Origin of the sequence: Microcoleus sp. N3A4 (assembly GCF_036701805.1) — a bacterium.
Taxonomy (GTDB): domain Bacteria; phylum Cyanobacteriota; class Cyanobacteriia; order Cyanobacteriales; family Microcoleaceae; genus Microcoleus.
This window is the reverse complement of the sequence record NZ_JAUBRJ010000007.1, coordinates 113,140-170,810: the sequence shown is the minus strand read 5'-3', so window position 1 is coordinate 170,810 and position 57,671 is coordinate 113,140. Positions and strand designations below refer to the sequence as shown.

The window sequence follows — 57,671 nt, the reverse complement described above, 5'->3', positions numbered from 1 at the left end:
ACACTTGCTTTTTTTCTACTTGCAGCTTTAACAGAAATCTGTGGGTGTTACGCTTTCTGGGCATGGGTGAGACTTGAAAAGAGTATTTTGTGGATTGTTCCAGGCATTTTAGCTTTAATCTGTTTTGCGCTTTCTCTAACTCAAGTCAATGCTGCAAACGCTGGAAGAGTATATGCTGCCTATGGCGGTATTTACATTCTTGCATCTCTGTTTTGGTTGTGGCTCATTGAAGGAGTCAAGCCAGATAAGTGGGACTTACTTGGTGTTACAATTTCTCTGATTGGAACCGTTGTAATTTTGTTCGGCCGACATCGCTGATTGGTGCTTATATCGAACTCGAATAGTTTACGCATCTCCCTTGAGTAGGATTTCAGCAGAGCGATCGCTCCACTAAAGTGCAAATAGATCGCGGGCCAAGCGTTTAAAACAAATGGGTGTACTATGTGGCAGGTTACTAAACGTTGGCTAAAAGCATCAGGCGCAGAGTTTTGGTTGCCGCTACCGTTTGTGGCGATCGCGTTTTGGGTTGGTTCCAGTTTCCTAATGGCTCAAGAATTACAACAACCCCAGATCGCAAAGAATAAACTTCAGGCAGATACCCAGCTTAAAGCAACGGTGTCTGTCAATATATTGCTGATCAACGCGGTGATTAACCGAAAACAAGGAACAACCCTGGTTTCGGTAGAAACAGCAGAACCCATTTTGAAGCGATTGGAATTAAAATTGCCAATGACTGACGCAACCCAGATAGAGGCAGCGATCGCCCAAGAACTCCAGTTATCGCGTCAAAATGTTCGCCAGTTAGTCCGTTACGAGATCGTGGAATAAGTTTATTGTTTCAATTTATTATGTCGCAAAAGTGCGTCGCTCGATAATATTTGCCAGCAGCGAGAGTTGTTCGTGGCGACGCACCCTACGCAATCGGGATGATCGAGGGCTTTTCTTCCCCGGATTTGGTATTACCCCCTGCAGTCGTGTCGCAAAAGTGCGTCGCTCTTAAATCTTTGCCAGCATCGAGAGTTACTCGCGGCGACGCACCCTACGCAATCTGGATGATAAAGGGGATATCTAACCCGGATTTAGTATAACTACTGAATGACGATTTCGTTATTTATCGAAATATTCGGTGCAACTTGCCGAGCGACTTGTTCGGCCAAGGCTTTTTGTTCTGCCGTTTGAACGCGCCCGGTTAACACAATTGAATTACCCCGATCGTCTGCGTCCAAATCGAAGGGTTTGAGGGTGCTATCGGAGTCCAAGGCATCTTCTACGCGATCGGCAATATCGTCAATATCTTGATTCTGAGCCGTCTGTGCGGTCGTGGTTGCAGGCGCAGGAGCGGTTGGAGCAGTCGTATTTTCAGTGGCAATTGTGGGAGCAGAAGTAGATGGAACAGTTGTCTGTGAAGCATTGGGCGGGTTGCAAGCAGCTAAACCCAAAATAGCAGCAGTGCTGACGCTGATTCCTTTTGCAAATAGCATTGATAATTGCATATTCTTTGTCTGTTTTGTTTGTTTTGAAACGCAATTTTGCCGATAAACCTCAGCATGAAGTCTTCGATTATCTCAACTTAACAAGTGAGTGTACGATAGTTCATCCATCAAAAGTAATGCTTTTTACAACTCTATTAAAAGGCAACAATAAATCAAATCCAGTGAACTAAGGTTTGCAAGTCCATAAGCTATCTCAATCCCTTCTCTGCCTAAGTCTAGGGAGCAAATGTGATCCAAATGTGAGTAACAGAAATCAGTAGATCATTTTTCCCTCACATTCATCAATGACGCTAGAAACAAGACGAAACAACAGACAAGCACTTGGCTTGACAATAAGCGTTATGACTGCAACGAATGTAGAAAAATTACTAGAACACTCTTGGCATCACCTCTCCGTGGAGAAAGTGGCTCGGCTTTTAGAGAGTGACCTTGAAATAGGCCTATCTTCCGATGTGGCAGCAGAGCGGCGCGATCGCCTCGGCCCCAATCAACTAACGGCTCAGAAGCCGCAAAGTGCTTGGCTGCGATTTCTTCAGCAACTGAATCAGCCGCTAATCTACATTTTGTTAGCTGCTGGGATAGTTACAGCATTTCTGAAAGAGTGGATTGATTCAGGGGTAATTTTGGGGGTGGCTCTAACGAACGCCACCATTGGTTTTGTTCAAGAATCAAAGGCAGAAAATGCGATCGCCGCTCTGGCAAAATCAGTTACCACCGAGGCAACTATTTTCCGCCACGGTCAAAAGGAGGTAGTTTCTTCCAGCGAACTGGTTCCTGGCGATCTGGTGTTGCTGTCTTCTGGTGATAAAGTCCCTGCGGATTTGCGGCTGATCGAAATCCGCCACCTCCAGATCGATGAGTCAGGGTTGACGGGAGAATCTGTCCCGGTGGAGAAAAACTCCCAGGCGCTAGAGGCAGACGCTTCACTGGCAGAACGCACGAACATGGCCTATACCGGCAGCCTGGTAACGTCTGGACAGGGACGCGGACTGGTTGTGGCTATTGGCGAGATGACCGAGACCGGACACATCTCCCAACTGATGCAACAAAGCACCACCTTGGAAACCCCACTGACTCGCAAAATTGACAAATTTAGCAAAACCTTGCTGTACGTCATTTTGGGCTTGGCTGCCTTCACCTTTGCTGCAGGCATTGCCCGAGGATTCTCCTGGATTGAGGTGTTCAAGGCTTCTGTGGCGCTGGCGGTCAGCGCGATTCCTGAAGGCTTACCCGCGATTTTAACGGTCACGCTGGCGATCGGGGTTTCCCGGATGGCAAAGCAGCACGCCATTATTCGCAAACTACCGGCAATTGAGACGTTGGGTAGCACCACTGTGATTTGTTCGGACAAAACCGGAACCTTGACTGAGAATCAAATGACGGTTCAAGAGATCGATGCAGGAGGAAAGCGTTATCGGGTTAGCGGTGGAGGATATGCACCAGATGGGGAAATTTCTGTCAATGGACACTCCGTTGACCTGGCGATCGCACCTGCTTTATATGAATGCTTGCAAGCTGGACTTTTGTGCAATGATTCCTATCTAGACGTGCAAGACGGGAACTGGACTGCGATCGGCAACCCGACGGAAGGGGCGCTAGTTGCAGTCGCTTACAAAGCTGGGTTAAGCGACAAACTAACGCAGGCGCTTCCCCGGCTCGATACCCTGCCGTTTGAGTCTCAGTTTCAATACATGGCAACCCTGCATAATAATCGTCCAGAACGCTTGATTTATGTCAAGGGTTCAATTGAGGCAATTCTCCAGCGGTGTCACCAGATGCTTGATGCAGACGGAGAGGCGATCGCCCTCAACTCGGCGCAAATCGAGCAAACTGTAGAGAGAATGGCGAAAAAAGGGCTACGAGTTCTAGCACTTGCCAAGAAAGTTGTCTCCGCCTCTCAATCTGCCATTGAGCATTCTGACATTGAACAGGATTTAACGTTTCTGGGGCTGCAAGGCATGATCGATCCACCTCGCCCCGAAGCCATTCAAGCGATTCAAGCCTGTCGATCTGCGGGAATTCAGGTCAAAATGATCACGGGCGACCATGCCAAAACAGCAGCAGCGATCGCGCACCAAATGGGACTAAATCAAACCCAAGAGGCTCCTGTTTTCACGGGTCAAGAACTCGCTCAAATGAATCAGCAGGAATTAGCCAATGCTGTTGAACAAAGCTGTGTATTTGCGCGAGTCGCACCCGAACAAAAGCTCCGCATTGTCGAAGCACTTCAGTCTAAGGGCGAGATTGTGGCGATGACTGGAGATGGAGTTAACGACGCTCCCGCCTTGAAGCAAGCTGACATTGGCATAGCGATGGGCATTACAGGTACTGAAGTTACAAAAGAAGCAGCGGATATGCTGTTGACAGACGACAACTTTGCTTCGATTGAGAAAGCAGTTGAGGAAGGACGCACGGTTTATAAGAATCTGCTGCGGGCGATCGCTTTCATCCTACCCGTGAATGGTGGCGAGTCGATGACCATCTTGATTGCCGTACTTCTGGCAACCCCACTGCCCATTTCGCCGATACAAATTCTCTGGCTAAACATGGTTAGTTCAGTTGCTTTAAGCTTACCGTTGGCATTTGAGCCACCTTCTGTTGATGTCATGCAACAGCCGCCTCGACCCACTAACGAACCGCTGCTGTCTCGCAGGCTGATCGCCCGAATTCTGACAGTTTCACTCTTTAACTGGATTGCGATTTTTGGAACGTTTGAATGGATCGTCCAAACCACAGGCAACGAAGCCTTAGCTCGGACGATGGCAATTCAAGCGTTGGTTGCCGCAGAAGCCTTTTACCTGTTAAGTATTAGCCGCTTTGTTCCGGCGCTGGTCGCGAAGTTACGCGGTAAAGATGAATCGGTTGGCTACGCGGTAGCGATCGGCCTTGGGAGCGTTTTCATTCTCCAATTCCTGTTTAGCCAATGGGGTATTATGAACCAGCTATTCGACACTGAAGCCTTAAGCCCGATCCAGGGTTTGATTTGCGTCGGATGCGGACTGCCCATGCTTGCTCTGTCAGCTTTGCTAAAGCGTTTTGCACCTCTTAATTAGGTTGCTTTTGTGGGGCGTTAGTTCCGATTGTCTTTCTAGACTGCCCTTCAAATTTACGCCGTTAAATATTCAATTTTTATCATGACTTCCCAAAATCTCAAACGTGCTAGCGGCCTATTTACTAATCATCGAAACGCAGAGCAGGCGCTAGTTGAACTAAAAAGCAGGGGCTTCCCCATGCACAAGATTTCAGTGATTGCTAAACCTTCAGACAATGATGATTTGGACTCTCTGGGCGTGCAGCAAATTTTAATGACAAGAGCAGCAGGCGCACAAGTAGGCGCGATATACGGCAGCATACGACTAGGTTCACTAGCCTTAATTGTTGGACTCAGCAGCCTGCTAATTCCCGGTATTGGTCAGGCATTAGCGGTGGAAAGCATTTTAGCAACTTTCTTTGGAAGTGGGATTGCTGCAACTGCTGGCGGTCTATATGGCGCACTTCAAGGATGGTTGGTGCCAGAAGAACAAGCAAGAATTTACAATGACAGATTTAATCAGGGAGATTATTTGATCGTCATGGAGGCAAGAGAAAATGAGATCGTGATTGCTGAACCTGTCCTTAAACGTTGGGAGATTCTGACGTGGCGTGTCTGTGATGCTAACTGAATCCAAGGTAAGAAAGGACGATTACCCTACTCCCAGACAAGACAATTAGCTCTGGTTTCTCTTTGATGAATTCGCCAACGGTATCCTTTTAAACCCAGGGCTTTTTCATTCTCAGGAAAACCAGGGTTTTGTCGGGTAGTGCCAAAAATGCCGACCCTCCCCATCCATGAGGGCAACCGCGGGGGGATTGCCCGTACAGGTGTTTGGTGGGATTGAGGCAGCCACTATACGCTGCCCCCTACAATAGAATGAAACAGCCCTGCGAAGCGGGGAACTTAAGCTTAATTGTCACCAATGGCCGCAGGCATCGCACCCACATACAGCAGATTGCAAGCTTACAGATGACAGTAGCAGCATTTAGCAAACCAGTTTTTTAGATGTTGAGGATTGATTAAATCGAGTGATTCGGGAATTAATGTATAGCGGTTCGAGCGAAAGATGAGGTACGTAGTTGGGCTTCAGCCCTCAAGCGTCTGGGTGGTTATGTAAGCTGTCAGTCATACCTCATCTTTTTGAGAAAGGCTATATCAATCATTTTTGTTTTGGTTGGATAAAACATACGCAGAAAAGACTTAAGTTGCGACCAATATAATTCCATGATACTGATGCTTTGTCAGCTTTTAGAACAGCTATATTTTATATAGCAATCCTCGCATCTGTCGCAAAATCGATCGAGACCAGAATCCTTGCAGTGCGAGCCAGAAAGCTCGCGTATAATGCAAGCAAATCATTTAGGATTGCTATTGATTTGTGCGCTGGTTGCAATAAAACATAGATGTATTTACTGCCTGTAAAGCCAGTTTGGAATTTATTTGGGTAAAATTTGTTTAAGTCCCGCTAAGAAATTCTCAAAGCTGTTTCAGACATCGGAATCAAATTGTTAGCAAAAAATCGCTGGTGAATTGGAATATCAATAATAAACTTTGCCCCCTGATTAGGAGCTGAAATACAATTGAGCTGACCGCCATGTTTATCCACTACAATCTGATGGGAAATTGACAACCCAATACCGATGCCCTTCCCAAGAGGTTTAGTAGTAAAAAATGGCTCAAATAGGTGTCTGCTGATATCTTCTGTCATCCCAGGCCCGTTATCCTTAATCTGGATTAATACCCGATTGCTTTCCGTGACTTCAGTGCGAATGAAAATCTTAGAAGGATTAGCTTTCATTTCACTTAACGATCGCGTCGCATTGTAATCATCTAGGGCATCAATAGCATTAACGACAAGATTCATAAACACCTGGTTAAGCTGACCAGCATAACACTCTACCAGAGGCAGATTGCCGAATTCTCTGACCACCTCAATCGGAGGTCGATCGCCCCTTCCTTTAAAGCGGTTATGCAAAATTAACAGAGTGCTATCAATACCCTGGTGAATATCCACTGGTTTCATCTCAGATTCATCCAATCGCGAGAAGATTCGCAGCGACTGAACAATCTCGCGAATCCGGTCTACACCTACCTTCATTGACATCAGCAGTTTAGGCAAGTCTTCCACCAAAAACTCCAGTTCGATATCGTCTATTTTTTCTTCAATTTTTGGCCCCGAAACGGGGAATTCCTGCTGATAAAAATTCACGAGTTCAATCAGACTTTTGGTATAGTCATGGGCGTAAGAAAGATTCCCATAAATGAAATTAACGGGATTATTGATTTCATGGGCTACACCTGCAACAAGCTGACCTAGAGAAGACATTTTTTCGCTCTGCACCAGTTTAGTCTGGGTCAATTGCAATTCGCGAAAGGCTTTTTCTAAGGATTGAGCTTGGGTTCGCAATTGAGCTTCCGATTCCTGCAATCCCGCCTCTGCTTGCAGACGCTCTTGAATCTCCTGTTTGAGCAATTGATTGGATTGGAAAAGTTCAGCAGTCCTTTCCTCAACTCGCCTTTCCAACTCCGATGCCAGCTTCAAAAGGGAGGCCTCGGCTTTCGCACGCTGTTCGATTTCTCCTTCTAAGCACACATTCTTTTCTAGGATTTTCTTCGATAGGTTGCGGAGCTTCAGATGGACATTAACGCGAGCTAAAACCTCTTCATGTTGAAGAGGCTTAGTGATATAATCCACAGCACCAAGACTCAAACCTTTAACCTTATCCACTGTATCCGCAAGAGCCGTCATAAAAATCACGGGAATGTCTCTCGTTAAATCATTGGCTTTCAAACGGCTGCAAGTTTCAAACCCATCTATTCCCGGCATAAGCACATCCAACAGGATCAAATCGGGCGCGGCATATTCGACCTTCTGGAGAGCACTTTGCCCATCCCTAGCTACCAATACTTTGAACCCATAATCAGCCAAAAAATCGAACAGGACACCTAAATTAGTCGGGGTGTCATCTACGATTAAAATTGTGTTTTGTTCGGGTAGTTCATTATTCATTATTTTGCAGTCCTATATTGCTTAATAAACTCCAAGATTTGTTGTTCTTCAAATCCTTTCACTAACTGGCGCAGATGGGTAGCAAAGGGCCCCCACTGTTCATTAAGTTGTTCTAGCTTTTTAGCTCGCTCCCCAATGGCTCGCAGATCGCCCATCATCGCTAGATTGAATAAAGCGGCGATTTCGTCATCGGGGGGGGCTACAATTTCCGAGGTTAGAGATTTTTTTTCTGCTTCTGCTTTCCTGATTTCTTCCAAATTATCTTCATAGATCCATTCTAACCCTAAATGAGTACGTAATTTTTCTAAAAGCTCCTCTATTCGGATAGGCTTGGGAATAAAATCATTGCAACCTACATCAACACTTTGTTGTTTATCGAAATCAAAAACGCTGGCAGAAGTAGCAATCACTACTAACTTAGTCTGACCTTGTGATTTGCGAATCCGGCGGGTCGCTTCTAAGCCACTCATTATTGGCATCATCAAGTCCATTAAGATACAGTCGGGTTGAAACTCCTGCGCCTTGTTTAAACAGTCCTGACCCTCCGTTGCCTCCATCAGTTCAAAGCCTAAAGGCTGAAGCATTCCCAGCATCATCGAGCGATTCTGCCACTTGTCATCAGCTATGAGAATTTTTCGCTTTCCGCCTTTGAAACCAACGATGACGTGAGCATTTGCTTTAGCTGCATTAGTCGCCCATTCCGATACCTCTGGTAAATCTAAATCGAAGAAGAAAATGCTCCCTTGTCCTAATGTACTCTTCACCTTTATTTCACCGCCCATCATCTGGACTAATTGGCGGCTAATTGCCAGTCCTAATCCTGTTCCTTCAATCTTAAGGTTGGCCTCTCCTACTTGGTGAAAAGGCAAAAATATGTCTTGCAATTGCTCTAATGCCATACCAACTCCGGTATCTTCCACTTGAAACCGGAGCTTGGCATCCTGATATCCTACTTTGAATGCCACTCCGCCTTGTTCGGTAAACTTAATCGCATTGCCGAGTAAGTTGATTAAAACTTGCCGCAACCGTTTTTCATCACCCTCGACGGCAAGAGGTAGTTTGGTAATTGGCTCGTAAATCAGGGAGATTCCCTTTTGTTCTGCCCGAATATTGCAAATTTCAGCAATGCCTTCCAAAAATTCTGAGAAAGGGAAATTACTCAGGTGAATTTCCATTTTTCGGGCTTCGATTTTGGACAGGTCTAAAATATCGTTAATTAGGGTTAAGAGGTGTTCGCCGCACTGATTAATTACGTTCAGACCATCTTTTTGCTGCTCACCCAAGTTTTTTTGTCGTTTGAGGATTTGGGTGTAACCCAAAATACCATTAAGTGGGGTTCGGAGCTCGTGGCTCATATTAGCAAGAAACTCACTCTTGGCAGAGTTGGCGGCTTTCGCTAATTCTTCTGCTTTTTGTAAATGGATATTTTTTTCTTGTAACTGTTGCGTTCTTTCTGCTACCTTTGCTTCTAAACTTGCGTTTGCTGCTTCCAAATCGTTATAGAGACGGGCATTTTCAATTGAAATAGCTGCTTGAGAAGATAAAAGTTGTAAAACTTCTAAACGATCTGGAGTAAAAGCACCAGTTGTGAGATTATTTTCTAAGTAAAGAAGGCCAGTAAGTTTTCCTTGATGGACGATGGGAGTACATAATACTGACTTGGGTTTTTGATTGACGATATAAGTATCTGCCGTGAAGGTTCCCTCACAAGTCGCATCGTTTAATACAACATTTTCCTGAGTTCTGGCAACATAGTTAATCAAAGATATGGGTAGTTGCTGACTTTTTTCTACGGGGATTGTTTGCAGCACTTCTACATCGCTATCTATGGTTCCGTAAGCTTCAATTAGTAGATTTCCAGCTTGTTCTAAAATGAAAATGCCACTTTGAGCACCCGCATTCTCGATCGCAATTTTCATCAATTTTGCCAACAGCTTACTCAGCACAATTTCACCAGAAAGAGCTTGAGATGCTTTGATCACAGTAGCTAAATCTAGAGATCCTGCACTCCCTCCACTCGTCGAAGTAGTGGTCATACCGACCTGGCTACGTTGAGTTTCTGGCTTGGCTATCCGGGAAAGTATTTGAGGATATCTGGCTTCCAAATCTTTGACTATAGCTTTAGCTCCCCAGCGAATATATCCGTAGTAAGCATCGGTTAAATAAACCCGAGCAATTTTATCTTTAGAGCGGGACAAATAAAATTCTGCCGCCAGTTCGTTTGCTAATGCTTCTTCTTGGATATATCCCTGTTCTTTGGCTTTTGCTATGGCGCGATCGTAATAATCGCTAGCTTCTAAATGTTGTCCCAAAATCCGCGCTTTTTCTGCTTCTACTAAGTCATACTTATGCTGGAAGTTGCACGGCGCATGAAACGCCCAAGTCTTCATTTTTTCTTGGTTTGCTGCTACTTCACTTAAATATTGTTCTTTCTGGCTTGGCTGTGCTTTTGGATGCAGTGCTAGAAGGGCAAGAGAATGGTAGAAGTTGTAGAGGGCATTCTGCTTCAATCCCACGCCGTAGCTGGCATATTCTGAGACTAAATTCGCGCTGGCTACTGTTCCTTCGTAATCTTTAAATGAATAAAGAAGAATTGTTTGGGCGACATAGTAAAAAAAGAGCAGAGTCCCATTGCTAGACTCTCGGAACACGGGCACCATTTCTTCTTCATTAAAACTCTCGCCAATCAACCGATATTTATCTGAGGCTTTGCCGAGAAAATTCTTAACTAATTGCTGGTAAATTTTGATGCCAAAAGTATCGTAATCTTGCTTAGCCTTGATGGTAATAGCGACATATTTTGTCTGTTCGCGTTCAACTTTTTCCAGTTCTTCTCCGCAGAAAAAGATTAGATAAGAATAATTGAGAACACTATGACAAGCACAGTCTAAATCTCCGACTTCAAAGCCACTGTGCATTCCAGCAATTAAAGGTTCTAAGCTATTCCTCTTAGGCTCTTTCCAGAATCTGACAAGAGCGTTAAATATTAAATGTACCTTACACTTAAGTGAGTTCGCCTCAAATTTTTCCAACAAAACAACAGCCAGTTTGCCAAATTGATATCCAGAATCTATATCCCCCATTGGCCCACATAGAAGAGACCCATAAAAAACGTATGCGTAAGCGGATTCGGGCGAGTTGCCATACTTGACAGACAAATTTATCATCGTAAATACAATCGACGGCAGCATTGCCCCATTGCCAAGATAAGCCGCGATTACGATGCTTGTTAATATCCGCATGGCCGCAAGTTTATTAATATCTGTCATTGGCTGCAGATCGACTAAATCGTCAATAATCAGTTCTTGGGGGGGTTCTTGCTCCAGGTAAACGCCGAACATTTCCAGAACGCTAATGCCAGTATCTATGCCTGATTGGGCCCGGTTTTCAGCAATATAAAACTGAATTTTAAGTTCATATACCTTGATTTTTTCTAGGAGTGTTTTTGCTTGTTTGATGATGACATCAGACAACTGTTGCGATCGCTCAAAGTTGGTGGTTATAAATTCTGCTTCTGCTGCTTCTAAATAGAGGTTTAAAGTCAGCTCATATTGACTCTCCCAGCTATCCTCCGCGAGAAGTCCCAAACCCACATTCAAATATTTGACAGCCGACTCATAAGCTGTTGCTGCTTTGGCTTTCTGTCCGGCGATCAGATTGAGTTCTGCCAGCTCATATCTTTCCAACTCCAAAGTGAGTAAATCGGTGCCGTAATTTAGTTGGTTAACCAGTACAAAGATATTTTCTTTTTGTTCTTCTGGCGTTGTGGAATGTAGCAGTAGTAGACCGATTTTTAGGTGAGTTTCTTTTTTTTGCTCGTCGGGGATCAGACAATAAGATGCCTGTTGCACTCGGTCGTGCAAAAACTTATAAATGACATCAAACTGCTCAGTTGACTTTTCTTTCGATATTTCTGAGTCAAATAGCAGGGGGATTTTGTAGGAATTATTTAGCGGCAGAACGAAACCAGCTTGTAGCGCTTCCCATAAATCTCTTGCCGTCTCTGACTGAGATTGTTTATTAGCAATTGCCAAAACTTCTAAACTAAATATGTCTCCAATACAGGCAGCTAATTTTAAGACATTCTGCGTCTGGGACGACAGCTTTTGAATTTGGCTGACCATCAATTCGACTACATTATCGCTGATATCAATGCCTTGAAGCAGTTGGATATCCCACTGCCAGCAAACTCGATCGAAATCAAAGGATAGGATTTTGTCTTGATAAAGGGATTTGAGAAGTTGAGTTAAAAAGAAAGGATTGCCCTGGGTTTTATTAAAAACTAACTCAGACAGGGGCAAAACTTCAGAAATTTGACTGCGAAGGGTTTCGCTGACTAACTGGTTGACATGGGAGATTTCTAAAGCTTGGAGGATAATATTATTGACTACCGCATTGGTCTTTTGAATTTGCTCTAAGGTATAAATTAAGGGATGAGTGGCACTGACTTCATTATCCCGATAAGCCCCAATTAATAGCAGATATTTACTATCTGGATCGGTCATAATTAGCTGGATAAGCTTGAGCGAAGCTGAATCGGCCCACTGCAAGTCATCCAAAAATATCACTAGGGGGTGTTCGGCTTTACTAAACACCTGTATAAATTTTTGAAACACTCGATTAAATCGGTTTTGAGATTCAGTCGGTCCCAAGGTCGGAACCGCAGGCTGTGGATCGACAATCTTTTCTACTTCGGGAATAACATCAATAATAATTTGCCCATTGGCACCAAGTGCTTCGAGAATTTTAGCTTTCCAAATTGCTATTTGAGCGGAACTTTCAGTTAGCAGTTGCCGCATCAATCCTTGAAATGCTTGAATTAAAGAAGCATAAGGAATATTTCGCTTGAATTGGTCAAATTTACCAGAAAGAAAATACCCTCGCGCTGCCACTATAGGTTTATCAACTTCGTTAACCAAGGAAGATTTGCCGATACCTGAATAACCGGAAACTAGCATCATTTCCGTTTTCCCACCACTGACGCGAGCGAAGGCTTCTAGCAAACTAGCAACTTCTCTTTCCCGTCCATAGAGTTTTTGCGGAATCAGAAATTGGCTGTAGGAATCTAGTTGACCTATAATAAAGTGGCAAATCTCTCCTGAAGAAAGCATCTGCTGGCAGGTTTCTAAGTCAACCTTTAGTCCCAAAGCACTTTGATATCTATCTTCAGCGGTTTTAGATAATAATTTCATTACGATCTCAGAAACTGCATCCGGGATTTCTGAAATTAGTTCTTTCGGTGGTATTGGTGCTTTAGCTATATGGCAGTGAACGAATTCTAGAGGGTCTTTTGCGGAAAAAGGTAGCTTACCCGTCAGCATTTCATAAAATGTAACACCAAGGGAGTAAAAGTCGGTACGGTAGTCCACTGTGCGGTTCATTCTGCCGGTTTGTTCCGGCGACATATAAGCGAGAGTTCCTTCTAATAAGTTGGGATTGGTGACAGTTTGATTTTCTCGCTCTAAGAGAGAAGCAATGCTAAAATCAATGATTTTTACTTCTTTTGTCTCTGGGTTAATTAGGATATTTTGGGGCTTAATATCTTTATGGATCACATTACTGTGATGAATCTCTCCTAGAGTGTTTGCTAACTGAATGCCGATTTTGAGAAATGCGTTTATAGCCAAGGATTGATTTTTGAGAAAATCTTTTAAAGATTGACCGCTAAAATTTTCTACTATCAGCGCTAAGCCGTTATGATAGTTTTCTAAGGCTATGGGCTTGACTATTCCTTCACTTTCTAAATGTCTGAGAATTTTATGTTCGTGTCTTAAGCGGGAAATTTCTTCGATTGTCGGATGCTCGGCCTTAAAGGTTTTGACGATCGCGGAGGTTCTATCAACGTGTCTTGTGGCGCGATAAATAATAGTATTGACACTTTCGTAAATGGCTTCGCTTAGGTTGTAACCGAAAATGCTAGTGGTCATCTGCGTAATTTCACTAATAAGAAATTGAAGAGCAGGCGGTATTCTGAGTAGGTATACTGATATTTATGACCGGATTAAAAAAATCTTCTAATGCACTACAAATAAGTATAATCTAAGCTTTTTAAATATTTTTTTAAATTTAACAAATCTAAATATAAAAAAAACTAATAGTTGTCCGCCAGTATGAATATCTAGAGCCTTTATCATAAAGAGGAGGTACAATAAAAACAGTAACTCAACCAGATTAAAAGATTTTATAATGTAACTTAATGGACTGCGAAATCTATCGCTTTTCCTAATTATTGTACAGGTTTCCCATTACGCTCCTGAAGTCCTCCCCATTCCAGTGCATCCAGGCTCCAATAAGCAAGAGCAAAAATGAGAACCAGGCTAAGCGAAACGATCGTCAATTGCCAAAGGGCGAAAAGCCAGCGAGATTTTGCGGTGCGATCGGTTGTCATAACTATTTTCCGAAAATGAATAAACTGATTGCTCTGTGACAGCCCATCTCTTCTAGTAGGAAACTAGCTTCTAGAGCAGTGTGAGGTTTTACGCTGCTATACAAATACTAGACAAGTCTAGACATTGCTTCTTACTTCATCGGGAGCATGGGAGCGGCTATCCCTCAGTAAGCTTTCACGATGAAGCCCAACGTGATAAATTAATCGCTGCGTTTAAATCTCTGTCCATCGAATGACCACAACTTCCGCAGTTGTAAGTTCTTTCTTTCAGCGGCATATCTTGAATATGCCCGCAGTTTGAACAGGTTTTACTAGACGGAAACCAACGGTCAGCAACAATTACTTCACAACCAAACTTTTTAGCCTTGTATTCTAACTGACGTTTGAATTCATGAAATCCACAGTCAGCTATTACCTGTGCTAGCTTGTGGTTTTTCAGCATCCCAGAAATATTTAAATCTTCTACTACTATCGTTGCGTGGTTTTTGCATAAGTAAGTAGTGATTTGATGAAGAGTGTTTTTTCTGAGGTTTGCTATTAAAGCATGATGCTTTGCTAGCTTGCACTTTGCCTTGAATCTATTGCTGGAGCCATTCTCCTTCCTGGATAATTCCTTTGACAATCTACACAACTTACTTAAGTGGGTTTTGTAGTGTTTTGGATTCGGGAATACTACGCCAGTTGACAGCGTAGCTAGAACCTTGACCCCCAAATCGACTCCAGCAATCTCGTGACTCTTAACTGTTGGTTCATGACTCTGTTCGTAGGCGAACGCGATAAACCAACTGTCGGCAGTACGTGAAATAGTAATTGATTTGCAAGTAGTGTGAGGTAATCCTTCATAGGTTTTTACCCAACCGATTGTCGGCAGCTTGATAGACGTACCGCCTACAGGTATTGGTTTACCACTTGCGTCAATCGTGAAAGAGTCATGATGTCCCTTTTTCTTGAACTTGGGATATCCACCTTTCTTCGAGAAGAAACGAGAGAAAGCGTCACCTAGATTATCGAAGGCGTATTGAGTTATCTTCTGGCAGATCACCCTTTCTTTAATCCATGTAAACTCAGGTTTTACATGATTGTTGAAGAATTTCTTAAGTAGGTATTTGTTGGGCTTTAATCCATCTTTATAAAGGTGGCTCCAAGTAGCCAGTCCCCAGTTATAAGTAAACCGAGCTATTCCAGCGTGTTTGCTCATGACCGTTGATTGACTTTTGTTTAACTTTAACTTTGTTTTGATGGATAAAAGCATTGTTCGACCTCAACACTGTATTTATGTGTTCAATTCTGCCACCTCTTGTACGGGTTTGTCAATAGCATTTTTCAAGTTCTCCTAGATTTCCTTGGAGTAATTCCGCAGACCGTATAATCGGCAAAAAAACAGTGGATTATCGCCATCAAATCTTCTACTAATTCCTGCTGAGGAGACAAGGACTCCTGAGAAAGCGACTACAATTTCACATCCAACTGATACGGCAAGTTTTTGAATGAACTCAAAAGCAAAATGACACATTCTATCTTTGTGTGCAATTACTATTATTGATATTTCGCCTTTAAGCATTGACAGCATAATTGCTAAAAACTTTTTCCTTTTGAAGTTTAGTTCGCCACCAATTTCCGATACCCAGTCATCGACGGTCAACCCTCTACCCAAGCAGAAGGCAACCAAAAGCAAGTAGCTGATTTTTCAGTTCTGGCTTTTGGCCGCCCGACGACACTCGGCAGTAGACAATCGTTTTTCGCTTGGCTTCTGTGGGTTTCAAGCCGTTGGCTATTAAAAAGTCATCTTCTGTGTAAAATCGATGACCCGACAGGGTGCGCTTGGCCGGTAACTTAAGAGCGACATCCCAGCGCTGAAGGGTTTTTACTGATAGTCCAAGCTTTTTTGCAAATCGCGCAGGGTTTGAACATGGGACACCCAAGAGGTTTGTCTATAAGTGTACTATTTTGTCTATTTAATCGCTAGCTAGGTACTTGCTCTGTATTAGATTGTTGCCCTTGTCAGGCAGTTTGGGCACAACAAGAGGTAATGACGATCGCAGCGATATCAGATTGTTGTCCTTGTAAAGCAGTTTGGGATCGAGCAAGAGGTAATGACGATCGCGCCGATCGCCCAACCAGCCCAGAAATCCTGTTTCAGCTTCATTGGCATTCATCCAAACACAGCATAATATATTGCAGTTACGCCTACATCAGAGTGAACCATCTCCTGTAGACTCAAACGCAGGAAAGCAAGTTTATGGAGGAGCATCGATAATGCAGTGGATTGTAGCGCAACAACCCCCCCTAGGTAGCAGTTCCGCCATAGAAAGCCAAACGTCAGGAGCCATTCCACAACTGATCGTCATCTTGATCATTTTGCTGCTGCTTGCAACTGTTGTTGCTCTGGTAACCCAGCGGTTAAGAATTCCTTATGTTACAGGTTTGGTGTTGGCAGGGTTGCCAATCACAGAGGTTTTGTCCCGTCGAATTGGTTTAGACCCCTCTTTAGTATTAAATCTTTTCCTACCAATTCTGATTTTTGAAGCCTCGATCAATACTGATATCAGCCGTCTCCGCAGCACCTTTAAGCCGATCGCGCTGCTGGCGGGTCCAGGCTCGATCTTTTCCTCAGCAATTATCGCTGTTCTGGTTAAATTTGGGCTGGGGCTAGACTGGATTCCAGCGTTGCTGATCGGAGTCATTTTGGCAAACACGGATACAGTCTCGATGATCGCAGTTTTTAAGGAGCTCCGCGTGCCTTCTCGATTGTCTACCATTGTTGAGGGAGAAACTCTGTTCAATGATGCGGCTGCTCTAATTTCATTTAATTTGGTTTTGGTCATTTATTCGACAGGCTCTCTCACCGCTGTACAAGGCGTGAAAGAACTGCTCGTGGTTGCGTTAGGTGGGGCAGTGGTCGGGGGTGTTTTAGGTTACTTGAGCGTGCCGATATTTGTTCGCTTAAACGATCCGTTGAGTAGCCTTTTGCTAACCGTCGCTCTCGCATTGGGAACCTTCCAAATCGGACAATTTTTAGGCGTATCGGGCGCGGTGGCGGTGGTCATCACCGGACTTGTTTTTGGCAACCTCGGGCTGCCTCGCAGTTCGTCTGCCTCGGATCGGATTACCTTGCTGAGTTTCTGGGAATACGCTGGTTTTGGCGTCAATACGTTTATTTTCCTGCTGATTGGAATTGAAATTAACCCGCTGACGCTGTGGAGAATTTTGCCATCCATTTTATTGGTCATTCTGGCCTATCAACTGGGACGGATTCTCTCGGTCTATTTGTTATTAGCGGGGCTGCGCTGGTTCGATCGCCCCATTCCGCTACGCTGGCAGCACATTTTGGTTTTAGGGAATATTAAAGGGTCTCTCTCAATGGCCTTAGCTGTTGCGATTCCCTTGACCCTACCAGGACGCGATAACATTATTGCCCTGGTTTTCGGTGCAGTTTTATTCTCCTTGGTCGGACAGGGATTAAGTTTACCGTGGATAGTAAAACGGCTAAAAATTAGCCGTGTTTCTGATGTAATGCAGGAAGCTGGGCAGTTACAGATTCAGTTGATCGCTTCCAAAGCGGCTCAAGATGAGCTAGATAGTTTGCTGAAATCTGGCGTGTTGCCGAAGGCAGTTTACGAGGAGTTGTGGGCATCGTATCAAGCACGAGTAGCACACTCTGAGCGAGAGCTGCGCGATCTATACAATAAACATCGGGCCGGTCAAATAGAGGGCGATCGCAGCGGGCTAGATACGATTCGACGGCGATTGCTCCTAGCAGAAAAAGGAGCCGTTAGCGATGCGCTCCGCAAGCGAATTGTTCCAGAGGATCTGGTTCATCCTTACATCAAAGATTTGGATGAGAAACTTCTAACGTTGGCAGATGACTAGCGCGAATGCCTAGGTAATCAATCATGGGGTGAACTAGCTCTGGACGGGTGACGACGAGAATGGTAGAACCTGCTTCTAGAACAGTATTGCCGTTCGGAATCTCCAGATTGGCGCAGGAATGGCATTGATAACCAATAATCAGCGAACCTGTTGGAAAACGGGGGTCTTGAGCAATTTGAGCAACGGTGCGGCCTGCCACATTGCAATCGCCTGGAACTGGCAGCTTTAGCACCTCGACTTGCCCTTGTTCAAAGTGCATCATCGACTCGATTTGAGGGTATTCAATCGCATTTGCCATTGTTGCGACTGCCAAATCAATCGTGCTGATGATGTGACTGGCCCCGGCAAGTCGATAGGCTTCCATGAATTCGCGATCGCGCATTCGCACCACAATATGGGAAATGCCATAGCTCCTGGATAGGGTGATCAGCGCTAAATTCAGTGCATCATCCCTGAGTGATGCAACGACTGCGCTTGCTTGTTTAATTCCGGCTTCCAGAAGAACCGTTGTGCTAACTGCACTGCCTTCAAATGCCATCACTCCGATTTTTTCACGAGCAAAGCGACAGGCAAGCGGGTCAACATCAATGATGGCAACCGTATGACCGACTTTTAATAACTGCTGGGCTAAACCCAGCCCCATCATTCCTGCTCCACCAATTAATACGTACATGACTGACTGTCATCCCAAGAATGAACATTACAGATTTATCACTATAAAGCTACATAATCTTAGGAACTTTAAAAAACTCCCCATCGCGATCGGGAGCTCCCTCCAAAATACTTTCTCCGTTAGCAAAAGGTTGCAAATCGTCCGATCGCATTACATTGCTAACATCGATCGCCCGCGTTGTCGGCTGCACCTTACTCGTATCCAGTTCGCTCAACTGCTCAAAATAATCCAAAATACCGTTCAGTTGACCGGTAAACTGCTCTTCTTCTTCAGGCGTTAATTCCAATCTAGCTAAATTCGCTACTTTCCGAACTTCTTCTCTGTCAATCATAAAAATTGGGAATTGGGAATTGGGAATTGGGAATGGGGAATTGGGAATTGGGAATTGGGAATTGGGAATTGGGAATGGGGCATTTGGAATGGGGCATTTGGAATTGGGAATTTGGCCGAAAAGAATCGGGAATTGGGCATTTGTTATTTGAAAAACTCCTAACAAATAACCACTAACCACTAACTACTAACTATTACCGATTACCCATGCCCCATGCCCCATGCCCTATTCCCCATTCCCCATTCCCATCATAGTTAAAAATACACATCAATCTGCGATCGGCCACTCGTCTTCAGCCAATTTTGCACCTCAATGTAATTGTTCGGGGCCAAGCGAATAGCCTCCTTCCAATAATCTGCAGCTTTATCAAACAGCCCTTCCGCCACTTCAAAATTGCCAGCTTCCTTTTCCTTTTCCCCTTGATAGTGGTAAATCACAGCAATATTATTCAGCGCTTGCGGCATTCTCGGATTGAGCTCTAGGGCCTCGTCGTAATACTCCAAAGCTTTCTCGTGTTCGCCGTTGCTAGTATGGATCAGCCCCATATTGTACAAGACATAACTGCGATCGTAAGGATCTTCCTCCAGCTTCAGCGCTTCATGATAATTGTCCAGCGCTTCAGCATATTCGCCATCTGCTTGAGCTGACATACCATCCCGGTAATAAGCAAAAGCTTCCTTCGCCTGCTTTTTCGCCGGCATAATCTTCAGGATGATATCAGCCATTACCGTGAAACTTTTGTCAATAAAGTTATCGTTGCGTTGAGTTCTTGGCATATGCGATTCTTTGGTTAGCGACTAATCAGAAAAATTAGCCTGTAAAGTTTTCCAATTAATAATTGCGTAACTGTTTTAGTTGGCAGTTATGTTGAGGGCGCTAAAAAGTCTAGTCGATCGCAAGTGCGAACCTTAAAACACGCCCTTGGGTTTAACACCCGCGCAAGCTCTATCTATTTTATATAAGTCTTGCAAGACTTGCAAAAAAACTAGATTTCTTTAACATATCTCTGGCACTCTACACAAAACTTACAAAAACCCGCGCAGAAGGGAAAAGTTCTGCTGTAGGGTGCAGGGGCGATCCTCTTCGAGGGCTTTCCTTCGGATCGCTTCGCTCGCGCACCCTACTAACTGTACCCACAATCCCCCGCCGTTGGCCCTCAGAGCCAACAAGCACATAGCCAGCCGAGGCAAAATTCGATCGCAAAGTTTTATTAAGCTATCCGGGTTTAGCCAACACTTAAAAGTTATTCGGCAAAACACTAGCAATATTTGGCTCCAAAGTCAAGGGCAGCATCAAAAAAATTCAGAACCCCGATCGTCAAAACCAGCTCGAATTCCCGCAATATATAATAAAAATAACCGGGTAATTTTCACAGAGAGAAACCTATGGCTCCGAATCCCACCATTATGCAAGCCGTCGAACAACTGGGCTACCGCGTTACGGTTGGAGACGTGGCGGCAAAAGCTGGATTAGATGTCAATTTTGCCCAGCGAGAACTGTTAACCCTCGCCTCTGAAGCAGGCGGCAACCTGCAAGTAGCAGAATCCGGCGACATTGCCTACCTATTTCCCAAAAACTTTCGAGATATTTTGCGAAACAAATTCTTGCGCTTGCAGTTGCAGGAATGGTGGCAAAAAATCTGGCGAGTTTTATTTTACCTGATTCGGATATCTTTTGGCATAGTGCTGGTAGCTTCCATCCTGTTGATTTTTGTGGCTATAACTTTACTGCTCTCCAGTATGAACAGCGACAATAACGGGGGAGGAGGAGACGGTGGCGGCGGCGACAACAGAGGCGGCGGCTTTTTCTTTTTTCCCTACTTCTGGAACGACTTACCCTGGATATTTTACTGGAACCATAACGAACCTTACTACCAGCAGCAATCGCGCTTAACCGGCCAAAAACCCCAGATGAGTTTTCTGGAAGCAGTTTTCTCCTTTCTATTTGGAGATGGCAATCCCAATAACAATCTAGAAGAGCGCAAGTGGAGCGATATTGCGGTGGCAATTCGCAACAATCGAGGCGCAGTCGCCGCCGAACAAATTGCCCCGTATCTCGACAATCTCGGACAGGGATACGCGCGAGAATACGAAGAATATATGTTACCTGCTCTCGCCCGTTTTGATGGCCGCCCCGAAGTCAGTCCCGAAGGGCAAATAGTCTACCATTTCCCGCAATTGCAAACCACAGCCACCGAGAGAAATACTGAACCAGTAGCAGCTTATTTGCGAGAAATGCTGTGGCGTTTCAGCCAGGCCAGCTCGGGCCAAGTCATGCTCGCAGCAGGGTTGGGAGCCGTCAATCTTGTCGGTGCGTTAGTTTTAGGAAATTTATTAGCTAAAAGTGCGATCGCAGGTGGATTTATCGGTTTCGTCAGCGCTATTTATCCAATTCTCCTGATTTACGGTGTCGGATTTCTCGCAATTCCTTTAATTCGCTACTTCTGGATTCAGTGGAAAAATAGCAGGATAGAAGCCCGCAATCAAGAGCGGCAGCAGCGAGCAATGTTATTAAACGAACCAGATACCAACTTGCTCCAAAAACTAGCCTACGCCCGGGAATTTGCAGCAGAAAACGTTCTGACAGGAGAAGACTTAGCTTATACAACAGAAACCGAATTAACCCAACAAGAACTAGAACAGTCAGCCAAAATAGATGCCGAATGGCAGCGCAGGATCGATCGATTTTAGATTTTAGATTTTAGATTTTAGATTTAGCGGTTTTGAGCCACAATCTAAAATCGTCAGTTCAGGACTCATCAAGACCAAACAAATCGATTTTGTCAACCGCGACTAAGGGCTGCAACGAAGTATTTTTGTCCCTAAAACCAGGTTTCTGCTTTAGATTTTATATCGACTCCGGTAGCATCGGAATTAATATTACTCACAGTCAGGACACGGCACTGCCGTGTCCCTACCCCGATTAATTTTAGGGACTTAGGCACTGCCGTGTCCTCTATATCATTCCTATGCAACCGGAAACAACATTAGATTTTAGATTTTAGATTTAGCGATTTTGAGCCACAATCTAAAATCGTCAGTCCAGGACTCATCAAGACCAAACAAATCGATTTTGTCAAGCACGGCTAAGGACTGCAACGAAGTATTTTTGTCTCTAAAACCCAATACGCTTGGGTTAATGTTTTTTTAGTCATTGCGAGCTTTGGGCTCAGCATAAGCCCGAAGGGCCCGCACGCGCCTTCGGAGTATCTGTTTTTCACAGGGTTGGGTCTCCAGGAGTGTCTTATCCCAAGCGTATTGTGCCATAACCAATCATAAAAAACGGGCGATGAGTGCTGACACCTGTGTCACCCTGATTGGTTAGGTCTTCTGAGCAATGATGTAAACATGATTTTCAGGATATTGATCGTATTCGAGATGGCGGCAGGTGCAGTGATGCTCACTTATAATTCGTAGGAAAGCATCTACTCCCAAAGTGCTGTACTCGAAGTCCTGACCTTGAAATGACCCAGAAATTTCATTATTTGTATGTCCGCCACCACAGGTAAACAGGATTACTCCGTCAGACTCAAGAGCATTGCATAGCTTTTTCATCACAGGCTCTTGCATATTGAGCGGTAGATGAAAGGTGCTATCCCAAGCACAAATTAAGCTGTAAAGTTTTCCAGGAATCCAGTGGCAGATGTCTTCTACACAAAATGTGACTTCTGGATGCAATTGAACCGCTAAATCGATCATTTCTCTAGAAATATCAAGTCCTTCCGGCTGAAATCCCTGCTTGGATAAGATGTCGATAAAACGTCCGCTACTTCCACACCCTACATCAAGGGCTGAGTGCCTTCTAGAAGTAAATTGGATTGCCCGCTCCAATTGGGCAATTCCGTATGATGAATTTTGATGCTTAATCTGCCACCATTGGGCAATTAAATCGTATCGGGCTGCTAGCTCTTTTGGCTCCATATATAGCAATCCTAAATGATTTGCTTGCATTATACGCGAGCTTTCTGGCTCGCACTGCAAGGATTCTGGTCTCGCTCGATTTTGCGGCTGATGCGAGGATTGCTATAGTAACCTAACGATGCACATCCTCTGTCACAGAGTTTTTCTGGCTATATTTCAATACGCTTGGGTTAATGTTTTTTTAGTCATTGCGAGCTTTGGGCTCAGCATAAGCCCGAAGGGCCCGCACGCGCCTTCGGAGTATCTGTTTTTCACAGGGTTTGGTCTCCATGAGTGTCTTATCCCAAGCGTATTGCTCTAAAACCCGGTTTCTGCGTAAGTGGCGATCGTAAATCTCAACTCCGACGAACGTTTGTAGTGATGACTGAAATTCTCAGAATATTCTGAGAACTTTACTCCTGACTGCAAAGCTGTTTGATTGGAGTCGATCGCTCGGACAGGATATGATATCGTTTCCGGTTGCATCGGAATCATAAAATCGAGTCAACAGTCAACCGATTTTAGATTTGAGATTTGAGATTTGAGATTTTTAACACTCAACAGTCAACCGATTTTAGATTTTAGATTTGAGATTTGAGATTTTTAACACTCAACAGTCAACAGTTAACAGTCAACAGTCAACCGATTTTAGATTTTAGATTTGAGATTTTTAACAGTCAACAGTCAACCGATTTTAGATTTTAGATTTTAGATTTTTAACACTCAACAGTCAACACTCAACAGTCAACAGTCAACAGTCAACAGTCAACAGTCAACAGTTAACAGTCAACAGTTAACAGTCAACAGTCAACAGTCAACAATCACGGACGGTGTAACCGAAATTGATATGACAGTCAATTTTGCGGCGTGTGAGGCTCTTTCGTATTCCTAGTTTTTTTAACAACCTTATGGCGTTTGAAAATCAAACTATTTTGGTCGTACTTCGAGTCGTGGCTCAGAGTTACAAGTTCCCACCCATCCTCCCCCAACTGATTGACAAATAGATGCAGCGAGCCTTGTTTCCAATCTCGCTGTTCTTCACCGTTTACATATAAACTAATCAGTTTGTTTCCAAAAGGATACATATTTGCATCCACAAATAAATACTCCCACTTTTGCATAGCAATCCTTAATGTAGTTATTTCTTATTGGTTATTTGTTAGTGGTTGGTAATTGTTAGGTATTTTTGGTGAATTTTGAGTAGCTAGTAATGACAAATAACCAATCACAAATAACCAGTAACAAATAACAAATTTGTAGCAGTTACTGCACTGCAATTCTAGCCAAAGTAGCACCCCGGTAATAGTGCAACAAAATCTGCTGGTAGCCGTATCCCTGCCTGGCCAAATTATAGGCCCCCCACTGACTCATTCCTACAGCGTGACCGAAACCTTTGCCAGCAACTTGAAAACCCGTAGGAGGCCGCCCGCTATTTCTCCCACTAAAAATCCCGCCGTACTGAGGAATCACAGTAAAGCGGGTACTCCTCAAATTTAGAACCCGACGCAAATCGGCGCCACTCATGACCCTAGAACCGCCATCTCCGACCACTTTCATACTAAGGACACTTCCATAACGGGTAGTGCGTTCAGGCTTCATCGAGATCACATTTCCGACGCCAGAAATTTTGCTGCTGATTTGAGCCCGGGAAAAATTTTCTTTCCACTGGTACACCGGCGCCCCTTGGTCGAAGTCAGGAACACCGCGCAGGTAAGGCAGGGGTTCCGTCCAAACATCCTCGACATTTTCAGTATGTCCCCCAGAGGCAGAGTGGAAAACGGCTAAAATAATCTGACCGTTGTAGGCCAGAACTTGACCGGCGGTTGCATCGACTGCGGAATAAGTCGCAGAAGATTCTGTTTGCAGTCCTTTGTAAACCTGCGAAGACTGAGTGTCGTCCACATCGTAAAGGTCGGTTTCGCTTTTGAGGCGCTGGTGGATAGCGTAGGAACGGGCGGCGACTGCTTGGGCTTTCAAAGCCTCAGTAGGCCAATTGCTACTCATTTCGGCGCCGAGAACGCTGTAGAGATACTGTTCGATATCGACGTAGTTGACGGCAGTCAAGCCTCCTTTTTGGGGAACTAGAAGCGTGCGTCCCCGATACCAACGATCGCCAATCCAAACATAACCGTTTCCCGTCGGCTCGATCCAAACTTGGTTGGCTGCCCAGCGACCGATCGCCACTGTTCCCGATCGAAATTGAGCCGACTGAGAACTGTTTGCGGGCAGTTCGCCCAAATTGCGCCCGCTACCGTCGCGGATTGCAGCCTTAGTAGAACTCCCGACTTTTACCTGACTTGCTCCGTCTTGTACCGCTACTCGCAAGATCAGCGCGGCCTGTGCTGGGGCTACCATTACCAGCCAAAACAATAGCGAAATCCAAAAGTAGCGTTTTTTTAATGTCGAAAGAACGGAAGCAAAGAATACTCCTGATTGCATTTGAAAATTTTCCTCCTGTGCTGTACGAGTTTAAGAATTTTTAAGGGGAAGGGAAGGGAGGGGAAAAAGAAAGGGGAACGGAAGAAATAAAACGTTAGAATTGGGTCGATCGCCCTGTGCGCTTGTCAAAAATGATTTTAGCGACTAGATGTTCGCAGGAACAGCGATTTATACCGATGCCTGCCTGCGACTATTTCCTGAATGTCGGATTGACCGCACTCTGGATATATGTAACATATTTTTTAAGACTTAATTGAGGTGATTTGACTCTTGCAGATTACATTTCTCGGAACTAGCTCCGGCGTCCCCACGCGATCGCGCAACGTTTCCAGCATCGCCCTCCGCTTGCCCCAGCGAGCCGAACTCTGGCTGTTTGACTGCGGCGAAGGAACCCAGCACCAGTTTCTCCGCAGCGACCTAAAAGTCAGCCAACTGAGCCGCATTTTCATCACTCACTTGCACGGCGACCACATTTTCGGCTTAATGGGTTTGCTGGCTAGCTGCGGTTTGGCGGGAAATGTCAAGCGCATCGATCTTTACGGGCCTCCGGGACTTGAAGAATATTTGCAAGCTGGCGTTCGCTATTCTCAAACTCATTTTTCTTATCCGGTTAAGGTACACAAAATTCACGAGGGAGTCATCTATGAAGATGACGAATATATTGTTAGCTGCGGCCCTTTGAAGCACCGAGTTACTGCTTTTGGTTATCGAGTAACTGAGAAAGACCGTCCGGGACATTTTGATGTAGAAAAAGCGAAGGCTGCGGGTATTCCTTCGGGGCCGCTTTACGGTCAATTAAAACAAGGAAAGACCGTAAAGTTATCGGACGGGCGACAGTTTAAAGGTACTGATTTTTGCGGCCCGGATCAAATCGGGCGCAAGTTTGTGTATTGTACTGACACGGTTTTTTGTGACGGGGCGGTGGAATTGGCGAAGGATGCGGATTTGTTGGTGCACGAAGCGACTTTTGCTCATCAAGATGCTCAAATGGCCTTCGATCGCCTGCATTCAACTTCGACAATGGCGGCTCAAGTTGCTTTGATTGCTGGGGCTAAACAGCTAATTATGACGCATTTTAGCCCGCGTTACGCTCCGGGAAATGCGATCGTCCTGGATGATTTGCTTAAAGAAGCGCAGGCAATTTTTCCGAATACGAAAATGGCTTACGATTTTTTGACTTACGAAGTACCCAGGCCTGTTGAAGAGTAGGGTTAATCTCACATCTTACACCATTCTCAAGAACAGGCAAGATGCCTGTTCCACAATCAAATTCATTCTTTGTGGAACAGGCATCTTGCCTGTTCAGGAATTAGAGATTGACACTACTGTTTTGGAGTGGTTTAAATCTCAAGGTCGTGGTAAAATGAAAAAACCAATTCAATGGCGTTTTATGTCAAATCTTGAATTATTAACCCAACTTCAGCAATTGTCCCGTACTGATAAATTTCAGATGATGCTGTTTTTAATAGCAGAATTGGCGAAAGAAGAAGGAATTGTTATGGGCAATGAATCTGCTGAAATCATGTATTCTGTGCATACCTCTAATAGTGCAGCAGAGCAATTGATGCAGTTACTAGAAACAGAACAAAAACAAACTCAAAATGTTTAATGGTAGGCGATATTCTTTTCAACCTAAACGAGATGAATCAGGTGTTTTAGCTGATGTTCCGTATCTGCCTTTAACACTAACTTATCAAAATCGTTCTGTTGACGTGATGGGTTTACTGGATACAGGAGCTAGTGTAAATGTTTTGCCCTATAATGTTGGGGTGCAATTAGGGGCAATTTGGGAAGAGCAAAGATTTTCTGTTACTTTAGCGGGAAATTTAGCGAGTGCTGAAACGAAAGGGTTATTAGTCTTGGCAAAAGTAGGGGACTTTGATCCAGATCAGTTAGTTTTCGCATGGACTAGGGTGAATAATATTCCGATTCTTTTAGGACGAACTAATTTTTTCACTGAGTTTGATGTTTGTTTTTATGGGTCACAATTAGCGTTTGAAGTGTGTCCTAAATTTAAGGATGGTTGAGATTATCAATCTTTTAAAATGCTGCGTTGCAGCCAGGTATAGACACTGGAAAATCCTAATTTTTTTTATTCGATATTGACAGGACACAAAATATGCGGTTTATTATCAAATAAAATATAAGCTGTTGAACATTTAAAACAGATTGTATGGTGCCGGGCGTCCTAAGTGTTTCCCGTTTAAGCGGAGCGTGTTGGCGGATGACGCACCCGGAACAGCCAAGTTAGTGGTTTAAATGCACAACAGCTTACAATTATCACAATAGTTATAAAAATGAAAAACGAGTCGATCGCTGGAATCGCTGCACTTGGTGGTTCGTCATAGGGTGGTTCAATTACAATTGCCACCGTACCTATAGCCACTACTGCAACAGTGCCTGCTGCTGGTGTCGCAGGTTGGTTGGGCTTGACAACGACAGCAACAAATATTGTGGCTGCAAAGAGTGACTCTCCCAGTTGCAGGAATTGTGGCAGCAGGGGCACTTTTAACCTACGGAGGTTATCAAGCTTATAACTTCGTCAATAAAAATCAGTAACCGTTTTGTTGAGTACAGGACTTACGCATCTATTGTCTGTCATTCTGCTCCCGACCCGGAGTTTACTTGCAGAACGGAGTGAAGGGTTCTGCAAGTAAACTCCGCGAAAAATCTCGCTCGATTCTTCGCTTCGCTCAGAATGACATAATTACAATGACTTCCCGTTGCTCTAAAATCTCCTCATCCGCCTTCGGGCTATACACCTAATCCACAAACTGCCCGCATAACGCCCTTACTCAATAGTTTGTGGAAATGATTTGCTTAATCAGCAAGGGACAAGAGAGGTCAATTATTCAATCCAAAATCCAAAATCCAAAATCCAAAATCGGTCGATCGCCCCCAGCGACGGCCCAGGAGAGCCAATGCTTGCTACAATCGGGAAAGGTAAATGTTGTGGCTAACACTACAGCCCCTAATGCTGCAAACTAAAGCTAATTATTAAAAATCTGCCTCTCCTGCCATGTTTAAAAATCTGCTCGGCGACCCCAACGCACGTAAGCTTAAGAAATTTCAGCCTTGGGTAGCTGATATCAATATCCTGGAAGAAGACTTCCGCGCACTCTCAGACGACGGCCTCAGAGGGAAAACGGCGGAGTTTCAAGAACGTCTGGCAAAAGCTAAATCTCTCAACGAAGAAAAAGAGATCCTAGACGAAATTTTGCCGGAAGCTTTTGCAGTGGTGCGGGAAGCGGGACAGCGGGTTTTGGGACTGCGGCACTTTGATGTCCAACTCCTCGGCGGCATCATTCTGCACAAAGGCCAAATTGCCGAAATGAAAACTGGTGAGGGCAAAACTTTGGTGGCGACGCTGCCGGCTTACCTCAACGCCCTCAACGGTAAAGGCGTACACATCATTACCGTCAACGATTATCTCGCAAGGCGGGATGCAGAATGGATGGGGCAGGTGCACCGCTTCCTGGGATTGACTGTGGGACTGATTCAGCAGGGCATGGATCAGGTGGAACGAAAGAAAAATTATAACTGCGATATTACCTACGCGACTAACAGCGAGGTGGGCTTTGATTATTTGCGGGACAACATGGCTACTGTCATGGAAGATGTAGTGCAGCGTCCTTTTAATTTCTGCGTGATTGACGAGGTTGACTCGGTGCTGATCGATGAAGCACGGACGCCTCTGATTATTTCCGGCCAGGTGGAACGCCCCAGCGAGAAGTATATGCGGGCGGCTGAGGTAGCTGCTGCTCTGAGAAAGGAAAATGAAGAACATTACGAGGTTGACGAAAAGGCTCGGAATGTGCTACTGACAGATGAAGGCTTTGGTGAAGCTGAGAATTTGTTGGGTGTTACGGATTTGTACGACCCGGCTGACCCTTGGGCGCATTACATTTTTAATGCGATTAAGGCCAAGGAATTGTTTATTAAGGATATTAACTACATCGTCACTCCCGATCGCGAAGTGGTGATTGTCGATGAGTTTACCGGCCGGGTGATGCCGGGACGGCGCTGGAGCGACGGTTTGCACCAGGCGATCGAAGCGAAGGAACGGGCGGAAATTCAGCCGGAAACTCAGACCCTGGCGACGATTACTTATCAGAATTTCTTTTTGCTTTATCCGAAGCTGTCGGGGATGACTGGGACGGCGAAGACTGAGGAGACAGAGTTTGAGAAGATTTACAATCTGGAAGTGACGCTGATTCCCACTAACCGGATTACGAGCCGCACTGACCTTTCGGATATGGTTTACAAGGCAGAGGCCGGCAAGTGGAATGCGATCGCCCAAGACTGCGCGGAAATGCACGAAATCGGTCGGCCGGTGCTGGTGGGCACTACGAGCGTGGAAAAGTCGGAGTTGCTGTCGCGGCTGCTGCTGGAACGCAAAATTCCTCACAATTTGCTCAATGCTAAACCGGAAAATGTGGAGCGGGAATCGGAAATTATCGCTCAAGCCGGACGCAAGGGTGCTGTGACGATCGCCACGAACATGGCCGGGCGCGGTACAGACATCATTTTGGGCGGTAATTCTGAGTACATGGGCCGCTTGAAGTTGCGGGAATATCTGATGCCCCGGATCGTGCAGCCCGAGGATGAGGACGGCTTTTCGCTGGTGCAAGTGCCCGGTATTGGCGGCCGCCCCGCACCTCAAGGTTTTGGTCAAACTGCGAAAAAGGTAAAGTCTTGGAAAGCTTCGGCGCAGATTTTCCCGACGCAGCTATCGAAAAATGCCGAGCAAATGCTCAAGGCGGCGGTGGAATTGGCGGTGAAGGAGTACGGCGAGCGATCGCTCTCGGAATTGCAAGCCGATGATATCGTGGCTATAGCTTCGGAAAAAGCGCCGACAAAAGACCAGGTAATTCAAAAATTGCGGGAAGCTTACAATTTAACCCGCAAGGAATACGATGCTTTTACCAGCACCGAACACGATGAAGTCGTGCAGTTGGGAGGCTTGCACGTCATCGGTACAGAACGCCACGAATCGCGCCGGATCGACAATCAGTTGCGCGGCCGGGCGGGACGCCAAGGAGACCCGGGTTCTACGCGGTTTTTCTTGAGTTTGGAAGACAATTTGCTCAGGATTTTCGGCGGCGAACGGGTGGCCGGTTTGATGAAGGCTTTCGGTGTTGAGGAAGATATGCCGATCGAATCGGGAATGCTGACTCGTTCCCTCGAAGGCGCTCAGAAAAAAGTCGAAACCTACTATTACGACATCCGCAAGCAGGTATTTGAATACGACGAAGTGATGAACAATCAGCGTCGAGCAATCTATGCGGAACGCCGCCGAGTATTGGAAGGTTTGGACTCCAAAGAACAGGTAATTAAGTATGCCGAACAGACGATGGACGACATCGTGGGAGCATACATCAATCCCGATTTACCTTCCGAAGAATGGGAACTCGACAAACTTGTCAGCAAGGTGAAGGAATTTGTTTATCTGCTCGCTGATATGACACCGGATCAGCTAGAAGATTTGTCCGTTGAGGAAATTAAAACATTCCTGCACGAACAAGTCCGCAATGCTTACGACATTAAAGAAGCGGAAGTTAATGCAATCCGAGCTGAATTGATGCGAGATGCGGAACGGTTCTTTATTTTACAGCAAATTGATACTTTGTGGCGGGAACACTTGCAACAAATGGATGCTTTGCGCGAGTCTGTAGGGCTGCGCGGTTACGGTCAGAAAGACCCGTTAATCGAGTACAAAACTGAAGGTTACGAGCTGTTTTTGGACATGATGACGGATATCCGCCGCAATGTGGTTTATTCGCTGTTCCAGTTCCAGCCGCAGCCGGCAATGCAAGTTTCGCCAGAGATGGTTTGAAAATAGTTAACAGTTGACTGTTGACTGTTGACTGTTGACTGTTGCTTCCAGGCTCTTCCTGGAAGTTGCAGATTTGAGATTAAAGCCAATCTTCTTGATCGCTTTTTTGTTTCCTGTAAACTTCTCCTTTAGTGTGAATTTTACGGGTTTGTTCGTAAAGAGTTTCTTCGGTATGATTCCATTTTTGCAGGACTTTTTTTAAGTCTAATTGAATATCTCTAGCACCGGGAAAGCCTCGGTAGCGAATTATTAATCTTGCTAATTCCGATAAATTGTAGTCGGTTGCTTCTCCTGCTAATAAACTATCGACAGTGGCTCGATCGCGCTTGTATTGCGGATGCTGCTGATCTTGAGTTTTTTCTACTGAATCCATACTATTTATATTTCCCAATCATCTGAAAATGTTGCTACAAGCAACCGCCACCCAAAAGCGCGGACATAAATAACTATCATGAATAGAGTCTTAAATCTGCGCTTTATAAACGGTTTGATTCGGATATCATAACAGTCATTAGTCATTAGTCATTAGTCAACAGTCAACAGTCAACAGTCAACAGTCAACAGTCAACAGTTCAGTCATCCCCAGAAATTTTTGTGTTTGTTGACTAATACCAAATAGCCGATCGCCGTGACAAAAGATTTCCCAGGCGCGAATTCCCATAAAACCAATACCTGCAACTGCCAAAGGCATCGCTGCGGCACCTAAAAGCGCGGCAATGGGGGGAAATACCATACAGAGTGTTAAGAGAATGGCGGTAATAACACCGCCAGCAATGCCAGCTTTGGCGGTGGCGATGGCGACTTTTTCAACTAATTCTGACTGGGTAATTTTGCCTTCCACGCACAATAGCGAATTTTCTAAGATAGAAAATATTAACTCAATTACTGCTGCGGCGATCGCCCCTTTCATTGCAGCCCCCACGATTTCGGCAACTGCTGCTTTAAACGCTGCATCCGCTAAAACTTGCTTAGCGACTGCTAATTCTGCGGCAGTCATGTCTGCACCACCGCGAGCACGATTCACCCAAAAATATTCAAAAATTCCGTTAGCAGCTTCGCTTCCGCCTCCATTGACGTGTGCCTGGATGTGACTCCAATCTTTATCTTGACAGAAGTTGCGAATTGCTTCCGGGCCTTGAGCGCGAATTTGGGCGGGTATGGATTCAAATACTTTTGCTGCTTCTTGAACGTTTCGGATGCCGTCACGCATCCCAGCCCTAGCAAATTTGAATTGCAGATTTGTTGGCAGGTTCTCAAAACTGATGTTATGTGCTATTTTAAAAGCTTCTTGAGTGGCGATCGCCCCAGCACTAACCATTGAACTTGGCGCTGATTTTACCCACGCCGTTAATACAGTTGCACTTTCCTCAACTTTAGCAGCGATTTGGTTGGCTAAGTTTTGGGTATCGGCAAAAGTTTCTTGTACTTTAGCAGTTAGCAATTCGAGCGGATTCTGGTTAATTTCCATTTCTATCCAGGTTGCATCGTTAATGATTGAATTATTCTGACTGTAACATTCCTCTTCAACTAAGTGTTATTTTTTACTGAATTGCTTCTAACTCCGGCTGTAAATGTAGAGCTTTTTTTTGATAAAACAAACCTTCATTGATTCGCCCTTGTTTTTCCAAAATATTTCCTAAATTCCAATAAGCAGCGGCTAAATCTGGTTGAATAGCAATAGCTTTTTGATAGTACATTATGGCGTCATCCAGCAAGCCTTGTTTGTAAAACATACTGCCCAAATTAACATAAGCTGCCACAAAATTTGGGTCAAATTCGATCGCCTTGGAATAGGCACGAATCGCCGCGTCTGTTTTGCCTTGGGCTTGCAGGATATTGCCTAGGGTTTTGTAGGCGGCGGCAAAATTCGGTTGGTGGCGAAGTGCTTGGTAACAGGAGGCGATCGCCTCGGCAAATTTTTGTTGATCGTAATAAATTTCGGCAATCTTGTTAAGTGCGATCGCCTCATCAAAATTACCAGATTGTTTGAGTCGATCGCCCGCTTCTAAATACTGCGAGGCTAACTCGGAATTTACGGTCATAAATTTTAGTTGGACAGGCGATATCACTTTAGCATAAACAGGACTTACTCAGAAACCCTATTTGTAGGTACGCCGAAGAGCATCTTACTACTATAGATAGTGTAAAATCGGTGAGAGCAATCTAAAATTTAAAATCTACAATCTAAAATCCCATGACATCACTAACAGGAAAAGTAGCAATTGTGACCGGTGCCTCGCGGGGAATAGGACGCGCGATCGCCCTCCGATTATCCCAGGAAGGCGCGTCGGTTGTCGTCAACTACGCCCGAGGTGCAGAGCAGGCTAAAGATGTTGTGTCAGCGATTGAAGCAGCAGGCGGCAAAGCATTGGCAGTGCAAGCGGATGTCAGCAAAACGGCAGAAATTCGCGATTTGTTCGATCGCACTCTCGAAACCTATTCACAAGTCGATATTTTAGTCAATAATGCGGGAGTAATTCTTTACAAACCTGTGGCGGAAGTTACCGAAGCAGAGTTTGATAATCTTTTTGCAATTAACGTTAAAGGCACATTTTTTGCTTGTCAAGAAGCTGCTAAACGCATGGCAGACGGAGGAAGAATTGTCAATTTTTCCAGTTCGACAACGGCGATGCTACTGCCAACTTACGGGGCTTACGTGGCGACAAAAGGCGCAGTAGAACAGCTAACTCGATCGCTGGCTAAGGAATTGGGCGATCGCCAAATTACAGTCAATGCCATTTCTCCGGGCCCAACGGATACAGAACTTTTCACTGTCGGCAAAACCGCCGAACAAATCCAAAGATTTACTCAAATGGCTGCTTTGGGAAGACTCGGAAAAGTTGAAGATATTGCCGATGTGACGGCATTTTTGTGCAGCGAACAAGCCCGGTGGATTACCGGACAAAATATCCGCGTTAACGGCGGAATAGCGTAATTTTGTCAACTTGATCGCAGAGGATATCTGTCAGGACACGGCAGTGCCGTGTCCCTACCCGAACTACAGAGTTAGTCGATCATGATATGATGAGGATTAAAAATTAAAAATCCCGCCCCATTGTTGCCCTAAACAATCAGGAGAAAACAACCGTGAAAGCTGCTTACTACGAACAAATCGGCAACGCCAAAGATGTCCTCAAAATTGGCGAAATCGATGTACCCGAATTAGGTGCAAATGAAGTGCTAATTAAAGTACGCGCATCCGGCATTAACCCATCCGATGTCAAGCAGCGAAGCGGTTGGGGCGGACTCACAATCCGACACCCGCGAGTCATTCCCCACAACGACGGTGCTGGGGTAATTGAAGCAGTAGGAAAAGACGTGTTGCCGTCAAGAATTGGCGAACGAGTTTGGATTTATGAAGCTACATTGCTCCGCCCGTTTGGTACGGCGGCGGAATATGTTGTTGTGCCCAGCGAACAAGCGGTTTTCCTGCCAGATAATACAGAATTTGCAGCAGGTGCTTGTTTGGGAGTTCCGGCAATGACTGCACACAATTGCGTTTTTAAAGATGGTGCTGTAACTGGGAAAACAATATTAGTTGCGGGCGGCGCGGGTGCAGTTGGAAATTATGCAATTCAATTAGCCAAATGGGGCGGCGCAAATGTTATTGCAACTGTAAGTTCTGCTGAAAAAGCAGAAGTTGCCAAAACAGCGGGGGCAGATTATACTGTTAATTATAAAACAGAAAATATAGCGACACGAATTAAAGAAATTACGAAAGGGGAAGGAGTCGATCGCGTAATTGAAGTTGATTTTGCTAGCAATCTCGAAACCAACTTAAAAGTTATCAAACGCAACGGTGCGATCGCTACTTACGCTTCTGATTCCGATCTAACGCCTCAAATTCCCTTTTACTCATTAGTTTACAAAAATCTAACCGTTCATTACGTGCTAGTTTATGTGATGGACAAAGCAGCCCACCAACAAGCGGCGGCAGATATTACAACTTGTTTGAAAGCAGGAGTTTTGCGCCACGTTATCGCTGAGAGCTTTGCTTTAGACGAGATTGTCAAAGCGCACGAAATGCAGGAAAGCGGAAGGGCGATCGGGAATTTGATTTTAGTTGTCAGTCATTAGTCATCAGTCAAATTTATTTGCATCCCATCCGCGTCGATCCGCGTTCTGAAGCGGTTAAAAATAAAATTACGATGCCCAAGCAAGCAGTAATATCAAATCCGGTTAAATCGGAATCATACATTAGTGCGAGCGTCTCGCTCGCGACATGGATCGCGAGCGAGACGCTCGCACTGACCATCCAAATATACAGCAGATTCCAGGTTTATGAAACACACCCCAGATATATATCCTCGGTAGGGACACGGCACTGCCGTGTCCTCGGTATCATTCCGATGCAACCGGAAACAATACTACTGCTTGCCTAACTCAGGGCGATCGAACAAATCAAGGAGACAGCCGCCACACCTTAATCGTGTCGTCAAAACTGCCGCTGATCAGAGTCTTGTCTTGAGGATTAAAAGCCAATTCCACCCAAGTAGAATGACCCTTCAGGGTACCGGGTTCCCCGCCATCCATCGCCCACAGCTTGATAGTCCCGCTCAAATCGGCGCTGGCGAGCGTTTGGCCGTCGGGACTGAAAGCTAGAGACTGAATTCGATCGGCATGACCCCTAAAAGTCACCTCGCCCGAGGGCTGCGGCCCGTGTTTCGTGGTGATATCCCAAATCCTCACTGTATTGTCCCAACCGCCGCTGCCCAAAATTTTACCGTCAGGGCTGACAGTAAGAGCCGAAACAGCATCGGCGTGACCCGTGAGAGTCGCTTGGAATTCCCCAGTCTTCCAATTCCACATCTTGATAGTACCGTCGCCGTTGCCAGTAAAGAGAGTGTCTTTATAGGGACTGAAAGCCACCGAATGCACGGCGTCAGGAATCCCTTTGAGAGTTTCCAACTCGGCCCCGCCTTCCACTTGCCACAGCTTCAAACTTTTGTCCTTACCGACACTGGCGAGGGCCTGGCCGTCGGGACTGAAAGCCACCGAGAACACGCCGTCTTTGTGTCCGTCCAAAGTCCGAATTAACTTGCCAGAATAGAAATTCCACAATTTAATCGTACCGTCAGCACTGCCGCTGGCGATCGTCCTGCCGTTGGGACTGACGGCCACCGACCACACAGGCCCCAAATGTCCTGCTAAAACCTTGAGCACCTTGCCGTGACGCTTGTGCAGCAGACGAATTGTGCCGTCGTTATTCCCGCTGACTATCACGCGGCCGTTGGGAGTGACTGCTACCGCCCAAACCGGGTTTTTGTCCTGATCCGCCAGAGTGCGTACTGCGGGCCGGGACTGCGATTCCTGACGGCTGAAATCCTGCATGGGGGGCGGATTGAACCGAATTTCGGGAATGCTAGAAGCAGGCTCAGAAGAAGTGAAAGCCTGCGGTGCAGGAGATGGCAAGCGAGAACTTAGCACTACCGACAGCAGGGCAACCGCCGCTCCTCCCCAAAGGGCCAAAGTCCACTTGGGTTTGCTGAGAATCACGTCTATCGGTGCCGGGCCGTGTTTCATGTCTGTGAGAATTGCCTCGATCGCTCGATAGCGTTTTGATGGTTCTCGCTGCACCATTTTATCCAGAATGCGGCCTAGTCGCGCCGAAACTGGTACTTTCAAATAATCCCTCCAGGCCCAACTCTCGGCTTTGATGTCAAACAAATCAAAGGGCGACATTCCCGTTAACAAGTGAATGCAAGTGACGCCCAAACTGTAGATGTCGCTGCTGGGAATAGCTTGACCTTTAATTTGTTCCGGGGCCGCGTATTCGGCAGAACCTGTCACTGTTTCTGTTTTCAGCGGCCCGGTGTTTGCCGGAATTGTCGCGCCGAAATCGACTAAAACTAGCCCAGAGGCACTTTCCTCGGACAGGGGATGCAGATGCTCTTTCCCTGCCAAAGCTGCGGATGCTTGGGGAGTTTTCCGGTGAATAATATTGGACGGTTTGATATCTCGGTGAATCAGTTGATGTTCGTGAACAAATTGCAGGACTGGCAACAATTCGCTCAGCAGATACCAAATTTGAATTTCTTTAACAACACCTTTTTCTGAAAGCCGATCGGCCAAATTGCGGCCTTCGATGTATTCTTGCACTAAATACTGGCAGCCTTCGACTTCAAAAGATGCCAGCAGTTTCGGTATTTGGGGATGTTTGCCCAACTCGCCGAGAACTGAGGCCGAGCCGCGAAATGCCCGGTTTTGCTGGTTTTGACCGTCGGCTGCTGCTGCGGGCCCGCAGAACTGTTGAATGACGCAGCGGGGTTGCGAAGGTTGGTCTTCATCGACTGCTAAGAAGGTGCGGCAAGTGAGACTTTGACCGAGGGTGTGAAAGACTCGGTAGCGGCCTTTTAGCAGCAAATTCGACTCGCAACTTTTGCAGACTGTCGCGCGATCGAGATTTTGGGGATTCTGGCAATTGGGATTGGTGCAGTAACTCATTTGTCTTTCCGCTGGAGACCCCCCGTCCGACATTATTGCTGGTGGGGGAGGAAAGCGGGGCGGTGCGTGCCGCTTCCTGTGGACAAATTAAATAATTGGAATCTTTGCTCGATCATAATTGTTTCCCAGATTTTCGCCACAATTGCACGCGGTCGATCGCGCGTAAATAATTGCTGACTTTCCTGCGAGCAAGGTTTAATAGGTCGATCGTACGGGCGGGCAGGATACCCACCCCACAAGAAAATCATTCTTTGTGGAACAGGCATCTTGCCTGTTCTTTAGAATGGTGCAATATCTCAGTTGTTACGGAATTACGTTATACTCTCATTGCGAATACTTGCATTGCGATCGCAGCAAAGCAATTGCGAGGCAGTGCTAAATATCCGCGATTCTCCCTTCTCTGGAGTCAATCTAAAACCTCAAATCTCAAATTGACTAACAGATGAAAAATTAGGCAACTTTCGCCAAACTAACTACTAACTTCTAACTATTACTTATGCCATTAATTCGCGTCCCCAAATCTTGGGAAATTCTCGACTCCCAAATTACCCCAGAAACAGCTTTTGTCAACCGCCGCCGCTTCATGACAAATTTAATTGGCGCAGGCGTGACGGCTTCGCTGCTACCGCTGACAAGCTGCCAAAGCAATGCTAGCTCAAAAACAGCTTTGGAGGCTAGCTCAACCCAAGCATATTCGGGATTGACCCGGAATCCTGCCTTTGCGAAAGTCGATCGAGCGATTACCGACGAAGCCTTAGCTACAAAATATAACAATTTTTACGAATACGGCGGCACAAAATCTATTTGGCAAGCCGCTCAAGCTTTGCCAACAGAAAACTGGAAAATAGAAGTAGGCGGTTTAGTAAAAAATCCCCGAACTTATGATATTGACGACCTCTACAAAAAATTTCCCATCGAAGAACGAGTTTATCGATTTCGCTGCGTAGAAGCGTGGGCGATGGTAGTTCCTTGGGTCGGATTTCCCATGAAATTGCTGATGGCCGATGTCGAACCGCAATCAAACGCTAAATTCGTTCGTTTCACATCATTTTACGACCCCAAAATTACCAAAGGTGCCAGTGTATTTTCCCAATTTTATCCTTGGCCGTACACCGAGGGAATGCGAATTGAGGAAATGGCAAACGATTTAGCATTTTTTGCCACAGGCTTGTACGGCAGAAAACTACCCAAGCAAAATGGCGCACCGCTGCGGCAAGTGATTCCTTGGAAGTACGGTTTTAAGGGCGCAAAGTCGATCGTCAAAATTGAATTTGTCGAACAACAGCCCGCCACTTTTTGGAATACAATCGGTCCCAACGAATACGCCTTTGAAGCAAATGTCGAACCCGACAAACCGCACCCCAGATGGTCGCAGGCCAGCGAACGGATAGTCGGCCCCGGTAACAGTTGGTCTTGGGAAACTCGCCCGACTTTGCCCTATAACGGTTACGGCGAATATGTAGCTAGTTTGTACAGTTAATTGACGGATTTCCCCTCGTTTCTAGGCTCTGCCTAGGAACGCAGATTTGGAGGCTCTGCCTCCTTATTCCCGCGAGGCATAGCCTCCGATCCCCTCGTTTCTAGGCTCTGCCTAGGAACGCAGATCCGGAGGCTCTGCCTCCTTATTCCCGCGAGGCATAGCCTCGGATTCAGGCATTCCCAGGCAGAGCCTGGGAACGAGAAAAAACATCCTATTACCCTCTATAATAAAAATTGATGAAGCTACCAAGGAATTGTTAAATGGTAACAACAACATCAACTCCCGTCGAGCAGCAAACTACCCCTGTAGAAAACCGAGTTATTTTAAAAGGTGTCAGTTGGTCAACTTTTAAGGCATTGCTGGCAGATGTTGGGGACGATAGAGCTTGGAGAATTGCTTACGATAGAGGATTATTAGAAATCAGGATGCCGCTGGAAGAACACGAAGAACCCAAACGACTGATAGAAAGCTTTGTGGAAGCCATTGTAGATGAGCTGGAAATTGAACTTAGGAGTCTCGGTTCTCTGACTCTCGAACGGGAAGATTTAACTCGCGCTATCGAACCTGATAGTTGTTTCTACATTCAAAATGAATCTTTAGTTAGAGGTAGAAATATCAATTTGCTAAATGACCCGCCGCCCGATTTAGCAATAGAGTCAGATTACACGAATTCTTCTGTGAATAAGTTTACAATTTATGCTGCTCTTGGCGTTCCCGAACTTTGGAGGTACCGGCGCCAATCTCTGCAAGTTTATCAACTGGTAGACGGGAAATATGAAATGTGCGATCGCAGTTTAGCTTTTCCCTTTTTACCCGTTGCAGAAATTCCCGGTTTCATCGAACAAAGCAGAACAGTCGGACAGCGGGCGGCTGTGCGTTTGTTTCGGCAAAGAATTAGAGAGATGTTAGTAGAGGTTTGAACGATGCAACTTGAAGACTACTTCGATTTTTTAGCTCCTAACGATATTCGCATTAAGGGAACAAGGGTAGGAATTGAAACAGTCCTCTACGATTTCATTCATCGCAAGCGGACACCAGAAGAAATTGCTCAGAGTTACCGCACTCTAACGCTAGAGCAAGTCTATGTGACTATTGTTTACTACCTGCACAACCAGGAAACTGTTAGCAAATACTTGGCTGATTGGATGGAGTTTGGTCATCAGCAACGCAAGTTACAAGAATTAAACCCCCCACCTGCTCTAGTTTGGTTGCGGCAAGAGTTAGCTAAGCGCAAGCAGACTTCTGAAGAACAGGTTGCAATACAACAGTAAACTCATGACACTCCGCTACCTTTTGGATGAAAATGTCGATTCTGCCTATCAAATTCAATTGCTAAGACGGAATCCCAGTTTAACTGTTTTATCAGTTGGCGATCCAGGTACACCGCCTAAGTCAACGCTAGATCCAGATATTCTTTGCTGGTGCGAAGAACAGGGTTTTGTGCTAGTCACAAATAACCGCAGTTCTATGCCAGTACACCTAACAGATCATATATAGCCTTTCTCAAAAAGATGAGGTATGACTGACAGCTTACATAACCACCCAGACTAAGCTGTTCTGCATTTAAATTGTATGTCAAAAAACAATCAAACTGTTGTGGGTGGGCGTCCCGCCCGCCTCGAATATGCAATTTAAATGCGCGACAGCTTAAGAGGGCTGAAGCCCAACTACGTACCTCATCTTTCTGAGAACCGCTATAAATCAAGGTCGTCATGTACCGGGAATTTTTATTTTGAATCCCAATTTGAGCATGGGTCAAATAATTGATAACTTGATTGATATTGCCGAGGTGTCACCAGAAGATAAATATCAGGATGTAATTATCTATCTGCCAGTAATTTGATGGGCGGATGAATCCGCAGGAGCAATCTCAAATCTCAAATCTCAAATCTCAAATCCCATGACAAATTTCTGTACTCTATGCCAAACTCGCTCCAATAAATCTGGTGCGCTAACATCAAACCATTCAATTTCAGGATAAGCTCGAAACCAAGTCCGCTGTCTCTTTGCAAATTGCCGCGTGTGCAAAATTGTTAATTCTTTAGCTTCTTCAAGCTTAATGTCGCCAGCCAAATATTGTTTCATTTCCAGGTATCCCAGCGTGTTCAATAATGGCAAGTCGCAGCCGTATTTTTTACACAAATATTCTACTTCACCGATCCAACCGCGTTCTAGCATTTGTTCGGTGCGCTGTTCGATCCGATCGACCAAAACATCGATCGCGCAATCCAACCCAATTTGTAAAATAGGATAATTGGGAGGATTTTCCCCCTGCTGTTCGGAAATAGAGCGACCGGTGACATAAAATACTTCCAGTGCCCTCAAAGTTCTTACTGGGTCATTGACGTGAATTTTCTCAGCGGCAGAGCGATCGACCTGCTGCAACATGGCGTAACATTGAGATTGTCCGAGTTCTGCAAGTTGCGATCGCAATTCGGGCATCGGCGCTACCCTCGGAATTTTCAAACCGCGCACGATCGATTTAATATATAAGCCCGTCCCTCCCACCAACAACAGGGGGGGAGAAACAGGAAAATCGACATCAGCAATTAATTTTTGAGCTTGCTGTTGGTACTCTGCTAGTGTCAGAGTTTCTGTCGGATCGCAGATGTCAATTAAGTGATGCGGTACACAAGTGCGATCGACCGCCGTCGGTTTTGCGGTTCCGATGTCAAATTCGCGGTACACTTGACGGGAGTCCGCACTCAGGATCGAGGATTGCAGTCGCGAAGCCACAGCCACAGCCACTCCCGACTTCCCAGTCGCCGTCGCCCCGCAAATCGTAATTAATCTAGGCATAAGCTGTCGCACATTTCCCTATTAAAACTCTCAAATCCTCTCCTATCAATGCTTTCCCCTCTCTCCCTTCACTGATTCACCGCGATCTGCCTGGGCAGTCCTCCAGCAATCTCAAAACTATTCCCCTCCCTCCCCCCGATAAATTTCCATTCAGAAAGCCCTAGCATCGCGTTTAACGGTTTTGTGCTATAATTTTAGGAGTTTTCCCATTTTAGAAGCTTTCGGGGCTTTAGGCTCATTATGGGAGCTATTTTTGTATGACCAGCAGCTACAGCGCCGACCAAACTCAAGTTCTCGAAGGTCTCGAAGCAGTCCGCAAACGACCGCGGATGTACATCGGTACCACCGGACCACGAGGGCTCCACCATCTAGTTTACGAGGTTGTTGACAACTCGATTAATGAAGCGTTGGCCGGTTACTGCACTCGCATCGAAGTTGACCTCAACACTGACGGTTCTATTACCGTGACAGACAACAGCCGGGGAATTCCCACCGAGATTCATTCCAAAACTGGCAAATCATTCTTGGAAGCAGTTTTAACAGTTCTCTGCTTTGTCGGCAGGAGTGGCGACGGCTACAATGTTTCTGGAAGTATCCGCGGACTTGGGCTAGCAATTGTCAATGCTTTGTCTGAATGGTTGCAGGTGACTGTTTGGCACCAGGAGCAAATTTACAGCCAGCGTTTTGACAAAGGCATGGCAGTTACGCAACTGACAATAAAACCGAGTCCTGAAAACCGCACGGGTACGTCGATTTGTTTCAAGCCAGATGCGGAGATTTTCAAGGATGGCGTCGAGTTCGATCGCAGCACTCTGGCGCTTCATCTGCAGCAGCTTGCTTATCTCAATCCCGGTCTAAAAATTATTTTGACTGACAACCGCTGGGAAATACTCGGCAGCAGTTCTCCTTGCATCGAAACTTATTGCTTCCCCGCTGGTATCCGGGAATATGTCGCCAACCTGAACTCCGACGTGGAACCGCTACACCCAGATATTATTTACCTTCAGGGCGATCGGGACGGTGTACAAGTAGAAATAGCTTTTCAGTGGCACGTTCCGAGCCAAGATAATTCCTGCGGCCGACTGTTAGGTTTTGCCAACTGCGTTCGGAGTATTGACGATAGTCCTTACTTTTACAGATTCCAATTTGCGGTGACGCGCACGATAAATAATATTGCCCGCGAGTTGGGCAAACTAAAAGACACAGACCCAATTTTAAGTTGGAAGAAGGTTTTAGAATGTGGTTTCACTGGTATCATTGCCCTGAAAGTACCGAATCCAGAGTTGGAAGGCCCGACGAGAACTCGGTTAGCCAACCCGGAGGTAGGAGAAATGGTTAAATCTTTGGTGGAAAACGAGTTGATGGAATATTTGACCGCCCGCCCGGAAGTTGCAGGGGCAATCGTCCAACAGGCGATCGAGGCCCGCGACGCAGAAGCAGAAGCACTCAAAGCGCGGGCATTGCGCCGAAAGCAAGAATTACTGGAATACAAGAACTCGCAGTAAACTGCCACGGACGATCGCACTTCTTAACCTTCCAGCTAACAGCCCCGCCACCAAATGTTAATAGCTCCCCAAGTAAAACTACTATGCCGGGTACGTCCCCCCGATAAATTTCCCTTCAGAAAGCCCTAGCATCGCCTTTAACGGTTTTGTGCTATAATTTTAGGAGTTTTCCTATTTTAGAAGCTTTTGGGGCTTTAGGCCTCATTATTGGAGCTATTTTTGTATGACCAGCAGCTACAGCGCCGACCAGATTCAAGTTCTCGAAGGTCTCGAAGCAGTCCGTAAACGACCGGGGATGTACATCGGTACCACCGGCCCGCGAGGACTCCACCATCTAGTTTACGAGGTTGTGGACAATTCCATAGATGAGGCGCTGGCTGGCCACTGCACTCACATCGAGATTGACATCAACGCCGACGGTTCCGTTACCGTGACAGACGACGGCCGGGGTATTCCGACCGGCATCGTTGCCAAGACTGGCAAATCGGGAATAGAAACAGTAATGACTGTACTTCACGCCGGCGGTAAATTTGGCGGTGGTGGCTACAAGGTTTCTGGAGGATTGCACGGTGTAGGTATTTCTGTTGTTAACGCGCTGTCTGAGTGGGTAGAAGTGACAGTTTGGCTCGACCAAAAAGAACATTTACAGCGCTACGAAAGAGGCAATCCAGTTACTGAACTTAAGGTCAAGCCCCACAAAGGCACTCGCACCGGCACTTCAGTTTCTTTCTTGCCAGATACTCAAATATTTAGCACTGGCATTGAATTTGATTACACTACACTTGCCGGGCGCTTGCGAGAATTGGGTTACTTGAATGCGGGCGTGAGAATTACGTTTAGCGACCACCGTTTGGAACTGCTCAAAAGTAGCGAACCTCGCATCGAAACATACTGTTACGAGGGCGGAATCAAGGAATATATCGCCTACATGAACCGCGAAAAGCAGCCTCTGCACGAAGAAGTGATCTACGTGCAAGGAGAACGCAACAACGTGCAGATAGAAGTGGCTTTGCAGTGGTGCGTCGATGCTTTTAGCGACAACGTTTTAGGTTTTGCTAACAACATTCGGACGATCGACGGAGGCACGCACTTAGAAGGTTTGAAGGCAGTTTTGACGCGGACGATGAATTCGATCGCCCGCAAGCGCAACAAAATCAAAGAACACGAACCCAACCTCGCCGGCGAAAACGTTCGCGAAGGTTTGACAGCAGTGATTTCGGTCAAAGTCCCAGACCCGGAATTTGAAGGCCAAACTAAAACTAAGCTAGGCAATACAGAAGTTAGGGGAATTGTCGATTCCTTGGTAGGCGAAGTATTGACAGAATATTTAGAGTTTCGCCCCCAGGTAGCTGACGCTATTTTGGAAAAAGCTATTCAGGCATTTAAAGCTGCTGAAGCCGCCCGCCGCGCCCGCGATTTAGTGCGCCGAAAATCAGTTTTAGAATCCTCTCCTTTGCCTGGAAAATTAGCAGATTGCAGTTCCAGAGACCCCGCCCTGTCTGAGATATACCTGGTGGAGGGGGATTCTGCGGGCGGATCGGCAAAACAAGGGCGCGATCGCCAATTCCAAGCAATCCTGCCTCTGCGCGGTAAAATTCTCAACATTGAGAAAACAGACGACGCCAAAATCTACAAAAATAACGAAATTCAATCGTTAATTACAGCCCTGGGTTTGGGCATCAAAGGCGAAGAATTCGATCCGGGTCAATTGCGGTATCACCACATCGTAATTATGACTGACGCTGACGTTGATGGTGCCCACATCCGCACGCTGTTGCTGACTTTCTTCTACCGCTATCAGCGCGCACTTGTAGAACAAGGTTACATCTATATTGCTTGTCCTCCTCTCTATAAAGTGGAACGCGGACGCAATCATTACTACTGTTACAGCGATCGCGAAATGAACAATCTCGTCCGCAATGAATTTCCGGCGAATGCTAATTACACGATCCAGCGGTTCAAAGGTTTGGGTGAAATGATGCCGACACAGTTGTGGGATACCACGATGAACCCAGAAACTCGGACTCTGAAACGGGTGGAGATTGAAGACGCTGCTGAGGCCGATCGCATCTTTACGATCTTAATGGGCGATCGTGTCGCCCCCCGCCGCGAATTCATCGAAACCTACGGCCCCAAACTCAACCTCCTCGACTTGGACATCTAAGTTAGTTGACAGTTGACAGTTGGCAGTTGACAGTTGACAGTTCTTTGCTGGCGAGGATGAGTCATTAGTCATCAGTCATTAGTTAGTGGCTGATGACTGATGACTACTGACTACTGACTACTGCCAACTTTTGTTATAAAAATTAATACAATCTCTCATCAAATCGATCTAAGGTAAATGCTTAGGTAATTTTGAGATTTTTGGCGCATCCATCAACTACCGCAAAAATAGAAGGTTGGACAATATAGTATGAGCATCAATTTAGCGACCAAATTGCGTGAGGGAACGAAAAAGTCCCACACGATGGCAGAAAACGTCGGTTTTGTCAAGTGTTTTTTAAAAGGCGTTGTAGAAAAAACTTCTTACCGGAAGTTAGTAGGAAACCTCTACTTTGTCTACTCGGCAATGGAAGAGGAAATGGAACGCCAAAAGCAGCACCCGGTTGTTTCAAAAATTTACTTTTCTGAGTTGAATCGCAAACAAAGCTTAGAGCAAGATTTATTTTACTACTACGGTGCGAATTGGCGCGAACAAGTAGCTCCGTCAGCAGCAGCTAAAGCTTATGTGGAGCGGATTCACGAAATCTCGGCTACCGCACCGGAACTGTTAGTAGCTCACTCTTACACTCGTTATTTGGGCGACTTATCCGGCGGACAAATCCTGAAGGGAATTGCCCAGCGCGGGATGAATCTTACCGAGGGAGAAGGCACTGCTTTCTATGAATTCCAGGATATTCCTGATGAAAAAGAATTCAAAGCTAACTACCGTCAGGCAATGAATGAACTGCCGATTGACGAAGCCACCGCAGACCGAATTGTTGACGAAGCTAATGCAGCTTTTGGCATGAACATGAAGATGTTCATGGAGTTAGAAGGCAATTTGATTAAAGCTGTCGGTCAGATGCTTTTCAATACCCTGACGCGGAAGCGCGGCGGCGGCAGTACCGAATTGGCTACTGCTGATTGAGTTAAAGCTCACTGGGGATAATTTGAGCCTCGTTTAAGAGGAAAAGTTTAAATCCTGGGGGTTTGATGGCTGCTTTTACAGTCACCAAAGCTCCGGGATTTTGCATGGCGGGCGATCGACTTTTTCTAGAAGAGGGAAGAAGGAAGAAGGAAGAAGGAAGAAGGAAGAAGGAATAATGCCCTGTTTGGCCAATGCCCAATGCCCAATGCCCAATGCCCTGTTTGGCCAATGCCCAATGCCCAATGCCCTGTTTGGCCAATGCCCAATGCCCAATTACCAATTACCAATTACCTATTCTCATGCAAATGAAACTTACTATATTTACCTTCCCATGCCGCGATTAGGAGGCTGCTCGTCCGGGACAGGCAAAGAAGTTGGCTTTACCTGCCTCTCCAAATACTTGCTCAAAGCGTAAGCGATATCTCCGCGAGTCATCGGCTTCAAAGGATTAATCTTATTAGTTCCGAGTTCAACATTAACAAACCCTTCATAAAGTGCAGTAGCCATAGACTTTCTAGCCCAATTAGGGATTTCCCCTGCATCTGGATACTGAGCTAAAATCTCGGCAATGCTGGCATCGGGAAACTGAAAAACCCCGTAAGCTTGAGCAAAAATCGCCAACGCTTCAGCGCGAGTTACCCTTTGATTTGGGAAAAACATTCCGTCCCGATATCCATTCATCGTTCCCGTTTTCAAAGCAGTTTGAATCTCACTGTAAGCCCAGTAACTCTTAGGTACGTCCGGCAATTCCATCTCCGGTTTCTGAGCTGTTTTCCGCCGTTCCAAACCAAACGTTTTCACTAAAATCACCGCCAAATCGGCGCGGCTGACAATGCCCTCAGCATTAAAATTGCCGGTAGCATCTTTTTTCATCAATCCTGCGCTTACAACCCGGTCGATCGGGTCAATTATTTGTTGAGCTTTAACCGCCATTGGCACTCCTTGCACTATCGCGATCGCAAAAAAAACACAGATTAACTTTTTCACGATTTGATATTCCGGGATTTTATATTAAAATAAAACATTGGCTTCCGGCAAAGCGCCCTGCATTTTACCCAGCCAATCAATCAAATTATCCAATTGCTTTTGGGCCGTCAAAACCGCCATACCCCGAATAGTAACCTTCCCTTTGCTGTAGACAAAACGAGAGCGCAAATGTTCCGGCAAATTAGCCTTGAGCAAATTCCAAGCAGGTTCCTCCATCGGGGTTTCCAAAACAATGTGCTGCTTGTTTTCCGGTTTAATGCGAGAAAAACCGATTTGCTTAGCGATTTGTTTGAGTTCGACAACACGGATAAGTTGCTGGGCCGGAATAGGAATGGGGCCGTAGCGATCGCACCAATCGGCCCGAATCTGCTCCAACTCTTCAGGGGTATTAGCAGAAGCAACAGACCGATAAGCGCTCATCTTTTGATCCAAATCCGCGATGTAATCAGCAGGAATAAACGCTGTCAAAGTGAGGTCGATTTGCGTGTCCTCCACTTTCGGAATTTCCTGGCCCTTAATTTCGCGAATAGCTTCCTCTAACATTTCAGCATACAAATCAAAACCGATCGCCTCCATTTGACCAGACTGTTCAGTACCCAAAACATCACCCGAACCGCGAATTTCCATATCTCGGACAGCCAACTGATAGCCAGAGCCCAACTGCGCGAACTCTTGAATTGCCCGCAACCGCTGCCTTGCAGCATCCGACAGTTGGTTCTGCTTCGGATAAAACAGCCAAGCGTGAGCTTGAATCCCCGCGCGTCCCACCCGTCCCCGCAACTGGTACAGTTGACCCAAACCGAACCGCTGCGCGTCTTCAATCAAAATTGTATTGACTCGCGGAATATCCAAACCCGACTCAATAATCGTCGTGCACACCAAAATATCAAACTCCGCCGCACTGAAAGTCAGCATGATCGATTCTAGTTCCGAAGCCTCCATTTGACCGTGGGCGATCGCAATTCTCGCCCCCGGAACCATTTGCTGCAACTTATCCGCCAACTCATCAATCCCCTCAATCCGCGGCACCACATAAAACACCTGACCGCCCCTGTCCAATTCTTGACGAATTGCCGTCCGCACCGCTTCCAAATTGTAGGGGGATAAATGCGTCTGAATCGGGCGGCGGCTGGGTGGCGGAGTCGCAATCAAACTCATCTCGCGAATCCCCGACAGCGACATATACAAAGTCCGGGGAATCGGCGTTGCGGTGAGAGTCAGCACATCTACTTCAGTTTTCAGAGCTTTAATCGCTTCCTTTTGCTTGACCCCAAACCGCTGTTCTTCGTCCACCACCAACAAGCCCAAATCCCGAAATTTAATCGCTTTGCTCAAAACAGATTGAGTACCGACAATCACGTCTAATTCCCCAGTCGCCAAGCGCTTGTGAATCTCCCGGCGCTCGGTTTCAGTGCGAAAGCGATTGAGCAAACCAACTTCGATCGGATAAGGGGAAAAACGCTCTGAGAGCGTGTGATAGTGCTGTTGGGTCAAAATCGTCGTCGGTGCGAGCAAAGCCACCTGCTTGCCCGCTGTAACTGCCTTAAAAATAGCTCGGAGAGCGACTTCCGTCTTGCCGAAACCGACATCGCCGCAGACCAGGCGATCCATCGGTCGATCGCCCTCCATGTCGCGTTTGACATCTTGAGTTGCCTTCAACTGATCCGGCGTTGGTTGGTAGGGAAAAGAATCCTCCAACTCTTGCTGCCAAGGCATATCAGGAGGAAAAGCGTAACCTTGTTGCTTAGCTCTTTTAGCATAAAGATTCAGCAAATCTACCGCTAATTTCTTAACAGCTTTGCGAACTTTTGTTTTAGTTTTTTCCCAAGTTTGACCAGTCAGTTTGTTGAGATCGGGTACTTTATCGCCTACAGTCCGAAACCTCGACAAAGCACCCAATTGATCTGCCGCCACCCTCAGAGTACCGTCAGCGTATTGAAGCACCAAATATTCGCGAGTTTCGCGATCGATCGTCAAGCGTTCCAACTTCAGAAACTTGCCCACTCCGTGCTGGCGGTGAACCACAAAATCCCCGGGACTCAGCTTGTTCGGGTCAACCTTTTTAGAAGCAGCGCGGCGGCGTTTGCGGACGTAGCTAAAAGTTGCCAGGGAATGCTGGCCGTAGAATTCCCGATCGGTAATTAAAACTATCCGAAAAGTCGGCAGAATAAACCCTTCCAATTCTGCCAGCCCGCTGTACTTCAAAGCAACCGGAACGTGCTGCAACTGCAACTTGTCGATCGCCAAATAATCGCGCGGATTCACCACAAACTGAGCCGGACAGTCGTGTTCCGACAGCAGAGAAACCGATCGGCTGGGTTGAGCCGAAACCAGAAAAACCGTAAAACCCCGATCGCGCTCTTCCCTGAGCATTTGAGACAGCTTCGCAAATTGATGAGGCATCACAGGCACAGGCCGAGAAGCCAAATTAATCGCAGGCGGTAGCTGGTCGCCCTCCGCAGAGCTTTGAGCTTTTTTAGTAGTAGAATCTTCTGCCAATTCTGAAAGTTCAAGTCTGTCGAAACCTGCGACATCTGCCATAGATTCAGCAAAGGTGCGGTGAATTTTCGGAACCTTCAAAGTAGCAATCGGCAACTTTTCGGTTTCCCCATCCGCAACTTCCGATTGCCGATTGCAATTATTCCACTGTTCCCGTGCATTCTCAAACCAGCGGTCGCTGTGAGCTTCGCACCCTTGCGGTTCGTCAACCAAAACTAAAGTATTTTCTGGCAAATAATCCAACAAAGATGCGGGTTTTTCAAATGCTAAACCCAACAGCCTGCGGACAAATTTTTCGGCTTCATTTTCTGTGTCAACAGAGCCTATGCGGTTGATTTCGTCAAGCTTTTTTTCAGCTAAAACTGCTTTAATAATTGCGTTAAAATTAGTAGGAGTTAAAACTAACCGATCGACCTTATCGAGCGATCGCTGGTTCGAGGGATCGAACTCCCGAATTTGCTCCAAATTATCCCCGAACCATTCCAGCCGCACCGGCAACTCTGCCGCTACCGGAAACACATCGACAATATCGCCCCGGCGGCTCCACTGGCCCTCCATTTCGACCAGATTCACCCGATCGTACCCCATCGAAACCAGTTGGCGGTCGAGTATCTTCGAGTCTTGAACTTCGCCTCGTTTGAGCGTCAGACAGTAGGGTTCAAAAGCACTTCTTGGGGGCAAATGAGGCTGGAGAGCTCTTTCAGTAGCTACAATCGCGATCGGCTTAGACGAATTGGCGATTTTTTCTTCCTTATCCACCAAATCCGCCAGCACCTGCATTTGCCCCCAAGTCATTTCGTTCTCGTCGGAGTAAGATAGCTCGTAGGGCGAAGCCTCCGAAGTCGGGTAAAAATGTACAGTTTGCCAGCCCATCGCCTCTAAAGAGGCCACCCAGCGGCCGGCTTCTTCGAGAGTTGCCGTCACGGCTAATAGGTTTCGCCCTTCTTGCTGTGCTAGGGCGGAAGCTACTAAGCCTTTAGGCAAACGGGCGATGCCGGACAGTTGCAGGCAATGATGCCGTTTGAGCTTGTTGAGAAGTTCTGTTGCTAGGGGCGATCGCCCCAGGGTACGAATTATCGAAGAGAAAGTCATGCGCTGTTAATTTTAATCCCCGATGGGCGAAGGCTCTTCCTCGCTACCTACTAAGGAAGATTGTACGACAAACATCTATCATTGTGGCGATCGGCTGTTGGTAGTTCCACTCAACTGCGGGTAGATATCTGCTAGAGGCCTTCTCTAAATATCTCGAACTTGCGATCGAAATGAGCCAGTTCCGTTACTCTAGTGACAGGTTGAGAAACAATTTCGATTTTGCGATCGAGATTGACAGCTTCCAGACCTCTCCTGTGACTGCACCCAAAGACGGATACAAGCCCCCGACTCAAGTTGTGAAGATCGAAAAATTTTAGACATTAGGGAAATCCCCCAGATACTGGCTGCGGAGTCAATCTAAAATCTAAAATCTAAAATCTAAAATCGACTAACCGGGCAGTGCGCTTCGCCTTTACCACCGATAATTTGAGAAATGTCCCCAAGTACCGATATTCTGATTGTTCTCCTGCTGGTTTTCCTCAATGGCGTGTTTGTGATGTCAGAGATGGCCATCATCTCAGTACGGAAGGTGAGACTGCAACAGATGGCTAACCAGGGTTCGACAAATGCCCGTGTAGCATTGGATCTGGCTAATGCCCCGAATCAGTTCTTGCCGACAGTTCAAATCGGGATTACGCTGCTGGCTATCCTGTCGGGCGCTTTCGGAGAAACGACCATTGCTAAAAGAGTAGAGCCTCTGTTGCGCTTGATTCCGGTTTTGGCGCCCTACTCTGGGGCGATCGCTTCAGTCATCGCAATTTTAACCATAACTTATCTCACCATAATTATTGGCGAGCTGGTGCCGAAGCGGCTGGCCCTCAACAACCCTGAGCCGATCGCCTCTAGTGTCGCTATTCCCATGCGAATGCTCTCAAAAATTGGTGCTCCTGCTGTTTATGTTTTAAGTTATTCCACTGACTTAATTTTGCGGATTATGGGAATTGTGCCTTCAACAGAACCGCAAGTTACAGAGGAAGAAATTAAAGTTTTAATAGAGCAAGGAACAGAAGCCGGAACCTTTGAAGAAGCCGAACAAGACATGGTAGAAAGAGTCTTTCGTTTGGGCGATCGGCGAGTCAGCGCCTTAATGACCCCGCGGCCCGATCTTACCTGGCTCGACCTCGACGACTCAGTAGAAGAAAACCGCCAAAAAATGCTCGGCAGCGGTCATTCTCGGTTTCCAGTTTGTCAGGGCGGGCTCGACAACGTTGTCGGTTTAGTACACGTTACCGATATGCTGTCTCGCACTTTGACCGGTCAACCCCTCGATTTAAGCGCTTCTTTACGACGACCTTTATTTGTACCGGAAAGCACGCGGGGTTTAAAAGTATTAGAACTTTTCAAACAATCTAGCAATCAAATTGCTTTGGTAGTAGACGAATACGGCGTTATTCAAGGATTGGTGACAGTCAACGACATTTTAGTCGAACTCGTTGGCGACTTTCCCTCGGTTGAAGATGCGGACGAGCCACAAGCCGTGCAGCGCGAAGACGGTTCTTGGCTCTTAGACGGAATGCTACCAGTCGAAGATTTTTTTGAGCTGTTTGGAATCGAAGAATTGTCAGCAGAACACAAAGGAAGTTACCACACAATGGGCGGTTTTGTGATTACAAATTTGGGCAAAATTCCCACAGCAGCCGAGCATTTTGAATGGAACGGTTTGCGGGTGGAAGTAGTCGATATGGACGGCAACCGAGTTGATAAGATATTGGTAATGCCGATCGAGTCAACGGGCGATCGATCTAAAACCGAACCAAAAACCTAAAAACCATTCGCCACAGTCAATGCTTCTCATCAGCCCAGATAAAATGTACATTTCCTTTGTAGGGGGCGGGTTTCACCAACAATCTCGGCAATCATTCAAAATATAAATAAACCCGCCCCCACCCCACGGTAAATCGAAATGTACATTCAATTTTACCCTGGGGAGGGGGCGGGTTTTTGAGATTGTTTGTTTGAGTCGTTGATGGTTGGTGCAACCAGCCCCTACTTCTTCTTGTTTCTTTCATCCTTCCGCAAAGATTCCAGAATCGAACGGCCTACATAATTGCTAAAAATTACCTCTCCAGCTTGATTGTAGTGGCAGCAGCTATCTACATAAACAGCATCTTTAGTCTTGTCAAAAACATTAACAGCATTCAATATATCAATATTATTTTTCTCCAAATTCGGAAACTTCTTAAAAAGAGCCGGATATCCAAGTTCCACAGCCCTAGCATAAGGAGTATCCTTGTTAAAAGCAATCTGCTTTTCAGCTTCACCAAACACCCTTTTCGTCTGATAATATTGATTGGGCTGGAGAACATGAAAATAAGGCACATTACTAGCAGCCAGCACTTTGTGCATAAAAATTGAACTTTTCGCCCAATTCCATGCCATTGCTTCAAAAGCTGCTGAATCCTGTAAAACAGACTTATTAGTATTGATATAAATCACACTACCGCTGTCATCTTTTTGTTGTTTATTCCCTTCTTTTTCAAACTTAATAACATCTCTTTTATAGTTATTTACTAGATTTTGAACGTACACAGAAGTCAAAGCATCGCACGCAGCTAAAGAGCAGTGTTGCAAACTTTCCAAACCCTGATTAATCCTAGTTTTATTTTCTTGGATTCTGATAGTTGCTTTCATAGCTTTGATAGAAAGGCTATTATTCGCTAAATTAGCCAGCGGCAAAATATGCTGAATGCTTGGCATCGCCAGATCGATTTTATTTTTATTGTTTAAATTAGACAGTGCTACTTCATTAAAGCCATCTATATTAACGACCATATCTAATTCTTGACCTAAAGCCAAAAAGTAGTTTAAAATTAATAATTGCTGCGGTTGTTTGTAGCCTCCGGTAGCAAATGACAAAATTACAAATTCTCGATCTTTGAGAGCCGGAAGCTGCTTGAGGTATTGAGGTAAAATTTTATTTTGAACTTCAAATATTCCATAATTAGAAGCCACAGAACCGCCAAAAACTCCGATAATAAATTGATTGGGTTTAGTCTTTTTGAAAGGGTAATCGTAAGGAGAGATAAATCCGTAGTTGTTAACCTTAAAACCGGGCCGAAAATCAGCGCTGGGTTTTTGAATAAACCCAAAAAAAGGATGAAATCTTTCGACTATAGACTCATTGAGCCGCACTCCTTCTAAATTAATTCCTAAAGCCGACTTATCTTGCGCCTTTTCTCTAGTATAGAAAAATTGCTTGTGCTTGAGAAAATACCATCCCAAGGAACCGATTTCCAAGAAAATAAATAAAAGCCCTAAGTTAATCAAAGCAATTTTCAGGATTTCTTGGCTTTTGTTCATAAACTTAAAATCTTTCATATCTATTTCGGCTTTCTTACTACTTGAATAATGGAACTGGAAACATAGTTTGCCAATACGTCCTCTCCCACTGAATTATAATGACAGCAGGCATCTTTGTAAACCGTCTCTTTTGTATTGTCCAAAATATTCACGGCGTTAAAAACATTAACCCCAGCTTTTTGCAAATCATCGACTTTGGACAACAGTACCGGATAACCTTTTTTCACCCCTTCGATGTAAGGACTCTTCTGGTCGATCGCGATTTCGTTTTCCTTGGCGGTAAAGGCTCGCTTAGTGGGATAATACTGGTTGGGTTGGATAAAGTGAAAATACTTAATCTTTCTACTTGATAAAATTTGATTCATCCCGATCGACGATTCGTACCACATCGATGCCATTTTCTCAAAAGCAGCGCGATCTTGCAAAACATAGTCAGCTTTGGGAATGTATACTATACCGCTATTTGCCGTGTCTGGGTTGGATTGTTTGACTTGCCGATCGTACTTGACAACGGCTTGCTGGTAATCGTTGACTAATTGTTTCACTTGTAGCGAGGTAACAGCGTGACACAAAGCAAGTTGACAAGTTTGCAATTTGTCAATCCCTGCTTTCAACTCTTTTTTGTCTTCGCTAATTTGCGCGATCGAACTCATGGCTTCCGGCGACAAGTTGTTGTTGGCTAAGCCCGTCAGAGGCTGTATGTGCTGAACGCTGGGCATTCCTATTTCTACTTGGCCTTTGTTGTTTAGATTTGACAGTGCTACTTCGTTAAAACCGTCAATATTGATGACTAAATCTAACTCTTGACCCAAAGCCAGAAAGTAATTTAAAATTAATAATTGTTGGGGCTGTTTGTATCCGCCGTTGCCGAAATTTAAAACCACAATTTCTTTATTAGCAAATTCTGGATAACTCTGCAATTTTTTAGACAATACTTGACTTACATATTCATCTACGGCAAAATTGTTAGCAACTGAACCGCCAAAAACTCCGATAATAAATTGATTTTTATTGGTTTTAATAAAGGGATATTCGTATAGGGAAAAAAAGCCTTCTTTGTTGACTTTTAACTTTAATTTTTCATTGGTAAAAGCACCTTGTTTGAGTACGTAGCCAAAAAACGGGTGCAGTCTTTCTACGATAGATTCATCTAGTCTAATGCCCAGGCGTTCTATATCTTCTACTACTTTTTCTTTAGCTTTAGTTCTGGTATAAAAAAACTGCTTTTGGTTGATAAAATAAAAAGCTAGTGACAAAGCTTCCAGACAAATAAAGGCGATCGCCAAATTAACAGCGATTAAAATTAATATATTTTTGCCTTTTTGTAGTGCAGTTGAATCTTTCATGAAATTTGACTGATTACGGTTGTTTTTTGGGAACTTGAGACTGCTTCAAATTTTCGCACAAATTTCGGTTAATCAGGATACTAGCCAGCCGGTGTCCGAGTTCATTCCAGTGACCCCGACAGGGTACAGAATTCTCAAAACCGTGGGCGCAGACTTGATATTTTTCAGTATAACCTTGAAACTGTTCGGCTAAATTCAGTACCCGAAAACCCTCGCGCGCGCCCAATTTTTCCAGGCGCCTATCGGGATAAAACAAATCCTGAATCTTGTTCTTTCTCATGAAATTTTTTCGCATCTTGGCATCCCGTTCAACTTGCATCGGATCGCCGATCGTCACAACTAAGAAATCAGCATTTTTCTGCACGACTTCATTCCGCATCGTCACAATCAAACCCTCTGTCACCCTCCACGCCTCTTGCCAAGCTGCATTCTGAGGTTCCTTGAGGTTTAGGGTACTTAAAGCGGTAAAATCCTCAGATAACTGCCGCTTTTTGCTATCTAAATCTACCTTTTTAATCACCTGCAAAATGCGCGAATTGTTGACGATCAAAGCGGGCATCCGGTCTACAAATGAAACTGCTTTTTCGTTGCGGTCGATCGGCGCTAGATTGCGAAAAGACATATCCGGTACTAACTTGCCGCTAGCATCATACACAAAAAATGGTCGGTAGCGGTCGTATTCTAGTTTTGGGGAATTGTTAATTATATCATTGCCAATAAAAAATGCAAGAACTACAATATCAGGATTGTAATCCCACACTTTTTTTCGCAGCATTATCAATTCTTGAGCAGTACCGTAACCCTGCACTCCGAAATTAATTACCTCAACATTTTTTCGCCCCTTAACGGCCTCGCAGTTGCCTAACTTGCGTTCCAATTTCGACCAGAAAGTTTGTTCGACAGGTACGTGAATTGCTTCGGTGAAAGAATCGCCCAAAACTGCCACCCGCAGAGTATTGGGAGGTTTTGCTTTTGTGTGTTCGCGATCGCGCAAACCCTCGCTATTCACCTGCACAAAACTCGCACCTTCCCCCTTCCACTCCCCCGACGCACCCGGTTTCAGCTTCCAGCCCAAATTTGGATCGGAAGTGTGGAAACCAGTTGGCGCCGAGTCTACGAAATCTCCTATTTTTTGATAACCTTCAATCCCCGCCGCCCGCAATCCAACTTCACCAATTATCACCCCCATCAATAAACCGCCGAGTGTCAAACCTAAATTGACACCCAAATTCTTCAACTTGCTCATTCTTTCAAAACAGGGTGTAAATAAACGGAGCAATCACAGAACCGTGACTCAATACAATCAAAGCTCCCAAAAAGACTAAAGTCACAATTAACGGCAACAGCCAATACTTTTGGCGTTCTCTCATAAACGCCCACAAATCTTTGATAAAGTCTAATGTTGATTCAAACACTTAGAAAGGACGCTCCATACTAATTTTTGTTCTTGCTTTACTTGGGATGCGGTAAGTATCCATTTTAGGATTGAGTTTGCGCCGCATTGCATCTTCGCCGAAAATGTTTTTGAGCACTCCCATCGGCCAAATTATCAGGTAAAAAACTATCCCTAGGACGATCGGCGTTTGGATTTTGTGGAGGATAAGTCCAAACCGCATCCACCCGTGATAAACGGGATTCAGCGATTTCGGCGCAACTAATGCTAACACAATTAACACTGCGCCGATCATCCAGGGCAACCAAGGTAGAGAATGCCGCCGCAGTAAAGGTACTGCTAAACCGAACAGCACTGCAATCAAGCCGCCAATTAGCAGCCCGAAATCTCGCAAGCCTTTTTTATCGAGTTTTTTAATTTCGTCGCTCATTAGAAATGGGGAATGGGGAATTGGGAATTGGGAATTGGTTATTCGTTATTGGCTATTCGTTATTGGTTATTCGCACACTTCTAATAACCAATAACAACTAACTAATAACTAATCTAGTTCAAATTCATTTTTCCAAGCATCATCTTGTTTCCAAGGAATTTGTTCGGACTTGGGAAGCAAGTAATTTTCCAAAACCAGATAGTCCATTTCGGTTCGCATGAAACAGCGGTAAGCATCCTCGGGAGTGCAAACAATGGGTTCGCCTCGGACGTTGAAAGAAGTATTTACCAGAA

General features: G+C 45.5%; 49 protein-coding genes and 1 pseudogene (2 of these 50 only partly in view). 21 read left to right on the top strand and 29 right to left on the bottom strand.

Annotated features, from left to right (window positions below; translation table 11 throughout):
* Together QUA56_RS06820 and QUA56_RS06815 are read left to right on the top strand one after the other, a co-directional pair.
* Positions 1 to 318, top strand: the 3' portion of a protein-coding gene (locus tag QUA56_RS06820; protein ID WP_333354886.1) for a YnfA family protein. Its footprint begins 6 nt before the window's first position; 318 of the gene's 324 nt are visible here — the last part of the coding sequence; the start codon falls outside the window, past its left edge; it ends in the stop codon at positions 316 to 318.
* 123 nt (positions 319 to 441) lie between these two features.
* On the top strand, positions 442 to 828 hold the full coding sequence (locus QUA56_RS06815; RefSeq protein WP_333354883.1) for a hypothetical protein: 387 nt from the start codon (positions 442 to 444) through the stop codon (positions 826 to 828).
* A 260-nt stretch (positions 829 to 1,088) separates the two neighbouring features.
* Here QUA56_RS06815 and QUA56_RS06810 read toward each other — a convergent pair whose 3' ends face one another.
* Positions 1,089 to 1,493, bottom strand: a complete 405-nt coding sequence (locus tag QUA56_RS06810) for a BON domain-containing protein (RefSeq protein WP_333354880.1) — start codon at positions 1,491 to 1,493, stop codon at positions 1,089 to 1,091.
* A 341-nt stretch (positions 1,494 to 1,834) separates the two neighbouring features.
* Between QUA56_RS06810 and QUA56_RS06805 the strand changes: the two genes are divergently transcribed.
* Both QUA56_RS06805 and QUA56_RS06800 read left to right on the top strand, forming a co-directional pair.
* Positions 1,835 to 4,546, top strand: a complete 2,712-nt coding sequence (locus tag QUA56_RS06805; RefSeq protein ID WP_333354878.1) for a cation-transporting P-type ATPase — start codon at positions 1,835 to 1,837, stop codon at positions 4,544 to 4,546.
* An 81-nt stretch (positions 4,547 to 4,627) separates the two neighbouring features.
* Positions 4,628 to 5,155, top strand: coding sequence for a hypothetical protein (locus QUA56_RS06800; protein ID WP_333354875.1), 528 nt, complete (start codon positions 4,628 to 4,630; stop codon positions 5,153 to 5,155).
* Between the two features lie 837 nt (positions 5,156 to 5,992).
* On the opposite strand, the gene QUA56_RS06795 is transcribed toward QUA56_RS06800, so the two are convergent.
* The 6 genes and pseudogenes from QUA56_RS06795 to QUA56_RS06770 all read right to left on the bottom strand — a co-directional run bounded on the left by QUA56_RS06795 (position 5,993) and on the right by QUA56_RS06770 (position 16,081).
* Positions 5,993 to 7,537, bottom strand: a complete 1,545-nt coding sequence (locus tag QUA56_RS06795) for a response regulator (RefSeq protein WP_333354872.1) — start codon at positions 7,535 to 7,537, stop codon at positions 5,993 to 5,995.
* On the bottom strand, positions 7,537 to 13,464 hold the full coding sequence (locus tag QUA56_RS06790) for an AAA family ATPase (protein ID WP_333354868.1): 5,928 nt from the start codon (positions 13,462 to 13,464) through the stop codon (positions 7,537 to 7,539). Before QUA56_RS06790 ends, QUA56_RS06795 begins: the two co-directional genes overlap by 1 nt.
* A 299-nt stretch (positions 13,465 to 13,763) precedes the next feature.
* Complete coding sequence (locus QUA56_RS06785) at positions 13,764 to 13,925, bottom strand: hypothetical protein (protein ID WP_333354866.1); 162 nt, start codon at positions 13,923 to 13,925, stop codon at positions 13,764 to 13,766.
* Positions 13,926 to 14,100: 175 nt separating this feature from the next.
* Positions 14,101 to 15,177 (bottom strand): RNA-guided endonuclease TnpB family protein, encoded by a 1,077-nt coding sequence (locus QUA56_RS06780; protein WP_333354864.1) that lies wholly within the window; start codon positions 15,175 to 15,177, stop codon positions 14,101 to 14,103.
* A gap of 81 nt (positions 15,178 to 15,258) precedes the next feature.
* Positions 15,259 to 15,847: pseudogene (locus tag QUA56_RS06775) on the bottom strand (IS607 family transposase).
* Positions 15,848 to 15,880: 33 nt separating this feature from the next.
* Complete coding sequence (locus QUA56_RS06770) at positions 15,881 to 16,081, bottom strand: hypothetical protein (RefSeq protein ID WP_333354861.1); 201 nt, start codon at positions 16,079 to 16,081, stop codon at positions 15,881 to 15,883.
* A gap of 100 nt (positions 16,082 to 16,181) precedes the next feature.
* Between QUA56_RS06770 and QUA56_RS06765 the strand changes: the two genes are divergently transcribed.
* Entirely contained in the window at positions 16,182 to 17,795 is a 1,614-nt protein-coding gene (locus QUA56_RS06765) for a sodium:proton antiporter (RefSeq protein WP_333354857.1), read from the top strand.
* Here QUA56_RS06765 and QUA56_RS06760 read toward each other — a convergent pair.
* Positions 17,752 to 18,468: a TrkA family potassium uptake protein gene (locus QUA56_RS06760; RefSeq protein WP_333354855.1), complete on the bottom strand. Its 717-nt coding sequence runs from the start codon at positions 18,466 to 18,468 to the stop codon at positions 17,752 to 17,754. The two genes, QUA56_RS06765 and QUA56_RS06760, sit on opposite strands and share 44 nt — an antisense overlap.
* A gap of 49 nt (positions 18,469 to 18,517) precedes the next feature.
* The gene (gatC, locus tag QUA56_RS06755; RefSeq protein ID WP_332978921.1) at positions 18,518 to 18,799 is read right to left on the bottom strand and encodes an Asp-tRNA(Asn)/Glu-tRNA(Gln) amidotransferase subunit GatC; all 282 of its coding nucleotides are present in this window, start codon (positions 18,797 to 18,799) and stop codon (positions 18,518 to 18,520) included.
* 32 nt (positions 18,800 to 18,831) lie between these two features.
* Between gatC and QUA56_RS06750 the strand changes: the two genes are divergently transcribed.
* Positions 18,832 to 18,975: a hypothetical protein gene (locus QUA56_RS06750; RefSeq protein ID WP_333354852.1), complete on the top strand. Its 144-nt coding sequence runs from the start codon at positions 18,832 to 18,834 to the stop codon at positions 18,973 to 18,975.
* A 78-nt stretch (positions 18,976 to 19,053) separates the two neighbouring features.
* On the opposite strand, the gene QUA56_RS06745 is transcribed toward QUA56_RS06750, so the two are convergent.
* Entirely contained in the window at positions 19,054 to 19,575 is a 522-nt protein-coding gene (locus QUA56_RS06745; protein WP_333354849.1) for a photosystem I assembly protein Ycf3, read from the bottom strand.
* 609 nt (positions 19,576 to 20,184) lie between these two features.
* On the opposite strand from QUA56_RS06745, the gene QUA56_RS06740 reads away from it, so the two are divergent.
* Positions 20,185 to 21,489: a hypothetical protein gene (locus tag QUA56_RS06740; protein ID WP_333354846.1), complete on the top strand. Its 1,305-nt coding sequence runs from the start codon at positions 20,185 to 20,187 to the stop codon at positions 21,487 to 21,489.
* Positions 21,490 to 22,119: 630 nt separating this feature from the next.
* Here the strand turns inward: QUA56_RS06740 and QUA56_RS06735 are convergent.
* From QUA56_RS06735 to QUA56_RS06720, 4 genes are all read right to left on the bottom strand, one after another.
* On the bottom strand, positions 22,120 to 22,719 hold the full coding sequence (locus QUA56_RS06735; RefSeq protein ID WP_333354843.1) for a class I SAM-dependent methyltransferase: 600 nt from the start codon (positions 22,717 to 22,719) through the stop codon (positions 22,120 to 22,122).
* Between the two features lie 297 nt (positions 22,720 to 23,016).
* Complete coding sequence (locus QUA56_RS06730) at positions 23,017 to 23,193, bottom strand: hypothetical protein (protein WP_333354841.1); 177 nt, start codon at positions 23,191 to 23,193, stop codon at positions 23,017 to 23,019.
* Positions 23,194 to 23,552: 359 nt separating this feature from the next.
* Positions 23,553 to 23,819 (bottom strand): hypothetical protein, encoded by a 267-nt coding sequence (locus tag QUA56_RS06725; RefSeq protein WP_333354838.1) that lies wholly within the window; start codon positions 23,817 to 23,819, stop codon positions 23,553 to 23,555.
* Positions 23,820 to 23,961: 142 nt separating this feature from the next.
* Positions 23,962 to 25,137: a SpoIID/LytB domain-containing protein gene (locus tag QUA56_RS06720; RefSeq protein WP_333354836.1), complete on the bottom strand. Its 1,176-nt coding sequence runs from the start codon at positions 25,135 to 25,137 to the stop codon at positions 23,962 to 23,964.
* 270 nt (positions 25,138 to 25,407) lie between these two features.
* Between QUA56_RS06720 and QUA56_RS06715 the strand changes: the two genes are divergently transcribed.
* The 3 genes from QUA56_RS06715 to QUA56_RS06705 all read left to right on the top strand — a co-directional run bounded on the left by QUA56_RS06715 (position 25,408) and on the right by QUA56_RS06705 (position 27,164).
* On the top strand, positions 25,408 to 26,346 hold the full coding sequence (locus QUA56_RS06715; RefSeq protein ID WP_333354833.1) for a ribonuclease Z: 939 nt from the start codon (positions 25,408 to 25,410) through the stop codon (positions 26,344 to 26,346).
* Positions 26,347 to 26,431: 85 nt separating this feature from the next.
* Positions 26,432 to 26,746, top strand: coding sequence for a hypothetical protein (locus QUA56_RS06710; protein WP_333354830.1), 315 nt, complete (start codon positions 26,432 to 26,434; stop codon positions 26,744 to 26,746).
* Positions 26,739 to 27,164, top strand: a complete 426-nt coding sequence (locus QUA56_RS06705) for a retroviral-like aspartic protease (RefSeq protein WP_333354827.1) — start codon at positions 26,739 to 26,741, stop codon at positions 27,162 to 27,164. The genes QUA56_RS06710 and QUA56_RS06705 overlap by 8 nt, the downstream gene beginning before the upstream one ends.
* Positions 27,165 to 27,340: 176 nt before the next feature.
* Here the strand turns inward: QUA56_RS06705 and QUA56_RS06700 are convergent, their stop codons facing one another.
* On the bottom strand, positions 27,341 to 27,643 hold the full coding sequence (locus tag QUA56_RS06700) for a hypothetical protein (RefSeq protein ID WP_333354825.1): 303 nt from the start codon (positions 27,641 to 27,643) through the stop codon (positions 27,341 to 27,343).
* Positions 27,644 to 28,156: 513 nt separating this feature from the next.
* Here QUA56_RS06700 and secA point away from each other — a divergent pair.
* The gene (gene secA, locus QUA56_RS06695) at positions 28,157 to 30,973 is read left to right on the top strand and encodes a preprotein translocase subunit SecA (RefSeq protein WP_333354823.1); all 2,817 of its coding nucleotides are present in this window, start codon (positions 28,157 to 28,159) and stop codon (positions 30,971 to 30,973) included.
* Positions 30,974 to 31,052: 79 nt separating this feature from the next.
* On the opposite strand, the gene QUA56_RS06690 is transcribed toward secA, so the two are convergent.
* The 3 genes from QUA56_RS06690 to QUA56_RS06680 all read right to left on the bottom strand — a co-directional run bounded on the left by QUA56_RS06690 (position 31,053) and on the right by QUA56_RS06680 (position 33,015).
* Positions 31,053 to 31,346, bottom strand: a complete 294-nt coding sequence (locus tag QUA56_RS06690; RefSeq protein WP_333354821.1) for a DUF3288 family protein — start codon at positions 31,344 to 31,346, stop codon at positions 31,053 to 31,055.
* A 177-nt stretch (positions 31,347 to 31,523) separates the two neighbouring features.
* Positions 31,524 to 32,441 carry a hypothetical protein gene (locus tag QUA56_RS06685; RefSeq protein ID WP_333354818.1) on the bottom strand — a complete coding sequence of 306 codons (918 nt, stop codon included), beginning with the start codon at positions 32,439 to 32,441 and terminating at the stop codon, positions 31,524 to 31,526.
* Between the two features lie 73 nt (positions 32,442 to 32,514).
* Positions 32,515 to 33,015, bottom strand: coding sequence for a tetratricopeptide repeat protein (locus QUA56_RS06680; RefSeq protein ID WP_333354815.1), 501 nt, complete (start codon positions 33,013 to 33,015; stop codon positions 32,515 to 32,517).
* Positions 33,016 to 33,167: 152 nt separating this feature from the next.
* Here QUA56_RS06680 and QUA56_RS06675 point away from each other — a divergent pair, with 152 nt between their 5' ends.
* The gene (locus QUA56_RS06675) at positions 33,168 to 33,908 is read left to right on the top strand and encodes an SDR family oxidoreductase (RefSeq protein WP_333354813.1); all 741 of its coding nucleotides are present in this window, start codon (positions 33,168 to 33,170) and stop codon (positions 33,906 to 33,908) included.
* A 152-nt stretch (positions 33,909 to 34,060) separates the two neighbouring features.
* Positions 34,061 to 35,050, top strand: a complete 990-nt coding sequence (locus tag QUA56_RS06670; protein ID WP_333354811.1) for an NADPH:quinone reductase — start codon at positions 34,061 to 34,063, stop codon at positions 35,048 to 35,050.
* A 324-nt stretch (positions 35,051 to 35,374) separates the two neighbouring features.
* On the opposite strand, the gene QUA56_RS06665 is transcribed toward QUA56_RS06670, so the two are convergent.
* Positions 35,375 to 37,417 carry a serine/threonine-protein kinase gene (locus QUA56_RS06665; RefSeq protein WP_333354808.1) on the bottom strand — a complete coding sequence of 681 codons (2,043 nt, stop codon included), beginning with the start codon at positions 37,415 to 37,417 and terminating at the stop codon, positions 35,375 to 35,377.
* A 32-nt stretch (positions 37,418 to 37,449) separates the two neighbouring features.
* Positions 37,450 to 37,683, bottom strand: a complete 234-nt coding sequence (locus tag QUA56_RS06660) for a hypothetical protein (protein ID WP_333354806.1) — start codon at positions 37,681 to 37,683, stop codon at positions 37,450 to 37,452.
* A gap of 230 nt (positions 37,684 to 37,913) precedes the next feature.
* On the opposite strand from QUA56_RS06660, the gene msrP reads away from it, so the two are divergent.
* From msrP to QUA56_RS06640, 4 genes are all read left to right on the top strand, one after another.
* Positions 37,914 to 38,897, top strand: coding sequence for a protein-methionine-sulfoxide reductase catalytic subunit MsrP (msrP, locus tag QUA56_RS06655; protein ID WP_333354803.1), 984 nt, complete (start codon positions 37,914 to 37,916; stop codon positions 38,895 to 38,897).
* 260 nt (positions 38,898 to 39,157) lie between these two features.
* The gene (locus QUA56_RS06650) at positions 39,158 to 39,817 is read left to right on the top strand and encodes a Uma2 family endonuclease (RefSeq protein WP_333354800.1); all 660 of its coding nucleotides are present in this window, start codon (positions 39,158 to 39,160) and stop codon (positions 39,815 to 39,817) included.
* 3 nt (positions 39,818 to 39,820) lie between these two features.
* On the top strand, positions 39,821 to 40,168 hold the full coding sequence (locus tag QUA56_RS06645) for a DUF433 domain-containing protein (RefSeq protein ID WP_333354797.1): 348 nt from the start codon (positions 39,821 to 39,823) through the stop codon (positions 40,166 to 40,168).
* 4 nt (positions 40,169 to 40,172) lie between these two features.
* On the top strand, positions 40,173 to 40,394 hold the full coding sequence (locus tag QUA56_RS06640; RefSeq protein WP_333354795.1) for a DUF5615 family PIN-like protein: 222 nt from the start codon (positions 40,173 to 40,175) through the stop codon (positions 40,392 to 40,394).
* 387 nt (positions 40,395 to 40,781) lie between these two features.
* Here the strand turns inward: QUA56_RS06640 and miaA are convergent, their stop codons facing one another.
* Positions 40,782 to 41,696 carry a tRNA (adenosine(37)-N6)-dimethylallyltransferase MiaA gene (gene miaA / locus QUA56_RS06635; RefSeq protein ID WP_333354793.1) on the bottom strand — a complete coding sequence of 305 codons (915 nt, stop codon included), beginning with the start codon at positions 41,694 to 41,696 and terminating at the stop codon, positions 40,782 to 40,784.
* 257 nt (positions 41,697 to 41,953) lie between these two features.
* On the opposite strand from miaA, the gene QUA56_RS06630 reads away from it, so the two are divergent.
* From QUA56_RS06630 to QUA56_RS06620, 3 genes are all read left to right on the top strand, one after another.
* Complete coding sequence (locus QUA56_RS06630) at positions 41,954 to 43,201, top strand: ATP-binding protein (protein ID WP_333354790.1); 1,248 nt, start codon at positions 41,954 to 41,956, stop codon at positions 43,199 to 43,201.
* A 223-nt stretch (positions 43,202 to 43,424) separates the two neighbouring features.
* On the top strand, positions 43,425 to 45,365 hold the full coding sequence (gene gyrB / locus QUA56_RS06625; RefSeq protein WP_333354787.1) for a DNA topoisomerase (ATP-hydrolyzing) subunit B: 1,941 nt from the start codon (positions 43,425 to 43,427) through the stop codon (positions 45,363 to 45,365).
* Positions 45,366 to 45,614: 249 nt separating this feature from the next.
* Positions 45,615 to 46,331, top strand: a complete 717-nt coding sequence (locus tag QUA56_RS06620; protein WP_333354784.1) for a heme oxygenase (biliverdin-producing) — start codon at positions 45,615 to 45,617, stop codon at positions 46,329 to 46,331.
* A 321-nt stretch (positions 46,332 to 46,652) separates the two neighbouring features.
* Here the strand turns inward: QUA56_RS06620 and QUA56_RS06615 are convergent, their stop codons facing one another.
* Together QUA56_RS06615 and mfd are read right to left on the bottom strand one after the other, a co-directional pair.
* Positions 46,653 to 47,318 carry an S-layer homology domain-containing protein gene (locus QUA56_RS06615; RefSeq protein WP_333354782.1) on the bottom strand — a complete coding sequence of 222 codons (666 nt, stop codon included), beginning with the start codon at positions 47,316 to 47,318 and terminating at the stop codon, positions 46,653 to 46,655.
* A 24-nt stretch (positions 47,319 to 47,342) separates the two neighbouring features.
* Positions 47,343 to 50,909: a transcription-repair coupling factor gene (gene mfd, locus QUA56_RS06610; RefSeq protein WP_333354780.1), complete on the bottom strand. Its 3,567-nt coding sequence runs from the start codon at positions 50,907 to 50,909 to the stop codon at positions 47,343 to 47,345.
* A gap of 433 nt (positions 50,910 to 51,342) precedes the next feature.
* Between mfd and QUA56_RS06605 the strand changes: the two genes are divergently transcribed.
* Positions 51,343 to 52,674: a hemolysin family protein gene (locus QUA56_RS06605; protein ID WP_333354777.1), complete on the top strand. Its 1,332-nt coding sequence runs from the start codon at positions 51,343 to 51,345 to the stop codon at positions 52,672 to 52,674.
* Between the two features lie 221 nt (positions 52,675 to 52,895).
* Here the strand turns inward: QUA56_RS06605 and QUA56_RS06600 are convergent, their stop codons facing one another.
* The 6 genes from QUA56_RS06600 to QUA56_RS06575 form a co-directional block, all read right to left on the bottom strand.
* Positions 52,896 to 54,227: a hypothetical protein gene (locus tag QUA56_RS06600; RefSeq protein ID WP_333354774.1), complete on the bottom strand. Its 1,332-nt coding sequence runs from the start codon at positions 54,225 to 54,227 to the stop codon at positions 52,896 to 52,898.
* Between the two features lie 2 nt (positions 54,228 to 54,229).
* Positions 54,230 to 55,555 carry a hypothetical protein gene (locus QUA56_RS06595; protein ID WP_333354771.1) on the bottom strand — a complete coding sequence of 442 codons (1,326 nt, stop codon included), beginning with the start codon at positions 55,553 to 55,555 and terminating at the stop codon, positions 54,230 to 54,232.
* A 13-nt stretch (positions 55,556 to 55,568) separates the two neighbouring features.
* The gene (locus QUA56_RS06590; RefSeq protein WP_333354769.1) at positions 55,569 to 56,801 is read right to left on the bottom strand and encodes an SGNH/GDSL hydrolase family protein; all 1,233 of its coding nucleotides are present in this window, start codon (positions 56,799 to 56,801) and stop codon (positions 55,569 to 55,571) included.
* Positions 56,802 to 56,805: 4 nt separating this feature from the next.
* A complete protein-coding gene (locus QUA56_RS06585; protein WP_333044816.1) occupies positions 56,806 to 56,970 on the bottom strand; it encodes a DUF5989 family protein in 165 nt (54 codons plus the stop codon).
* Positions 56,971 to 57,378 carry an SxtJ family membrane protein gene (locus tag QUA56_RS06580; RefSeq protein WP_333354766.1) on the bottom strand — a complete coding sequence of 136 codons (408 nt, stop codon included), beginning with the start codon at positions 57,376 to 57,378 and terminating at the stop codon, positions 56,971 to 56,973. It lies immediately after the preceding gene.
* A gap of 108 nt (positions 57,379 to 57,486) precedes the next feature.
* A protein-coding gene (locus QUA56_RS06575; RefSeq protein ID WP_333354763.1) for a carbamoyltransferase crosses the window boundary here: on the bottom strand, positions 57,487 to 57,671 show its 3' end. 1,792 nt of this gene lie beyond the right edge of the window; 185 of the gene's 1,977 nt are visible here — the last part of the coding sequence; its start codon lies off the right edge, out of view; it ends in the stop codon at positions 57,487 to 57,489.

Bases quoted from the DNA above. Each gene is read 5' to 3' on its own strand.
- QUA56_RS06815 (WP_333354883.1), top strand. From the start codon at position 442: ATGTGGCAGGTTACTAAACGTTGGCTAAAAGCATCAGGCGCAGAGTTT.
- QUA56_RS06810 (WP_333354880.1), bottom strand. From the start codon at position 1,493: ATGCAATTATCAATGCTATTTGCAAAAGGAATCAGCGTCAGCACTGCT.
- QUA56_RS06805 (WP_333354878.1), top strand. From the start codon at position 1,835: ATGACTGCAACGAATGTAGAAAAATTACTAGAACACTCTTGGCATCAC.
- QUA56_RS06800 (WP_333354875.1), top strand. From the start codon at position 4,628: ATGACTTCCCAAAATCTCAAACGTGCTAGCGGCCTATTTACTAATCAT.
- QUA56_RS06795 (WP_333354872.1), bottom strand. From the start codon at position 7,537: ATGAATAATGAACTACCCGAACAAAACACAATTTTAATCGTAGATGAC.
- QUA56_RS06790 (WP_333354868.1), bottom strand. From the start codon at position 13,464: ATGACCACTAGCATTTTCGGTTACAACCTAAGCGAAGCCATTTACGAA.
- QUA56_RS06785 (WP_333354866.1), bottom strand. From the start codon at position 13,925: ATGACAACCGATCGCACCGCAAAATCTCGCTGGCTTTTCGCCCTTTGG.
- QUA56_RS06780 (WP_333354864.1), bottom strand. From the start codon at position 15,177: ATGCTTTTATCCATCAAAACAAAGTTAAAGTTAAACAAAAGTCAATCA.
- QUA56_RS06770 (WP_333354861.1), bottom strand. From the start codon at position 16,081: ATGAATGCCAATGAAGCTGAAACAGGATTTCTGGGCTGGTTGGGCGAT.
- QUA56_RS06765 (WP_333354857.1), top strand. From the start codon at position 16,182: ATGCAGTGGATTGTAGCGCAACAACCCCCCCTAGGTAGCAGTTCCGCC.
- QUA56_RS06760 (WP_333354855.1), bottom strand. From the start codon at position 18,468: ATGTACGTATTAATTGGTGGAGCAGGAATGATGGGGCTGGGTTTAGCC.
- gatC (WP_332978921.1), bottom strand. From the start codon at position 18,799: ATGATTGACAGAGAAGAAGTTCGGAAAGTAGCGAATTTAGCTAGATTG.
- QUA56_RS06750 (WP_333354852.1), top strand. From the start codon at position 18,832: ATGGGGAATTGGGAATTGGGAATTGGGAATTGGGAATTGGGAATGGGG.
- QUA56_RS06745 (WP_333354849.1), bottom strand. From the start codon at position 19,575: ATGCCAAGAACTCAACGCAACGATAACTTTATTGACAAAAGTTTCACG.
- QUA56_RS06740 (WP_333354846.1), top strand. From the start codon at position 20,185: ATGGCTCCGAATCCCACCATTATGCAAGCCGTCGAACAACTGGGCTAC.
- QUA56_RS06735 (WP_333354843.1), bottom strand. From the start codon at position 22,719: ATGGAGCCAAAAGAGCTAGCAGCCCGATACGATTTAATTGCCCAATGG.
- QUA56_RS06730 (WP_333354841.1), bottom strand. From the start codon at position 23,193: ATGATTCCGATGCAACCGGAAACGATATCATATCCTGTCCGAGCGATC.
- QUA56_RS06725 (WP_333354838.1), bottom strand. From the start codon at position 23,819: ATGCAAAAGTGGGAGTATTTATTTGTGGATGCAAATATGTATCCTTTT.
- QUA56_RS06720 (WP_333354836.1), bottom strand. From the start codon at position 25,137: ATGCAATCAGGAGTATTCTTTGCTTCCGTTCTTTCGACATTAAAAAAA.
- QUA56_RS06705 (WP_333354827.1), top strand. From the start codon at position 26,739: ATGTTTAATGGTAGGCGATATTCTTTTCAACCTAAACGAGATGAATCA.
- secA (WP_333354823.1), top strand. From the start codon at position 28,157: ATGTTTAAAAATCTGCTCGGCGACCCCAACGCACGTAAGCTTAAGAAA.
- QUA56_RS06690 (WP_333354821.1), bottom strand. From the start codon at position 31,346: ATGGATTCAGTAGAAAAAACTCAAGATCAGCAGCATCCGCAATACAAG.
- QUA56_RS06685 (WP_333354818.1), bottom strand. From the start codon at position 32,441: ATGGAAATTAACCAGAATCCGCTCGAATTGCTAACTGCTAAAGTACAA.
- QUA56_RS06680 (WP_333354815.1), bottom strand. From the start codon at position 33,015: ATGACCGTAAATTCCGAGTTAGCCTCGCAGTATTTAGAAGCGGGCGAT.
- QUA56_RS06675 (WP_333354813.1), top strand. From the start codon at position 33,168: ATGACATCACTAACAGGAAAAGTAGCAATTGTGACCGGTGCCTCGCGG.
- QUA56_RS06665 (WP_333354808.1), bottom strand. From the start codon at position 37,417: ATGAGTTACTGCACCAATCCCAATTGCCAGAATCCCCAAAATCTCGAT.
- QUA56_RS06660 (WP_333354806.1), bottom strand. From the start codon at position 37,683: ATGCCTGTTCCACAAAGAATGATTTTCTTGTGGGGTGGGTATCCTGCC.
- msrP (WP_333354803.1), top strand. From the start codon at position 37,914: ATGCCATTAATTCGCGTCCCCAAATCTTGGGAAATTCTCGACTCCCAA.
- QUA56_RS06650 (WP_333354800.1), top strand. From the start codon at position 39,158: ATGGTAACAACAACATCAACTCCCGTCGAGCAGCAAACTACCCCTGTA.
- QUA56_RS06645 (WP_333354797.1), top strand. From the start codon at position 39,821: ATGCAACTTGAAGACTACTTCGATTTTTTAGCTCCTAACGATATTCGC.
- QUA56_RS06640 (WP_333354795.1), top strand. From the start codon at position 40,173: ATGACACTCCGCTACCTTTTGGATGAAAATGTCGATTCTGCCTATCAA.
- miaA (WP_333354793.1), bottom strand. From the start codon at position 41,696: ATGCCTAGATTAATTACGATTTGCGGGGCGACGGCGACTGGGAAGTCG.
- QUA56_RS06630 (WP_333354790.1), top strand. From the start codon at position 41,954: ATGACCAGCAGCTACAGCGCCGACCAAACTCAAGTTCTCGAAGGTCTC.
- gyrB (WP_333354787.1), top strand. From the start codon at position 43,425: ATGACCAGCAGCTACAGCGCCGACCAGATTCAAGTTCTCGAAGGTCTC.
- QUA56_RS06620 (WP_333354784.1), top strand. From the start codon at position 45,615: ATGAGCATCAATTTAGCGACCAAATTGCGTGAGGGAACGAAAAAGTCC.
- mfd (WP_333354780.1), bottom strand. From the start codon at position 50,909: ATGACTTTCTCTTCGATAATTCGTACCCTGGGGCGATCGCCCCTAGCA.
- QUA56_RS06605 (WP_333354777.1), top strand. From the start codon at position 51,343: ATGTCCCCAAGTACCGATATTCTGATTGTTCTCCTGCTGGTTTTCCTC.
- QUA56_RS06600 (WP_333354774.1), bottom strand. From the start codon at position 54,227: ATGAAAGATTTTAAGTTTATGAACAAAAGCCAAGAAATCCTGAAAATT.
- QUA56_RS06595 (WP_333354771.1), bottom strand. From the start codon at position 55,555: ATGAAAGATTCAACTGCACTACAAAAAGGCAAAAATATATTAATTTTA.
- QUA56_RS06590 (WP_333354769.1), bottom strand. From the start codon at position 56,801: ATGAGCAAGTTGAAGAATTTGGGTGTCAATTTAGGTTTGACACTCGGC.
- QUA56_RS06580 (WP_333354766.1), bottom strand. From the start codon at position 57,378: ATGAGCGACGAAATTAAAAAACTCGATAAAAAAGGCTTGCGAGATTTC.